This window comes from Rhodospirillum rubrum ATCC 11170 (assembly GCF_000013085.1).
GTDB lineage: Bacteria > Pseudomonadota > Alphaproteobacteria > Rhodospirillales > Rhodospirillaceae > Rhodospirillum > Rhodospirillum rubrum.
This window is the reverse complement of record NC_007643.1, coordinates 3,248,679-3,304,543: the sequence shown is the minus strand read 5'-3', so window position 1 is coordinate 3,304,543 and position 55,865 is coordinate 3,248,679. Positions and strand designations below refer to the sequence as shown.

Annotated in this window: 52 protein-coding genes (2 of these 52 cut by a window edge); 31 read left to right on the top strand and 21 right to left on the bottom strand. The window is 65.7% G+C overall.

Annotated elements, in window-relative coordinates:
- Window positions 1–1,604, bottom strand: the 5' portion of a protein-coding gene (locus RRU_RS14795; RefSeq protein ID WP_011390495.1) for a diguanylate cyclase domain-containing protein. The gene continues 64 nt to the left of window position 1, outside the view; 1,604 of the gene's 1,668 nt are visible here — the first part of the coding sequence; its start codon is at window positions 1,602–1,604; its stop codon lies beyond the left edge, outside the window.
- A gap of 119 nt (window positions 1,605–1,723) precedes the next feature.
- Entirely contained in the window at window positions 1,724–2,686 is a 963-nt protein-coding gene (locus RRU_RS14790; protein ID WP_011390494.1) for an ornithine cyclodeaminase family protein, read from the bottom strand.
- Window positions 2,687–3,215: 529 nt separating this feature from the next.
- On the opposite strand from RRU_RS14790, the gene RRU_RS14785 reads away from it, so the two are divergent.
- Window positions 3,216–4,109, top strand: coding sequence for a 50S ribosomal protein L11 methyltransferase (locus RRU_RS14785; protein ID WP_011390493.1), 894 nt, complete (start codon window positions 3,216–3,218; stop codon window positions 4,107–4,109).
- 102 nt (window positions 4,110–4,211) lie between these two features.
- The gene (locus RRU_RS14780) at window positions 4,212–6,245 is read left to right on the top strand and encodes an aminopeptidase P family protein (protein ID WP_011390492.1); all 2,034 of its coding nucleotides are present in this window, start codon (window positions 4,212–4,214) and stop codon (window positions 6,243–6,245) included.
- Window positions 6,246–6,299: 54 nt separating this feature from the next.
- Here RRU_RS14780 and RRU_RS14775 read toward each other — a convergent pair whose 3' ends face one another.
- Window positions 6,300–7,112 (bottom strand): EF-hand domain-containing protein, encoded by an 813-nt coding sequence (locus RRU_RS14775; RefSeq protein WP_011390491.1) that lies wholly within the window; start codon window positions 7,110–7,112, stop codon window positions 6,300–6,302.
- A 166-nt stretch (window positions 7,113–7,278) separates the two neighbouring features.
- Here RRU_RS14775 and RRU_RS14770 point away from each other — a divergent pair, with 166 nt between their 5' ends.
- A complete protein-coding gene (locus tag RRU_RS14770; protein WP_011390490.1) occupies window positions 7,279–7,929 on the top strand; it encodes a TetR/AcrR family transcriptional regulator in 651 nt (216 codons plus the stop codon).
- A gap of 102 nt (window positions 7,930–8,031) precedes the next feature.
- Here RRU_RS14770 and RRU_RS14765 read toward each other — a convergent pair whose 3' ends face one another.
- Genes RRU_RS14765 through RRU_RS14750 form a run of 4 tightly spaced genes read right to left on the bottom strand, consistent with a single transcriptional unit; the run spans window position 8,032 to window position 12,453 of the window.
- Entirely contained in the window at window positions 8,032–8,847 is an 816-nt protein-coding gene (locus tag RRU_RS14765; protein WP_011390489.1) for an alpha/beta fold hydrolase, read from the bottom strand.
- Window positions 8,844–9,377 (bottom strand): hypothetical protein, encoded by a 534-nt coding sequence (locus tag RRU_RS14760; protein ID WP_193384992.1) that lies wholly within the window; start codon window positions 9,375–9,377, stop codon window positions 8,844–8,846. The genes RRU_RS14765 and RRU_RS14760 overlap by 4 nt, the downstream gene beginning before the upstream one ends.
- A gap of 41 nt (window positions 9,378–9,418) precedes the next feature.
- On the bottom strand, window positions 9,419–10,117 hold the full coding sequence (locus RRU_RS14755) for a hypothetical protein (RefSeq protein WP_014626464.1): 699 nt from the start codon (window positions 10,115–10,117) through the stop codon (window positions 9,419–9,421).
- Window positions 10,099–12,453, bottom strand: a complete 2,355-nt coding sequence (locus RRU_RS14750; RefSeq protein ID WP_011390486.1) for a tetratricopeptide repeat protein — start codon at window positions 12,451–12,453, stop codon at window positions 10,099–10,101. The genes RRU_RS14755 and RRU_RS14750 overlap by 19 nt, the downstream gene beginning before the upstream one ends.
- 286 nt (window positions 12,454–12,739) lie before the next feature.
- Here RRU_RS14750 and RRU_RS14745 point away from each other — a divergent pair, with 286 nt between their 5' ends.
- The 5 genes from RRU_RS14745 (at window position 12,740) to RRU_RS14725 (ending at window position 19,257) form a co-directional block, all read left to right on the top strand.
- On the top strand, window positions 12,740–13,609 hold the full coding sequence (locus RRU_RS14745) for a flagellin (RefSeq protein ID WP_011390485.1): 870 nt from the start codon (window positions 12,740–12,742) through the stop codon (window positions 13,607–13,609).
- Window positions 13,610–13,858: 249 nt separating this feature from the next.
- On the top strand, window positions 13,859–14,305 hold the full coding sequence (locus RRU_RS14740; protein WP_011390484.1) for a flagellar biosynthesis repressor FlbT: 447 nt from the start codon (window positions 13,859–13,861) through the stop codon (window positions 14,303–14,305).
- A complete protein-coding gene (flaF, locus tag RRU_RS14735; RefSeq protein WP_014626463.1) occupies window positions 14,244–14,630 on the top strand; it encodes a flagellar biosynthesis regulator FlaF in 387 nt (128 codons plus the stop codon). Before RRU_RS14740 ends, flaF begins: the two co-directional genes overlap by 62 nt.
- A gap of 59 nt (window positions 14,631–14,689) precedes the next feature.
- Window positions 14,690–17,503 carry a tetratricopeptide repeat protein gene (locus RRU_RS14730; protein WP_011390482.1) on the top strand — a complete coding sequence of 938 codons (2,814 nt, stop codon included), beginning with the start codon at window positions 14,690–14,692 and terminating at the stop codon, window positions 17,501–17,503.
- The gene (locus RRU_RS14725; RefSeq protein ID WP_011390481.1) at window positions 17,500–19,257 is read left to right on the top strand and encodes a tetratricopeptide repeat protein; all 1,758 of its coding nucleotides are present in this window, start codon (window positions 17,500–17,502) and stop codon (window positions 19,255–19,257) included. Before RRU_RS14730 ends, RRU_RS14725 begins: the two co-directional genes overlap by 4 nt.
- Window positions 19,258–19,272: 15 nt before the next feature.
- Here the strand turns inward: RRU_RS14725 and RRU_RS14720 are convergent, their stop codons facing one another.
- From RRU_RS14720 to RRU_RS14700, 5 genes are all read right to left on the bottom strand, one after another.
- The gene (locus tag RRU_RS14720) at window positions 19,273–20,820 is read right to left on the bottom strand and encodes a flagellin (RefSeq protein WP_011390480.1); all 1,548 of its coding nucleotides are present in this window, start codon (window positions 20,818–20,820) and stop codon (window positions 19,273–19,275) included.
- A gap of 14 nt (window positions 20,821–20,834) precedes the next feature.
- Complete coding sequence (gene flgK / locus RRU_RS14715) at window positions 20,835–23,018, bottom strand: flagellar hook-associated protein FlgK (protein WP_011390479.1); 2,184 nt, start codon at window positions 23,016–23,018, stop codon at window positions 20,835–20,837.
- A 164-nt stretch (window positions 23,019–23,182) separates the two neighbouring features.
- Window positions 23,183–23,989 (bottom strand): flagellar protein FlgN, encoded by an 807-nt coding sequence (locus RRU_RS14710; protein WP_011390478.1) that lies wholly within the window; start codon window positions 23,987–23,989, stop codon window positions 23,183–23,185.
- Window positions 23,990–23,992: 3 nt separating this feature from the next.
- A complete protein-coding gene (locus tag RRU_RS14705) occupies window positions 23,993–24,322 on the bottom strand; it encodes a rod-binding protein (protein WP_011390477.1) in 330 nt (109 codons plus the stop codon).
- Window positions 24,322–25,473 carry a flagellar basal body P-ring protein FlgI gene (locus RRU_RS14700; RefSeq protein WP_011390476.1) on the bottom strand — a complete coding sequence of 384 codons (1,152 nt, stop codon included), beginning with the start codon at window positions 25,471–25,473 and terminating at the stop codon, window positions 24,322–24,324. The genes RRU_RS14705 and RRU_RS14700 overlap by 1 nt, the downstream gene beginning before the upstream one ends.
- A gap of 330 nt (window positions 25,474–25,803) precedes the next feature.
- On the opposite strand from RRU_RS14700, the gene RRU_RS14695 reads away from it, so the two are divergent.
- Window positions 25,804–26,250, top strand: a complete 447-nt coding sequence (locus RRU_RS14695) for a flagellar assembly protein FliX (protein WP_011390475.1) — start codon at window positions 25,804–25,806, stop codon at window positions 26,248–26,250.
- A 190-nt stretch (window positions 26,251–26,440) separates the two neighbouring features.
- On the top strand, window positions 26,441–26,857 hold the full coding sequence (gene dksA, locus RRU_RS14690; RefSeq protein ID WP_011390474.1) for an RNA polymerase-binding protein DksA: 417 nt from the start codon (window positions 26,441–26,443) through the stop codon (window positions 26,855–26,857).
- Between the two features lie 100 nt (window positions 26,858–26,957).
- Here the strand turns inward: dksA and RRU_RS14685 are convergent, their stop codons facing one another.
- From RRU_RS14685 to flgF, 5 genes are all read right to left on the bottom strand, one after another.
- Window positions 26,958–27,314: a flagellar biosynthesis regulator FlaF gene (locus RRU_RS14685; protein WP_011390473.1), complete on the bottom strand. Its 357-nt coding sequence runs from the start codon at window positions 27,312–27,314 to the stop codon at window positions 26,958–26,960.
- A gap of 154 nt (window positions 27,315–27,468) precedes the next feature.
- Complete coding sequence (gene flgH / locus RRU_RS14680) at window positions 27,469–28,236, bottom strand: flagellar basal body L-ring protein FlgH (protein WP_011390472.1); 768 nt, start codon at window positions 28,234–28,236, stop codon at window positions 27,469–27,471.
- Between the two features lie 132 nt (window positions 28,237–28,368).
- Entirely contained in the window at window positions 28,369–29,451 is a 1,083-nt protein-coding gene (flgA, locus tag RRU_RS14675; RefSeq protein WP_011390471.1) for a flagellar basal body P-ring formation chaperone FlgA, read from the bottom strand.
- Window positions 29,452–29,482: 31 nt separating this feature from the next.
- Window positions 29,483–30,268 carry a flagellar basal-body rod protein FlgG gene (flgG, locus tag RRU_RS14670; RefSeq protein WP_011390470.1) on the bottom strand — a complete coding sequence of 262 codons (786 nt, stop codon included), beginning with the start codon at window positions 30,266–30,268 and terminating at the stop codon, window positions 29,483–29,485.
- 37 nt (window positions 30,269–30,305) lie between these two features.
- The gene (gene flgF, locus RRU_RS14665; RefSeq protein WP_011390469.1) at window positions 30,306–31,043 is read right to left on the bottom strand and encodes a flagellar basal-body rod protein FlgF; all 738 of its coding nucleotides are present in this window, start codon (window positions 31,041–31,043) and stop codon (window positions 30,306–30,308) included.
- Between the two features lie 362 nt (window positions 31,044–31,405).
- Between flgF and RRU_RS14660 the strand changes: the two genes are divergently transcribed.
- From RRU_RS14660 to RRU_RS14610, 11 genes are all read left to right on the top strand, one after another.
- Complete coding sequence (locus RRU_RS14660; protein WP_014626461.1) at window positions 31,406–31,969, top strand: flagellar basal body-associated FliL family protein; 564 nt, start codon at window positions 31,406–31,408, stop codon at window positions 31,967–31,969.
- A 42-nt stretch (window positions 31,970–32,011) separates the two neighbouring features.
- Window positions 32,012–33,166: a flagellar motor switch protein FliM gene (gene fliM / locus RRU_RS14655; protein WP_011390467.1), complete on the top strand. Its 1,155-nt coding sequence runs from the start codon at window positions 32,012–32,014 to the stop codon at window positions 33,164–33,166.
- Window positions 33,163–33,915 carry a DUF6468 domain-containing protein gene (locus RRU_RS14650; protein WP_011390466.1) on the top strand — a complete coding sequence of 251 codons (753 nt, stop codon included), beginning with the start codon at window positions 33,163–33,165 and terminating at the stop codon, window positions 33,913–33,915. The genes fliM and RRU_RS14650 overlap by 4 nt, the downstream gene beginning before the upstream one ends.
- Window positions 33,916–33,933: 18 nt before the next feature.
- Entirely contained in the window at window positions 33,934–34,650 is a 717-nt protein-coding gene (locus RRU_RS14645; RefSeq protein WP_011390465.1) for a MotE family protein, read from the top strand.
- Window positions 34,651–34,817: 167 nt separating this feature from the next.
- Window positions 34,818–35,207, top strand: a complete 390-nt coding sequence (locus RRU_RS14640; protein WP_011390464.1) for a response regulator — start codon at window positions 34,818–34,820, stop codon at window positions 35,205–35,207.
- Window positions 35,208–35,491: 284 nt separating this feature from the next.
- On the top strand, window positions 35,492–36,271 hold the full coding sequence (locus RRU_RS14635; RefSeq protein WP_011390463.1) for a protein phosphatase CheZ: 780 nt from the start codon (window positions 35,492–35,494) through the stop codon (window positions 36,269–36,271).
- A 289-nt stretch (window positions 36,272–36,560) separates the two neighbouring features.
- A complete protein-coding gene (locus RRU_RS14630; protein ID WP_014626460.1) occupies window positions 36,561–36,962 on the top strand; it encodes a hypothetical protein in 402 nt (133 codons plus the stop codon).
- The gene (locus RRU_RS14625) at window positions 36,910–37,230 is read left to right on the top strand and encodes a hypothetical protein (protein ID WP_014626459.1); all 321 of its coding nucleotides are present in this window, start codon (window positions 36,910–36,912) and stop codon (window positions 37,228–37,230) included. The genes RRU_RS14630 and RRU_RS14625 overlap by 53 nt, the downstream gene beginning before the upstream one ends.
- Entirely contained in the window at window positions 37,227–37,880 is a 654-nt protein-coding gene (locus RRU_RS14620) for a flagellar motor protein MotB (RefSeq protein WP_011390460.1), read from the top strand. Before RRU_RS14625 ends, RRU_RS14620 begins: the two co-directional genes overlap by 4 nt.
- Window positions 37,877–41,272: a tetratricopeptide repeat protein gene (locus RRU_RS14615; RefSeq protein ID WP_011390459.1), complete on the top strand. Its 3,396-nt coding sequence runs from the start codon at window positions 37,877–37,879 to the stop codon at window positions 41,270–41,272. The genes RRU_RS14620 and RRU_RS14615 overlap by 4 nt, the downstream gene beginning before the upstream one ends.
- A gap of 213 nt (window positions 41,273–41,485) precedes the next feature.
- On the top strand, window positions 41,486–42,691 hold the full coding sequence (locus RRU_RS14610) for an acyltransferase family protein (protein WP_011390458.1): 1,206 nt from the start codon (window positions 41,486–41,488) through the stop codon (window positions 42,689–42,691).
- Between the two features lie 15 nt (window positions 42,692–42,706).
- Here the strand turns inward: RRU_RS14610 and fliP are convergent, their stop codons facing one another.
- Genes fliP through RRU_RS14590 form a run of 4 tightly spaced genes read right to left on the bottom strand, consistent with a single transcriptional unit; the run spans window position 42,707 to window position 44,837 of the window.
- A complete protein-coding gene (gene fliP, locus RRU_RS14605) occupies window positions 42,707–43,501 on the bottom strand; it encodes a flagellar type III secretion system pore protein FliP (protein WP_011390457.1) in 795 nt (264 codons plus the stop codon).
- The gene (fliO, locus tag RRU_RS14600; RefSeq protein ID WP_011390456.1) at window positions 43,498–43,929 is read right to left on the bottom strand and encodes a flagellar biosynthetic protein FliO; all 432 of its coding nucleotides are present in this window, start codon (window positions 43,927–43,929) and stop codon (window positions 43,498–43,500) included. Before fliO ends, fliP begins: the two co-directional genes overlap by 4 nt.
- Window positions 43,930–43,933: 4 nt before the next feature.
- Entirely contained in the window at window positions 43,934–44,443 is a 510-nt protein-coding gene (locus RRU_RS14595; RefSeq protein WP_011390455.1) for a hypothetical protein, read from the bottom strand.
- Window positions 44,444–44,465: 22 nt separating this feature from the next.
- Window positions 44,466–44,837: an EscU/YscU/HrcU family type III secretion system export apparatus switch protein gene (locus RRU_RS14590; RefSeq protein ID WP_011390454.1), complete on the bottom strand. Its 372-nt coding sequence runs from the start codon at window positions 44,835–44,837 to the stop codon at window positions 44,466–44,468.
- 246 nt (window positions 44,838–45,083) lie between these two features.
- Between RRU_RS14590 and flgB the strand changes: the two genes are divergently transcribed.
- From flgB to RRU_RS14540, 10 genes are all read left to right on the top strand, one after another.
- Window positions 45,084–45,461 carry a flagellar basal body rod protein FlgB gene (gene flgB, locus RRU_RS14585; RefSeq protein WP_237703774.1) on the top strand — a complete coding sequence of 126 codons (378 nt, stop codon included), beginning with the start codon at window positions 45,084–45,086 and terminating at the stop codon, window positions 45,459–45,461.
- A gap of 33 nt (window positions 45,462–45,494) precedes the next feature.
- Complete coding sequence (gene flgC / locus RRU_RS14580) at window positions 45,495–45,908, top strand: flagellar basal body rod protein FlgC (protein WP_011390452.1); 414 nt, start codon at window positions 45,495–45,497, stop codon at window positions 45,906–45,908.
- A 47-nt stretch (window positions 45,909–45,955) separates the two neighbouring features.
- On the top strand, window positions 45,956–46,276 hold the full coding sequence (locus tag RRU_RS14575; protein WP_011390451.1) for a flagellar hook-basal body complex protein FliE: 321 nt from the start codon (window positions 45,956–45,958) through the stop codon (window positions 46,274–46,276).
- Between the two features lie 75 nt (window positions 46,277–46,351).
- Window positions 46,352–46,618, top strand: a complete 267-nt coding sequence (gene fliQ / locus RRU_RS14570) for a flagellar biosynthesis protein FliQ (RefSeq protein ID WP_014626457.1) — start codon at window positions 46,352–46,354, stop codon at window positions 46,616–46,618.
- Window positions 46,619–46,794: 176 nt separating this feature from the next.
- A complete protein-coding gene (gene fliR / locus RRU_RS14565; protein ID WP_011390449.1) occupies window positions 46,795–47,556 on the top strand; it encodes a flagellar biosynthetic protein FliR in 762 nt (253 codons plus the stop codon).
- A gap of 61 nt (window positions 47,557–47,617) precedes the next feature.
- Window positions 47,618–48,688 (top strand): flagellar biosynthesis protein FlhB, encoded by a 1,071-nt coding sequence (gene flhB, locus RRU_RS14560; RefSeq protein ID WP_011390448.1) that lies wholly within the window; start codon window positions 47,618–47,620, stop codon window positions 48,686–48,688.
- A 1-nt stretch (window position 48,689) separates the two neighbouring features.
- Window positions 48,690–51,179 (top strand): hybrid sensor histidine kinase/response regulator, encoded by a 2,490-nt coding sequence (locus RRU_RS14555; protein WP_011390447.1) that lies wholly within the window; start codon window positions 48,690–48,692, stop codon window positions 51,177–51,179.
- Window positions 51,180–51,288: 109 nt separating this feature from the next.
- Window positions 51,289–52,389, top strand: coding sequence for a recombinase RecA (gene recA / locus RRU_RS14550; protein ID WP_011390446.1), 1,101 nt, complete (start codon window positions 51,289–51,291; stop codon window positions 52,387–52,389).
- A 259-nt stretch (window positions 52,390–52,648) separates the two neighbouring features.
- Window positions 52,649–55,300, top strand: coding sequence for an alanine--tRNA ligase (gene alaS, locus RRU_RS14545; protein WP_011390445.1), 2,652 nt, complete (start codon window positions 52,649–52,651; stop codon window positions 55,298–55,300).
- 246 nt (window positions 55,301–55,546) lie between these two features.
- Window positions 55,547–55,865, top strand: the 5' portion of a protein-coding gene (locus tag RRU_RS14540) for a phasin family protein (protein ID WP_011390444.1). 32 nt of this gene lie beyond the right edge of the window; 319 of the gene's 351 nt are visible here — the first part of the coding sequence; its start codon is at window positions 55,547–55,549; its stop codon lies beyond the right edge, outside the window.

Sequence of the window (55,865 nt, the reverse complement as noted above, 5' to 3'; positions counted from 1 at the left end):
CGTTTGGCCTGATACAGGGCGATATCGGCGTGGTGAAGGGCGCCTTCGATGTCGCAATGATCGTCGGGCCAGGCGGCGATGCCGATGCTGCAGCCGATTTTCGCCCGGACGCCGCCGGGCAAGGCGAAGGGACCATCGAGGGCGGTAAGGAGCCTTTCGGCGACCCGGATCGATTCCTGGCGCCAGCTTGAGGCCGAGGTGTTGACGATGACGACGAATTCATCGCCCCCCAGGCGTATCGCCATGTCGCCTTGGCGCAGGCAGTCGAGGATGCGGCCGGCGGCGGCCTTGAGCAGGTCGTCGCCCGCCCCGTGGCCGAGGGTGTCGTTGACCGCCTTGAAGCCGTCGAGATCAAGATACAGGAAGGCGATGGCGGCCTGGGCGTTGCTGAGGGCGGGAACGACGCGGTCGAGATAGGCGCCAAGGGCGGCGCGATTGGGCAGGCCGGTCAACAGGTCGTTATGGGCGAGCTTTTCCATCCGCCCCATGCGGCGGTCGGTGGCGGTCAGGGCATTGATCAGCAGGCGCAGGGATTCGGAAAGCCGTTCGATCTCCTTGCTGCCGGTCAGATGGGGCAGGGCCGCGCCCACCGCGCCGTCGCGCAGGCCGTCGGCGGCCTCGGTGATCCGTTTGAGCGGCCGGGCGATGGCGCCGGCGGTGATCCAGGCGATCGCCCCGAAGATTACCCCGCCCACCACCCCGGCCAGCAGCAGGGTGTGGCGCACCTCGGCCAAGGGAGCGAAAGCGATCTCGACGGGCTGACGGGCGAGGATTCGCCAGCCAAATCCGGCAAAGGCCTTGTAGCCCCTCTGGCGGGCATAGCCGGTCAGATAAACCTTGCCGTCGGGCCACGTCTCGATGGTCCAACCCTTGGGGCGGGTTTGGGAGTGGCGCAGGGCCTCGAGGTCGAGCGTCTTGGGTAGGGCGAGGCCTTCGGGACGCAGCAACACCGTTCCCGCATGATCAACGACCAAGAGCTCCAACCCCTGGCGACTGAGGGCGCTTTCAAGGGCCGCGTGTTCGAGTTCGCGGGCCCAGGCCCAGTCGATATGGGCGCTCAGCATGCCGACCACCGCGCCGGCGAGATCGGTCACGGGAAAGGTGATGTCGAGAAAGCGCATGGGTTCGGCGCCCGACGCCCCCAAAGCCTTGGCGAGCATCGGCGCCTCGTGGAGGTTGCCGGTGAAGGGACCCTGGATGCCTTGCTGAAACACCGCGCGTTGGCTGAAGTCGGCGCCCTCGAGCAGGCCATTGGTGCCGGCCCTGACGGTTCCCGTCGGATCGGTGAAGCCGATCCAGGTGAAATAGGGCACGGCCTCTTGCAAATCGTCGAGGGTATGGCGGATGGCGCGCGGATTCGAGGGATTGCGGAACAAGTCGAGGCTAGAGACGAAAGCGATTTCGGAAATCCGCGACATCATGCCGCGGTCGAACTTATCGGCCATGTTCGACGCAATGGACGATAACTGAACCCCGATGGCCTCTTCGCCCTTGGCTTCAAGGACGGTGTTGGAGGTCCAGACGAGAACGGTGCAGACAAGGGTAACCAACGAGCCGAAAACCAACCCGACCTGGGCGCGTAAGCTCCATGAGCCGAAAGCCATCAGCCGCCTTCCAAGAGTGTTTTTCGGCGGGCGTTGCCCGTGAAACCCATCTCGGAGAAGATAGCTTTAACATATCAGATGGTCTATGCCTATTTAGCGGTACCCCCGACCGCCTCCTCCTAATCCTTATAGAGCGAAAACGCTAGATCGGTGGCGGCCAGATCTTCGATCGCCGCGCCGACTGACTTGAACAAGGTGATCTCGCTTGCCGAGGTGCGGCCGGGATGATCGCCGCGCACAAGGTCGAACAGGTCGCCGCCGATGTCCTGGGTGGTCAGCGCGCCCGACGACATCGCCTGAACGATATCGCCGCCTTCATGGCAGGCCCCGGCCCGGGTATCGACGAAAACCGTGGCCCGGCGCATGGCCTCGTCGTCGCTTTCGCGCATCTCAGGGGTAAAGGCGCCGACCAGATCAAGGTGGCTGCCTTCGGCCAGCCACGCGCCATGGACCAACGGCTCGCGCGACAGCGTGGCGCAGGTGATGATATCGGCGCCGCGCACGGCGGTTTGAAGATCGGGGGCGACCTGGGGGGCGAAAGGCAGACGGTCGGCCAGATCTTCGCACAGATCGGCCGCCTTGGCCGGGTCGCGGGCCCAGATCCGAATCGTCTCGATCGAGGGGCTGGCGCAGAGATGGGCTTCGATCAGATTGGCGATCATCCGGCCGGCGCCGACGGCGACCAGCACGCGGGCGTCGCGTCGCGCCAGGAAGCGGGCGGCCAGGGCGCTGGTCGCCGCCGTCCGCCGCGCCGTCAATTCGCCGCCATCAAGAAGGGCGAGCGGCCGGCCGGTGCCGCCGTCGATGGCCAGCACGCTGGCGGCCACCGCCGGCAGGCCCCGCGCCCCGTTGCCCGGATGGACGGTGGCGACCTTGACCATGATGATGCGGCTTTCGGGCGGACCATCCAAAGCCCAGGCCGGCATCAACAGCAAGGTGGCCTCGGGCTCGCCGGGCAGGGTCATCGGGTGATGGTGGCGCACGGGGGCTTCGCAGCCGGCGGCGAAGCGGGCGCTCAGGGCGTCGATCAGGGCGGGCCAGGGCAGGCAGCGGCGGACGGCGTCGGCGTCGATCATGCGCATGGACAAAGGCACTCCCCGGTGAGGTCAGGTGAGTACCCTACCCCGGGAGGCCCCTAGGGGGAAACCGGCAAGACATCAGGGGGAAAGTCGCCCACCGGTTCCCGGATCCGGGGGAAGGGAGCCATCGCGTGGGGAGGAAGGGAGGCGACGGCTCTCACGGATCCAGGAAACCGTGGGCTAGCGCTCGCAGGGAATAGAGACGGTCCCCGTTCGGGTGGGAAAGGGGGGGCCGATCCGCATGCGAGACGTTTGGGAGTGATGCGAGATCTCTCGCGCTGGCCCCTTGGAAAGATCAGGCCAGGGATCTGCCAATCACGGCCGGACTATAGGTCTGGTCTTTTGGTACGACCCGCGAACCTTTCGCATTGCAGAGCTGCCCGCGCCGCATAGCCGGCGGAGGCGTCGCCCGCGCGCGCCCTCGCCGCCCGTCTGCGGGCTCGACAGAGCGGGGTCGCAAGCCCTAAACCATCCTCCGAAGTCTTCGCGGCTTGTTCCCATCGTCCCTCGCCCTTGTTCAGGAGCCCCCGTCATGCCCAGCACCCCCGGCGCGCCGCCTTCCTTCTGGCAGGTGGAAATCACCGTTCCCGAGGTCGTCGTCGCCCCGCTGGAAGGCGCTCTCGACGAGATCAGCGTCGCCTTGCTGTGTTTCGAGGTCGATGAGGCCCATCACATCTGGAAGATCCAGGCGCTGTGCGAGGATAAGCCCGATCCGGCCTTTCTTGCCGCCACCCTGGCCCTGGTGTCCACCGTCGCCGGGATCGAGGAGCCGTCGTTCGAGGTGATCCGCCTGGAAGGGCGCGACTGGCTGCGCGAGAACCTGATCACCTTCCCGCCGATTTCCGTCGGGCGCTTCTTCGTTCACGGATCCCACCACAAGGCCAAACTGCCCGCCGGCCGCTGGCCGCTGACCGTCGATGCCGCCACCGCCTTCGGGTCGGGCGATCATGACAGCACGCGCGGCTGTCTGACGGCGATCAACCTGCTGGCCAAGCGCCATCGCTACCGCAATATCCTGGATATGGGCTGCGGATCGGGAATTCTGTCGCTGGCGGCGGCGCGGGCCTTCGCCCGCCCGGTGCGCGCCGTCGATATCGATGTCGAAAGCGTCCGCGTCGCCCGCTTCAATGCCCATCTCAATGGTCTCGCGGCTTTTATCCGGGCCGAGCACGGCAATGGCGCGCGCGGTCGCACGGTGATCGAGGGCGGGCCTTACGATCTGATCCTGGCCAATATCCTGGCCCGCCCGCTTTGCGGCCTCGCCCGGCCGCTGGCCGGTCTGCTGGCCCCCAAGGGCAAGGTGGTGCTGGCGGGATTGCTTGACTGGCAGGAGGCCCAGGTGCTGTCGGCCTATCGTAGTCAGGGCTTGCGGCTGGTTCACCGCATCGCCTTCCGGCCGTGGACGACCCTGATCCTCGGCCGCTAACGCCGGGGTCGGCTTGCGGCGGCCGGTCCGTCGCGCCATGTCGAAGGCGGGCTTGCCAAGGACCCGGTGGGATAAGGCCCGGTGGGATAAGGAATAGGCTTGATGAATGACAGTTTCGACGGGCTCGATATCGATTCGATCACCCGCGATCTCGAAGGAATCGGCGGCGCCCTGTCGCCTGGGGATCTCGCCACCCTGGTCGCCGGCGCGGCGGCCGCTCCGGCGGCGGGCGGCGAGGGCTGGCTTGATCTGATCGGCGCCCCGGTCAATGCCCCCTTGCGCGGGGCGCTGGTCGATCTGCGCGCCCGCGCCGCCAAGGCCTTCGCCCATTCGCGCGTTCCGCTGCCCGAGCGCCTTGTCGCCGTGCGTCGGCGCATGGCCGAAGAAAACCTTGACGGGCTGATCGTTCCCCATGCCGACGAATACCAGAACGAGTTCATTCCCCTGCGCGCCGAACGATTGGCGTGGCTGACCGGCTTTTCCGGGTCGGCCGGAACAGCGGTGGTGCTGGCCGAGCGGGCGGCGATCTTCGTTGACGGGCGCTATACCCTGCAGGTGCGCGGCGAGGTCGATGCCGGAGCCTTTTCTTTTCATCACCTGATCGACGAGCCGCCGGCGCGCTGGCTGGAAACGGCGCTGCCGACGGGGGCTCGTCTGGGCTATGACCCCTGGCTGCATTCCCCGGCCGAACGCGACCGGCTGCGCGAGGCCTGCAAGCGGGCCGGCGCCCATCTGGTGGCGCTGGAGACCAACCTGCTCGATGCGGCGTGGAGCGATCAGCCGCCGACTCCGCTGTCGCCGGTGGTTCCCCATCCCGAAGGCTATTCGGGGCGCGGCGGGGCGGAAAAGCGCGAGGACATCGCCGAGGCGCTGACCAAGGACGGGCAAGACGCGGTGGTGCTGTCGGCCCCCGACAGCATCGCCTGGCTTTTCAATATTCGCGGCGGCGATGTGGCCTTCACCCCCTTGCCGCTGTCTTATGCCCTGCTTCACGGCGATGGATCGGCCGAGATTTTCGTCGATCCCCTGAAAGTCAGCGCCGGTCTCGCGGCCCATCTGGGCAATCGCGTGCGGCTTTCGCCGCCCAGCGCCCTGGCCCCGGCCTTGAGCGCGCTCGGCCGGCGCCATGCCAAGGTGCGGGTGGACTGGACGGCCACCCCCTCTTGGATCGTTGATCGTCTGGAGGAGGCCGGCGCGGCCATCGTCCGCGCCGCCGACCCCTGCGTGTTGCCCAAGGCGATCAAGAACGCCGTGGAATTGGAAGGTAGCCGCGCCGCCCATCGCCGCGATGGTCTGGCGATGGTGCGTTTCCTGCACTGGCTGTCCCAGGAAGCGCCCAAGGGGACTTTGAGCGAGCTGGCGGTGGCCGAGAAGCTGGGGCGCTTGCGCGCCGTCGATCCGCTGCTGCGCGGTCTGTCCTTCGGCACGATCTCGGCCGCCGGTCCCAACGCCGCCTTCTGCCACTACCATGCCTCGCCCGAAAGCGACCGGAGGCTGGTTCCCGGCAGCCTTTATCTGGTCGATAGCGGCGGGCAGTATCTTGATGGCACCACCGATATCACCCGCACCGTGGCCATCGGCACCCCCACCCCGGCGATGCGGCGGTGTTTCACCCTGGTGCTCAAGGGGCATCTGGCGCTCGGCCGCGCCCGCTTCCCCCAGGGAACGACCGGCCACCAGCTCGATGCCCTCGCCCGTCAGCCGCTGTGGGCCGAAGGGATGGATTACGACCATGGCACCGGTCACGGAGTGGGCAGTTTCCTCGGGGTTCACGAAGGCCCGGCGCGCATCAGCAAGGCCGCCAATGCCGTGCCGCTGGTTCCGGGGATGATCCTGTCCAACGAGCCCGGCTATTACCGCGAGGGCGAGTTCGGCATCCGCATCGAAACCCTGGTCGCCGTGCGCCCGGTCGATCCCGCGCCCGAGGCCGCCGACCGGGTCTTCCTGGAATTTGAAACCTTGACGGTGGTGCCGCTTGATCGGACGCTGATCGATGCCGCTTTGCTTGATATCTATGAGCGGGCCTGGGTCGACGCCTATCACGCCCGCGTCCGCGAGACCCATGCGCCGCTGCTTGATACCCCAGACGATCGGCCGGTTCTGGACTGGCTGATCGCGGCGACGGCGCCGCTCTAAGCGCTTTGCCAAGGCAGGCGGGCCCCGGGGAGACCGGAGCCCGCCGTCTTTGGATCAGGCGAAGATGCCGGCGCTGCCGGTCACCGCGCCATTCGACGTAGTGTTTCCGTAAGCCGTCAAGGTCCGACGCAATAACTCGGTGATCTTGGTGGCTTTTTCGGTCGCCACCGCGTCATCGGCCGCGCTCTGGGCGGTGGTTGCCGCCTGGGCGGTAGTCGAAGAGGCGTTTTGGTCCGCCGACGCGTTCTCGTCGGAGGCGTTATCGGCGCCTGATCCGGTTTCTACCGGGCGCGGCGGCGGGGCGGCCGCGGCGCGTTCCGAAGCGCTGACGACACCATCTTTGTTGGTGTCGAGACTATCGTAGGTCTCCTCTTCTTCGTCGCTCGACGAGGCGGCGGAAACGCCGCCACCACCACCACCGCCACCACCGCCACCGCCGCCAGCGGCGGACGCCTGGGTGGCCGTCGCCTGGGCCGTGGAGGCCCCGGCCTCGAATTCTTCGAGACTGATCGTGTTGTCGTCATCGCTGTCGAGCGTGTTGAACAGCTCTTTCAGCGTCGCCGGGGTGGTCGCGGTTTCCTCCTGGGCTTGAAGAAGGCTGCCGGAGGTCTGGCTGGCGAGGGAGGCCGAGGCGAAATTTTCCAGCTCTTCGAGCGAGATTTCGCCGCTGCTATCCGTATCAACCTGTTTGAACAGGTCCTCGGTCGACTGGCTATTCTTGCCGGTCGGCAAAGTTTGCCCCTTTGCGGTCAGTTCCTCCAACGAAACGCCACCGCTTGAATCGGTGTCGGTCTTTTGGAAAAGCTGGGCGCGGATCAGGGCGTAATCGGTCATCGACGTGCTGGAATAGCTCGTGTCGATGCTCATGATCCTTCTCCTGTGGGTGCAAGAAAACCGCTCCCGTCGCCGGGAACGGACCCGATGACGGTCATCGGGCACCCCGGACCATGCAAAGCGATACGCGGTCTGATTTTAAACGATCGTTTGAAATGCTAAGGTGATCGCCTGGACCATGGGATAGGAGGCGCCGGGCATGGAGACCAAGGATCGCATTCTCGAGGCGGCGGCCATCGAATTCGCCGAACGCGGCTTTCACGGCGCCACCATCGCCCTGATCATCCACCGCGCCGGGGTCAATCAGGCGGCGGTCAATTATCACTTCGGCGGCAAGGCCAAGCTCTATGCCGCGGTCATTCGCCGGGCGATGGGGCGGCTGCTCGATCTGCGTGGCGATCCCTTGACCAGTTGGCGCCAGACCGCCGATCCCCTTGAAGCGTTGGTCCGCGGTATGCTGTCCGAAAACCTGATCGCCAGCGAGGAACGCGATCGCATCCACCGCTTGTTCGTTTGGGAGGGGCTGCGGGCCAGCGGCGTCGCCGAGGTCGCGCCGGTGGTGATGATGGACCGCCATTTCCGCTCGGTCGCCGCCGTTCTGGCCGGCGAGATCGGCTGTGGCGAAAGCGATGACGAGGCGATGACCGATGCGATCTGGGTCATCGGTCAATGTCACGCCTTCGGCCGCGATCGGGCCTTGCGCTCGCATTTGCCCGCCGTGCCGCCGGAGGCCGAGGCGGCCTATTGCGATGCCCTGGTGTCGCGCCTGCTCCCCCGCATCCGCGCCGGGCTGGCCCTGACCCGCGCCGACCGGGCGGCGGGACGAAAAGTCCCTGGGGCGGCGGCTTAAGGGCGATGCGCGTGAAACAGGGGCTCCGCACATCGCCCTAAGATCGTCATCGTGAAGCAAATCGTCGTCGCGCTCTGGACCAAATCGCTCGGGATTTGCTCTCTAGATCACATCCGGCGTGGCTCCCTCCAGGCTTTCGACGATAAAGCGCCCCGCCGCCTCCACCGTGCGCTCGGGGACCTGCAGGTGGGGCATATGGCCGCAGCCGGGCAGCATCAGGGGCGTGGCCGGGCCGCCGGCCAGGGCGACAATGGTGGCGACCTGACGGGGGCTGCCATAGCTGTCGTCTTCGCCCTGGATGGCCAGCAGCGGGCAGCGGATGGCGGGCAGGCGGGCCGTCATCGACCAGTCGCGGAAGGCCGGCAGACGCCAGGTTTCCGCCCAGCCGCGAAAGGCGCCCTCGGTATTGGCGCCATGGTGGCGCGACAGGCGGTCGCGCAAATCGCCGTGGGTCCAGGCGTGGACGGCGGCGTCGATTCCGGCCAGGGTGATCTCTTCGACGAAAACATGGGCGGCGATGCTGACCACGGCCTTGGCCCGCGTGGGAAAGGCGGCGGCGAAGAGCAGGGCCAGGGTGGCGCCGTCGCTATGGCCGACCAGAACCGGTTGGTCGATCCCTAAGCGATCGAGCACGGCGGGCAGTACCCGCGTGGCTTCGTGATCGAGGTAAGCCAGGGGGCGCGGGCCGGGAACGATCGGGTCGGAGCCGCCAAATCCCTGGCGCTCGTAAAGAAAGCCGGGCAAGCCGGTGGCGGCGCAGAGCGCTTGGGGAAACGCCTTCCACTGGCCGATCGAGCCTAGCCCCTCGTGGAGGAAGACCAGCCGGGGTCCGGGACGATCGGGACCAAGATGGCGGGTGCGCAAGCGCACCCCCTCGAGGGTGATATCGCCATCGCGGATCGCCAAAAGCCCGGTCATGGGAGGGCGGTCCCTTGGTCCTTGCGGGCCTCGAGCAGGATCCGGGTTTGGACGATGACGTTGTTATGGCGCTTCTCGGCCTCGATCAACGCCTCGTGGGAAATCGCGCCGCTGCGGGCTTGGGACAGCCAGGGCTCCTCCAGGAAATGCTCGGTCTCGAGCACCGCGAAATCGATGCCGAGGATCAAGGCCAGCGGAGTGTTGCTGACCCCCGAGGCCTGCCAGTCGCGGTTCCTTTGGCGATCAAACAGCAACAATCCCTCGGGCGTGATCGGCCGGATATGGGTTGGATCATTGAGGAAGGAGCTGTGACGGGGATGGGGGACGAAAATGGTGATCTGCGCCCCTGGGCGGCAGATCCGCCAAAGCTCGCTCATGATGGCGAGGAAATTCGCCGGCGTCGGCCCCAGGTGTTCCAGCACATGGGAGAGCAAGATCTCCTCGGCGCTGTCATCGGCCCAGGGCCAGGGCACGGCTTCCAGATCGACCACCTGATCGGGGGCCAGCGTGGCTGCGCGGTCGACGTTCACCCAGCCGTCCATTCTGTGCGACCCGCACCCAAGGTTGAGTTTCATCGCGTCTCCTCCCGGGCCGAAACGGTTTCAAAATCGGCGGTCATCTCGGCGAGGCGCTCGGCGAAATCGCCCCGGCGGGTGTAATGGCGGATCACCGGATCAGTGACCTCGCAGAGCCCGGGCACGCTGTTCCATTCCCAGCCAAGCCAGCCGATATGGTCCATCACCGCCGGATCGGGCTGGTTGATGGCCGCGGAGTCGAGCAGGCGATGGTAGCCCATGAGTTCGATCACTGCGGCGTTTTCCCACCAGGGATGGGTCAGCCAGCGTTCGGCCTCCCACACCCGCTCCAGGAAATCGAGCGTCCAGGCCGAGCGTCGCAGCACCATGACCCCCGTATTGGGGATATCGAAGCGCACGGCCATGCCGGGCATCGGCTCGACCCATTGGTGATGGCAAGCGAGCAGCAGGTCCTTGTCGGCGGCGGTGGCGACGGCGCGAATATCGCTGTCGAGGCGGAGGATCAGGGCGTCGGCATCGACCCACAGCACCGTCTCGTAGGTTTGGCTGAGCAGGGCGCGGATCACCGCGATCTTGTTCCAGGCCGGCGGGCGGCCCGACGATAATTTGCGTTCGACATGGCAGGCGAAGCCATACTGGGCGGCATAGGCGCGCAGGCGTTCGGCCGCGCGATCTCCCATCGCGGCGAAGCCGTCATCATAGGCGGTCACGACGATCAGCGAGCGGTCGGCCATGGGGCATCCTTGGCAAGGGGGGAAGACGACGACGCCCGGTCGATGGCGTCGCAGAGGACATCGGACAGGGCGGCGCCCGGCCGGCGATCGGTGAACAGGGCGTTTTTGGCGGCGGTCGCCCGCTTGACCAAGCCGACCCGCCAAGCGGGATCGCGGATCAGGCGCTCGGCCAGATCAACATAGTCTTCGCGGTCGCGGGCGATGGTCTCGTCAATGCCAAGGGCCGTCAGGATCGCCGCCGAATGGCGCGCCCACAGCGTGGTGCCGGGCAGGGTGAGGATGGGCAGGCCGCAATGGATGGCCTCGAAGGTGGTGTTGCCCCCCGACCACGCCGGGGTGTCAAGGAACAGATCTCCGGCCAGATTGAGCCGCCGATAGGCTTCAAGCGGCATCGGCGGGCGCATCAGGATACGCCCCTCGGGATCGACCCCCTGGGCGCGGAAGGCATCGTCCAGGCGCTGGCGCAGGATGGTTCCGGGGATGGGGAAGCGCGAATCGATCAGGGCGAAGCGGGCCTCGGGCAGGCGGGCGGCGATGGCGGCGAGCAAGGCGTCGTCGGCCGGGGCGTATTTGGGGTGGGTCTGCAAGCTGAGCAACAGCGGGGTGGCCTCGTCGAGCCCCAGGGCGGCGCGGGTTTCGCGGCGCGCCTGCTCGCGGTCGTCCACCGAAAAGGCCGGGCTGTAGCGGATCGACAGCCCGGGCAGGCGGACGAGGCGTTCGCTGTAGGCCGCTTCGCCGCCCTCGGGTTCCATCAGATCGCTTGAAAGAAACAGATCGAGGGTCGGCAAGCCGCTGCTGGCGGGATGCCCCCAGGCCACCGCCTGCACCGGGGCCAGCCGCAGGGCGGCCAGCCGCAGGGTATCGTTGTTCATGCCCAGTTCGGGATAGACGATGGCGTGGGGGGCGAGATCGCCCAGCACGGCGCGCGCCGCCATGCCGCCGCGCGGCAGGTGGTGGAAGCGGTCGGCCAGGGCGGCGATCGCCGCCGTCTCCTCGTCGGCCCGCTCGTCGAGATGAAGGACGCTGACGTGGAAGCGGTCGCGGTCGAGGTCTTCGATCCAGGCCTTGAACAGCTTGCAAACCGTATGGGCGCGAAAGAAGGCGCTGACGAAAGCCACCCGCTTGCGGTCATCGCCGCGCGGGCCGCTGTGGGCAGGCGAAGAGGCCGCCACAGGATGGCGGGCGGCCCAATCGGCCTGGGCCGCGCATAAGGTGGCGCCGATCCGCCGCTGGGCGTCGAGATCAAGCGGCCCGTGATAGGGGGCGTAGAAGGGATAGCCGATCAGCAGCGGATCGACGCTCGACAGGCGCTCGGGGGGCAGGCGCGCCAGATCACGGGCGGCGCGCCGGTGCTCGGCCAGGGCTTCGGCGCGGGCGGCCTCGGTCGCATAAACCGGCTGCAGCGGATAGAGCATGCTTTGCCAGAGGGCGGTGGGATGGCTGGGGTCGAGGACCAGGGCCCGCCGCAGCGGCACCAGGGCGCCGGGGAAATCGCCGCTCCACCACAAAGCCGTGGCCAGGGCCGACAGCGCGTCGGGATGGTCGGGCAGGCGGGCACAGACCCGCCGCGAGTCTTCGACCCAGACGCCGTGGCGGCCAAGAACGCGCAGGCAGCGTCCGACGCGCTCCAAGGCATCGAGCAAGGCCTCGGGCGTGGCGGCGGCGGGGGGGGCAAGCAAACGGTCGAGAAGGGCGCGGGCGGGGGCGAGCGCCTCCCCCGGGCGGCCGAGGGTGAGCAAGGCGTCGGCGAGAACGGCCTGGGCGGTGGCGTCGTCGGGATGGCGGGCCAGAACCTGGCCGGCCACCTCGGCGGCGTCGCGCGGGCGCCGCGCCCGTTCCAGGACCCGGGCCTTCTGGGTAAGCAAGGCGCAGTCCCCGGGGGAGTGTTCCAGGGCCCGCTCAAGGGTGGCGAGCGCTTCGTCAAAGCGGCCGAGTTGGCGCAGGGCGAGCGCCCGGTCATGGGCAAGACCGGCGAGCGGCGCCTGGGCGCGCTCGGTCGCCCGATCGAGGGCGAGCAAGGCGTCGGCGGGCTCGCCAAGGGCCAGATGAACGCGGCCCAGGCCATGCCACCCCCGGGCATCGGCCGGGGTCGTCGCCGCGAGGTGGTCGAAGGCGGCGCGGGCCTGGGAAGCGTCGTTCTCCGCCAGGGCAATGGCGCCTTGGGCCGCCAGCAGGTCGGGGTGGTCGGGGGCGAGGGCGAGGGCGTTTCGACAGGCTTCGAGGGCGCCCGGACGATCGCCCCCCTCGTCGAGGCGCAGGCACCATAAAAAGGCCGCCCGCGCAGCGACGGGAAGGGGAGGGGAGACGGGAAGAGGGGGGGGCGCGTTCTGCGACATGGGGGCGATCCGTTCAAGATCGGAAGGGGCGACACCGCGACCGGGCCCGAAGGGATCGGCGCGATGGGGAGGAAAGCCAAAGGCGAAGGACCTATAGACTTCTGGCCTATGGACCAGCGATTGACAAGGGGAAGGGTGACGCGTAGCTTTACATCAGCTGGTCACGCAGGGATGCAAACGGCAGGAATGCCCGCTTGTCCCGCAAGCCGTGGGACCCGTCGCAAGGCGGGCCAGTCGCCGATGACAAGAACGTCACCCGCAGCGATCCTAGAAAGGGATTGATACTATGGCCGACAACATTACGCTTTCTTCCTCCACGCGTTCGAACCTGCTGGCGCTGACCCGGACCACCGATTTGATCGGTAGGACCCAGGATCGTCTGTCCACCGGCAAGGCCGTGAACAGCGCCATCGACGACGCGCTGTCGTTCTTCAAAGCCCGTAACCTCAATAGCCGCGCCACCGATCTTGCCACCATCAAGAACGGCATCAGCGAAGGCATCCAGGTTCTGAAGACGGCGACCGACGCCCTTGAGAATGTCGAAGACGTCCTGAAGCAGATGAAGGCCATCGCCGCCTCGGCGAAAGCTACGGCCAGTGCCGACTCGACCACCCGCGCCAAGCTGTCGAGCCAGTTCAACGAACTGCGCAGCCAGATCGACCATCTGACCAATGACGCTAACTACGGCGGCGTGAACCTGATCAAGTCGGGCGCCGATACCCTGACCGTCAAGTTCTCGGAATCGCCCTCGGCCTCCGACCGCAAGCTGGTCATCAAGGGCATCGCCTCGAACGTGGACGGCACCTCGGGCATCAGCGTCTCTTCGGCGCAGAATGCCGCGGCGGGTTGGGCCGATACCACCGTTTCGGTCTATGGCGGCGTCATCGACAACGCGATCAACCAAATCGACTCGGCCCTGACCACGGTTCGTGACTCGGCTCAGACCTTTGGTACCAACGCGTCGATGCTTCAGATCCGCGAGGATTTCACCTCCACTCTGATCAACACTCTGGAAGGTGGCGCCGCGGACCTGGTCAACGCCGATCTGAACAAGGAATCGGCCAACATGCTGTCGTTGAAGACCCGCCAGCAGCTCGGCACGATCTCTCTCTCGATCGCTCAGCAGTCCGAACAGGCCGTTCTGCGTCTGTTCTAAGGTCTCCGCCGACGACGAAGACGAACGGGAACGGCGGTCGGGTGTCCGACCGCCGTTTTCCTTCAAAGGGATCAAGCATACCACGGACCATTCCGGGCGGAGCGGCGCGCATACGCCTTTCGTCTTTGCGAAGGCGGGGGTTTCGTCGATAATCCCCTTAACCGGCTGCGGCCGGATAGTCCCGGGCGTAACCGCTGAGTGGTTCGCCCTTCAAGGGCTACGGTTTCCCTTCGTCATGGTCAATGGTTCATGCCCCTTAAGGTCACGCTCAAGCCCAACGAGAAGATCCTGGTCGGAACGGCGGTCATCGCCAACGGACCCAATAAAGCCGAACTGGTGATTCTCAATCGCGTACCGGTTTTGCGGCAGAAGGATATCGTTACCGAGGACCAAGCGGATACGGTTGCCAAGAAGCTGTATTTCGCCATCCTCAACATGTATGTCGCCCCAGAAAAGGAGCGAGATTTCCATAACCTTTACTTTCTTCTGCTAAGACAGCTTATCTTGCTGCCTCTGGAACCTCGGGCGATCGATCTTATGCATGAGGTTTCGGAATGCATCATCAGTGGCGATCACTATCGGGCGCTTAAGGTCTGCCGAAAACTCATCGATTACGAAGCGGAGGTTTTGAGACATGGTGAAGGATCCGATCCGGGCCTATCAGCAAAGCCAGAAGTCGACTCTCACACCCCGTGAGGTCGAGGCGATGGCCTTTACTAAGGCGGCAGTGATGCTGGAGGAGGCCCGGACCAAGCCCAACGATAAGACCGCGTTCTCCCAGGCCCTGCGCTTCAATCACCTGTTGTGGACGATCATTCAGGCCGACATCACCGAGCCGGCCAATACCCTGCCGCCCGAGTTGAAAGCCAATATCATGAGTCTGTCGTTGTTCGTCGACCGCCAGACCACGGCTTCGCTGCGTTCGGGTGAGGTGGGCGAGTTGGAAATCCTGATCAGCATCAATCGCAATCTTGCCGCGGGTCTGCGCGCGGCCCCCGAACAGCAATCGACGGCGGGCTGAACGGAGCGGCCGATAGCCGCCCGCCCCCATCCGCGCTTTTCTGGTCAGGATCCTCCGCCATGGACACCAGCCGCCTGCGGCCGACCTCTCCGCTGGTTCGCCAAGCGGCGGCTTGCCTGGATGCCGGAGAGGCCGATCATGCCGATGTTCTTCTTGATCTTCACCTGTCGCGCCATCCCGAGGACTCCGCCGGGCTGATCCTGTTCGGTTTGACCCGGGTCGCCCTTGGGCGCCCCCTGGAAGCCGAGCAGCCGCTGCGCCGGGCCCTCGCCCTTGATCCCATCGATGATCCCTTTCATGCCCGCGCCGTCTGTGCGCTGGTCGATGTTCTCAAGGCCCAGGGGCGGATGGCCGAGGTCTCCGAGGTTTTGGAGCGGGCGGGGGATGTCGCCCCGATGAACGCGGTGTTTCCCCGCATGCTCGGCGCCCATTACCGGGCCCTGGGGCAGGTGGGGGCGGCGATCACGGCGGCGCGCCGCGCCGTGGCCGTGGAGTCCGCTGATGGCGAGAATTGGCGGGGGTTGGCCGCCACCTTGCTGGGCGGCGCTCCAGGCGAGGCGCTTGAGGCCCTGGAGCGGGCGAAGACCTGCGGCGACGACGGCGCCGACTGGTGGAATATCCGCGGCGTCGCCCTGGCGGCCTTGGGCGAGGGCGAGGCGGCGCGGGAGGCCTTCAAAAACGCCATCCTGCGCGATGGCGCCGCGCCGATGGCCTGGACCAATCTCGGCAATCTCGAAATCCGCGCCGCGCGCTCGGCCGACGCCCTGGAGCGCGCCGTCGAGGCCTATGGTCAGGCCATCCGTCGCGCCCCCGATAGCTTCGAGGCCCACAACAATCTGGCCCAGGCCCTGCGCGATCTGGGCCGGCGCGACGAGGCCCTGGTCCATGCCGAGCGGGCGGCGTCGTTGCGTCCGCACGATGTGACCGTGCTCAACACCCAGGCCAATATCCTGCGCGGCCTGAGGCGGGTTGACGAGGCCGTGGCGATTCTGGAACGCGCCCTGGCGTGTGATGGCCGTTCGGCGGAAACCCACAGCAATCTGGGGCTGGCCCTGCTCGCCGCCCAGGATCGCCAGAGGGCGGAGGAGCATTTCCGCAAGGCGGCGGCTCTGGCGCCCGATTGCGTGGATATCATCGTCAACCTCGCCTGCTTTCTCATTCACATCAATGCCGGCAAGGAGGTTCTTGGCGTTCTGGAACCGGCGCTCGCGCGGTTTCCCGGCGATGTGGGGCTTCTTGCCACCCTGGGGCTCCATTACTTCCAGGAAAACGCCTATGAGGACTGCGCGACGGTTTTCGAGACCGTTCTCGCCAAAAAACCCGACCATGTTGAAGCGCGCGCCTCGCTGGGGGTGGTGCGCTGGTCGCAAGGCCGGCTGGTCGAGTCGCTGGCCCTCGCCCAGTCCATCCGCGAGGATTTTCCCGAGGATATACGCACCTTGTTCCTGCTTGGCTGCGTCCATAGCGACCTGATGGAAAACGCCTCCGCCCTGGAGGTTTTCGATCTCGCCGTGGAAAAAGGCGGCGAGCGGGTGCCGCCTTTCCATTACAGCAATTGCTGCTTCAGCTTTCATTACGTCGAAGCCATGGAGAAGGACGATCTTTTCGCCCGCCACCGGCGCTGGGACGCCCTGTATGGCGCCGGGGCGACCGAGCTCTCCGATGTCACCCATCACAACACCCGTGATCCCGAGCGGCGTTTGAGAATCGGCTATGTCTCGCCCGACTTCCGTCGTCACTCGGTCGCCTATTTTTTCCTGCCGCTGGTTGGCGCCCATGATCGGGCCGCGGTCGAGGTCACCTGCTATTCCCTGTCGACCTTGACCGATCAGATGACCGATCTGATCCGCGAGGGCTGCGACCGCTGGCGCGATATCACCACCCTGCCGGCGGAAAAGGCGGCCGAGAGGGTGCGCGAGGACGAAATCGATATCCTGGTCGATCTCTCGGGCCATACCGCCAACAACGGCCTGTCGATCTTCGCTCTCAAGCCCGCACCCGTCCAGGTCACCTATCTGGGCTATCCCAATACCACCGGGCTTTCGGCGATCGATTACCGGCTGACCGATGGCTTCGCCGACCCCTTGGGGGTGGACGAGGATCCGGCTTCGGAAACCCTGTGGCGGTTGCCACGCAGTTTTTTGCTGTTTGACGAGGTACCCGGACTGCCCGATCCGGCGCCGCCGCCGGTTCTGAGCCGGGGCACCATCACCTTCGGCTCGTTCAATAATATGGCCAAGGTCAATCGCGGCTGTGTCGCGGTCTGGAAGCGCATCCTCGATGCGGTGCCGGGAAGCCGGCTGTTGCTCAAGGCCAAGGGGTTCCGCGATCCCGCCACCGCCAAGGTCTTGATCGAGCGTCTGATCGACTGGGGGGTGGACCCCGAGCAGGTGAGCTATGCCCCTTACGCCAAGAACCTGATGGAGCATGTGGCGGTTTATGCCGAGGTCGATATCGCGCTGGACACCTTCCCCTATAACGGCACCACCACCACCTTCGAAGCCCTGCACATGGGCGTACCGGTGATCGGCCTGCGCGGCCATCGCCATTCGGGGCGGGTGGGGGCGAGCATCCTTGGCAATCTTGGTCTCGCCGATCGTCTGCTTGGCGAGGACGTCGACGATATGGTGGCCAAGGCGGTTGCCTTGGCCGGCGATCTGGAGGGATTGATGCGGATGCGCGCGGGCTTGCGCGAGCGTCTGCGCGCCTCGCCCTTGCAAGACGGACCCGGCTTCGTGGCCGACCTTGAAGGAGCCTATCGCGCCATGTGGCGGCGCTGGTGCGCCGGGCCGCCGACCTTCCACCGCCAACCAAAGAATGGCATGTGGGCGGTCGAGGAAATGGAAGACGCCATCGAACCCGTGCTGGGATGAATCCCCGTCTCGCCCTTGCCTTGAAGCTCCTTGAGGCCGGTCTGGTCGAAAGCGCGGCGATTCCCGTCGCCCAGGCCCTGGAGCGCGATCCCGACGATCCCCGCGCCCACCATCTGGCCGGGCTGATCGCCCGCCGCGGCGGCGATGGGGCCCTGGCCCTAGCGGCCTTTACCCGGGGGCTGGCCGTGGCGGCTGACGATGCGCCGCTGCGGATCGAGCGCGCCGGCCTGCTGCTTGATCTTGGCCGGGCCGAGGAGGCCCTGGCCGATCTGGCGGTGGCCCTGGCCCTGGCCCCCGATCACCAAGCGGTTCTCTCGACCCAGGGGCGGGCCCTGATCGACCTTGGTCGGCCGGGCGAAGCCCTTGCCCCCCTGCGCCGGGCCCGCGCCCTTGCCCCCGACGACGTGGCCCCCGCCCATAACCTGGGGCGGGCCCTGCTGGCCCTGGATCGTCCCGACGAGGCGCTGCCGCTTCTGGAAGCCGCCGTCGCCCGGGCGCCGGGGGCGATCGACCCGCGCGCCGATCTGGCCGAGGCCTTGCGCCGTCTTGATCGGCCGGGCGATGCCGCCCAGCTGTTGCGCGCCGTCCTGGCCGACGCCCCCGGGCGCGCCGATTTGGCCGATGCCCTGGCCGGAGCCCTGTTGGCCGCCGGGGCGGTCGACGAGAGCGTGGCGGTGCTGCGCGCCAGCCTGGACAAGGCGCCGACCCATGGCGCGGGATGGGTCAATCTGGCCGCCGCCCTGATCGAGACCGGCGCCCTGGACGAGGCGACGGCGGCCGCCGACCGGGCCCTGGCCCTTGATCCCGACGATGCCGATGCGAAGGTCAACCGCGCCTTCGCCCGCTGTCTTGCCGATGATTATGAACAGGGGTTCGCCGATTATGCCCATCGCTGGCGCACGGCGGCCTTTCAGCGGCCCTATCCGCCGGTCACGGCGCCGCCATGGGCGGGCGAGCCCTTGGGCGAGGGGACGCTGCTGGTGCGTGGCGAGCAGGGGTTGGGCGATCAGATCATGGCGGCGCGCTTCCTGCCCTGGCTGAGCAAGCGCCCCGATCGTCCGCGGCGGATCGTCTTTGAATGCCACCCCTGCCTGCATCGCTTGCTGGCGGAGGGCCTGGAGGCCGGGATCGACCTTCTGGCCATGGGCCGCCCGCCGCCGCCCGTGGCCGCCTGGATCGGCGCCCTTGATCTTGCCCGCATGGCCGGGGTCACGGCCGGCGTCATGCCCGTGGATGTGCCGTATCTGAAGGCTCGGCCGCCGGTGCCGCCCTTGGCGCCCCCGCTGCCGCCGGGGGGGCGGGGTCGGCTGGGGCTGGTCTGGGCCGGCAAGACCCGGCCGCGCGACCGTTCCTGTCCGCTCGAGCCTTTAGCCGGCCTGTGTGTCGATCAGGGATGGACGGTCCATGCCCTGCAGTTGGGACCGCGCCGCGCCGATCTGGCCGGTTTGCCCGCCGGCCTGGGAGTGATCGACGAGGGGGACCGGCTGGGCGACATGGCGGCGACGGCGTCGGTGATGGCCGGGCTTGATCTGGTGGTGGCCGTCGATACGGCGGTGGCCCATCTGGCCGGAGCGCTTGGCCTGCCTTGCGCCCTGCTGCTGCTTGCCACCCCCGACTGGCGGTGGGGGCAAAAGGCGTCGCGCACGGTGTGGTACCCCTCGCTCCGCCTGTTCCGCCAGCCCCATCCCGGCGATTGGGATGGGGCCTTTGATGCGGTGCGGCGAGCCTTCGCCCAAGGCTGGCCGCTTTCATAGAGTGATGCGGATACTCTACAGGTAGCTGACCAGCGACAGCGAGGTGATGCGCGAGAAGGCGGCGAAAGACGCCTGCAGGGCCTGGGCATCGTCGGACAGGCGAACCAGGGCCTCGGTCTTGTCGACGGTTTCGATATCGCCCGAGCGGTTTTGCAAGAAGGTCAGATAGGACTGCTGCTCGGTGCTGGTGCGCTTGACGGTGGCCTGATTGAGACCGATCACCTGGGCGACATCGGTCAGATCGCCGCTGAGTTCGCTGGTGTTCTGCGGCGAATGGTCGACCGAGTCGCCCAGCAAATTCAAGGCTTGCTGAACCCGCCCCGGATTGCTCTGCAAATCCCCCTGGGCGATGATCGCCATCGCCCGTAGGGCTTTTTCAAAAGCCGGGTTCTTGGCGTTGATCCCCGTGGTGATCGACCGGTCGTCGTCGATGCGCTGCTGGGTGCTCAACTCGTCGCCCTGGTAATAGACATGGGGGGCGACGGTGACGGCGGTGGTCGTGGTGGCGCCGGGCGGCGGCGTGATGTAAAGCGTCGTGCCATCGGCGGAAATATCGCTGACCGTATAAGTTTGATCATTGGCGCCGGCGCCCGAGACCGAGACCTGGCCGGGCATGACCTTGGGCACGCTGATCGTCCAGGCCCCGGCGACGGCTTCGTTGGTCACCGGCGGGCTGGATTCGAGCGTAAGGGTTCCGGTGGTGGCATCAACCGCCTTGACCGTATAGAAGCGCTCGTTGCCCCCGTAATTGCCCGTTGCGTCGACGGGCAGCGGGCCGGTCGCCCCCATGTCAACGCGGATGACATCACCGGCGGCGATGGTGGTGCCAACGAACTGCGGGCTGGCGACGGTGTTGTTGGCCGCCGTGAAGGTCAGATCGCCGCCGACCCCGGTTTCGGTCTTGGTGGCGTCGATGAAGCTGCCGGCGGCGGCGGTGATCGTGCCGGGATCGGTGGCCAGGGCCCCCGGCGCCACGGTCATCGTGCCCGCCACCTTGGCGTCGGCCAGATTGGCGGCGCGCGACTGCGGATAGGTCACCGTCTTGCCGTTAAAGACGTTCTGGAATTCCTCAAGGGTATTATAGGGGATGTCGACGGGCGGCGTGTCGGTGCGGCCGCCGGCGAACAGATAGCTGCCATCGTGCTGGTTGTTGAGGTAATACTCCGTGCTTTTGAGAGCCTCAAAGGCACGGTTTTGTAAGTCCTTGAGCTTGGTGGTTTCCTCGTCGGTCAAGGGCTTGGTGAGATCGACCTGGGAGAACAGGGACAATTGGCTGCGGAAATCCCGCACCGTCTTGTCGACCGCCTCCACCGAGGTGCTCGCCACTTTCAGTCGCGACGAGACGACGGTGTTGGTCTTCATGAACTGGCTGACCCGCGAGGATTCATTTTCCATGCTAACCAGCCGGAAGGCGTCGGCCGACAGCCCGGTGTAATCCTGGGATTTTTGTTCGGTATTGACCTGGGTCTGGGTGTCCGTCAGCCGCTTCTGGATGGCCAGCATCTGGCCGACCAGGGAGCTGCGCTGGGAATAGGTGCCGACCCGTTCGATTGTCGATGCCATGATCTGGTCCTCGCTTAACGGATGATGCTGTTGAGCACGTCGAGCATGTCGGCGGCGGCCGAGATGACTTTGGCCGAAGCCCGGTACATCTGTTCCCAGACCAGGAGTTGAGAGAGTTCCTCGTCCATATTGACGGCGCTGATTTCGGCCGACTTCAGTTGCAAGGTATCGGCGAGTTGGCTTTGGTAGCTGACAGTGGTGGCCACCGCACTGGCTTCGCTGGCGTTCTGGCTGAGCGTCAGGGCCGCATAGTCCGAGAAACTGCGCGCCCCCGTCGTCACCCCGCCGGCGGCGTCGAAAGAGACCGCCGTTTGGAAGGATTTGGCCAATTGGTTGGCCGTCGTGTTGTCGCCCGCACTGATATAGTACTGGCCGGTGTCGGAATTGAAGAGCACGGCGCCGCGCGAGATGCGCGACGAATCATCTAGCAGGCTTTGGTTGACGCGCAACTGGCCCGACAGCCCGGCCTTCGAATCCTTCAGGCCCAATTGTTCGATCAGCCCGGTGCCGACGCCGGCGGTCTGGGTGATGACCATATCCTTGCCGGCGCGATCCTTGATGCGCAGGCGATAGCCGTCGCCATCTTGCACGACCTCGGCTTCGAGCTTGGCCGAAAGCGCCGTATCGGAATTGATCTTGAGGGCGATGTCTTTGAGGGTTTCGTTCGGGGCGATGGTCAGCGTGCCGATGGCGGTTCCGCCGGGGGGATTGTTGCTATCATAGAAGGTCAGGGCGCCGCCGACATTGGGCGTCCAGTTCTGGGCCTTGACGTCGCTGTCGGCCATCCACTGCCCGCGATTGGCGACGAACATGTCGTTGAGGCCAAGGAAATTGGCGAATCCCGAAACGGTCTGATCGGTCGTGCCATTGCCGTCGGCGTCATAGGCGATGGTCACATCGCCCGCCGTCGATCCGGCGGTGGTCGAGGCCTGATCGCGGAAGGCCAGCGAGGCGGTGTTGGTGCCGAGTTTGATCTGGACCTTGCCATTGGCGTCGACCGTGGCCGTGGCCCCGGTCAAGCCGCCGCCGGTCCCCGAGTTGAGCCAGGTCTGGATCGCCGTGGTCACGGTCGAGATATCCTCTCCGGTGGCCACCGCCGGCACGATCGTTTTCAGCGTCGTCGTCGCCTTCTGGGTGCCATCGGCGTTAAACAGCGTAATCGCCACGTCGCCGGTGGTCAGGGCCATGGTTTGCGTGGCCGGCGCGATGAAGGTGGTGGTGCCGGAATAGGAATTGGCGATGGTCGGCTGGCTGGTGCCGCGGTTGTGGATCTGGTTGATCGAGTCGCTGAACTTGCCGGCCAGTTCGTCCATCTGCGATTGATAGGCGGGGACGGTCTTGTCGCGCATGTCGATCAGGGCGGCCAGCTTGCCGGCGCCGATTTCGCCGGTGATATCGCTGCCGCCGACCGAGATCGCCGAAAAATCGCCGCCGCCCTTGCTGTCCCAGGCGGTGACCGAACTGGACGCGGTGAAACTGACGGGGATCGGATCGGCGTCGAGCAGGGTTGATCCGCCCTTGGTATAAACCACCAGGGCGCCGCCCGGGCGCTCAAACGTCGTGACATCGACCAGTTCGGTCAGTTGCTGAACCTCAAGGTCGCGCTTGTCCTGAAGATCGGTCACGTCGCGACCGGTGGCCACCCCCAGGGTGATCTCGTCGTTCAGGGTGTCGATGTTCTTGAGGTGGCCGTTAACCTCGGCCACCGCGCCGGCGATATCCTGATCGGCGGTCAGGCGCATCTGCTGCAAACGGGTGGAGATGGTGTTGAACTGGCTGGTCAGTTCCTGGGCCGAGCGCACCGTGGCCATCTGCTGGGTCGATTTGTCGGTCTCGAGCGCCAGGGTATCGAACTGCTGACCGAAGGCCGTCAGGTTATGGCTGATCGAGTTGTTCGAGGCCGGCTTGCCAAACAGGTCCTGCATGCGCTGGTAGTAGGACGCCTTGGTTTTGTATTCGGTGTATTTGGCCAGCTCTTCGCGCAGGTCCCGGTTGAGACCCTCGTCGACGCGCCGGGCGATCGTGCCGGTCTGCACACCGACGCCGCTGCCGTTGAGGACGACGCTTTCCGGGTTGAAGATCTTCCGGGTATAGCCCGGCGTGTTGATGTTCGCCAGATTGTGGGAAACCAGATCGAGCCCTTTCTGGGCTGTCTGAAGTCCACTGATTCCGGCGGACAGGGCGAGATTCAGGCTCATCGTCCGGGTTCCTCCCGAGCGCGGCGCCGGTCAGGTCCGGTCGCGGCTAGTCCGTCGTCGTTTAGAGCGGTGTGCGGGAAACCTTGTCCCCGCACACCGCTCCGAAAGTCTGATAAGCAAGCAAATCATCGTCGCGCTCGCCAACGGCGTGCGCGGGATTTGCTCTAAAGCGTTTCATTAAAGGTTACGGCCTTGCGGTAGGCCTGGGTCGGATCGCCTTCAACGGCGCCTTCGGGGGTGTAGCAGGTGGCGCGTTCCTTTTCACGTTCGTGCACGGCGGTGACCACCGCCTTCAGAAAGCGGTTGGTGGCTTCGATATTGGCCTGAAGGCGCTGGCCGTTTTCACGGGCCAGGGTATCAAGCGTCTTGCCGGCGATGCGCATTACGTCGCGCTGCTCTTCGGTCAGGTCGAGCAGTAGGCGCGGATTGGCGTGAATGCCCAGCATCTGTTCCTGGTAATAGCGGGTCTTGGCCGTTTTGGCGCCCATCAGGGCGCGAACGGCGGCGCCGTCATGGCGATCGAGGGCGTCGTTTTCCTCGTTCAGAACCGCGACCAACTGGCCGATGGCGCCAAGCAGGGCGGCGACCTTGGGCTCCACCGGGCCGGGCAACGAGGTCGGAACGATGGCATGGGGACTCGGCTGGGCCCGGCGGTGGGCCAGGGTGACCTTCTCGGACGACCGGGCGGCGGGCTTTTCGCCACGGACCGGCCGACCGGCGGCGCGCAGGGGCACCGCGGCCTGGGCGAGCGGGGCGGCGGTCATCGCCGCCGGGGTGGCGGCCGACTGGGGAGGGGTTGGCTGGGCGGCGCCCCGTGTCGAAAAGGGTGAACTACGGCCCGAAGCCGGCGCGGGCGCCGGGGCGGGGGACACGGGCGTGGCGGCCTGCACCGGGGCGGCGACGGTCGGCGCAGCGGCGGGACCACGGGCGAAAGGCGACGCCCTGCGGGACGTGGTGTCGGATACGCTCATGGTTCAAGCCTCCTGATTGGCAAGCATGACCCGCATCACGGCATCGGCGATGCCGACTCCGCCATTGCGGGCGATCATTTTTCCGTATTCGTCAACCATCATCGACCGCCACATCTCCTCGGCATGGCCGCCGCCGAAGGGCGCCGCGGTCTCGATCGACGAGAACATCGGTTGAAGCATCTGACCCAGGAAAAAGGACTCGAACTCCTGGGCGCTCTCCTTGGCCTCGGCCGGGGTCTTAGCGCGCAGCATCGCCAGATTCCGGGTGCGCGCCGCGCTGGCCTGGGTCAGGGCATCGGTGCCGCTGGACGAAAGCGAAGACGTGTCAGCCATCACATCACCTGAATTTCGGCTTGCATGGCGCCGGCCGATTTGATGGCCTGCAGGATCGAGATCATGTCGCGCGGACCGACGCCCAGGGCGTTCAGGCTGTTGACGAGGTCTTGCAGATTAACTCCGCCGTTGACAACGGTCAGCTTGTTGTCCTTGCCTTCGTCGACCTGGATATTGGTGCGCGGCACCACCGCGGTCTGGCCGCCCTGACTGAAGGGGGCGGGCTGGGACACCTGCGGGGTCTCGGTGACGCGGATGGTCAGATTGCCCTGGGCGATGGCCACGGTGTTGATGCGGACCTTTTCGCCGATGACGATGGTGCCAGTTGCCTCGTCGATGACGACGCGGGCCACGGTGTCGGGCTCGACCAGCAACTGCTCGATATCGGTCAACAGGGCCACCGCATTGCCTTCGTAGCCGGCGGTCACCGCGACCAAAACCGTGCCCGGATCAAGCGGCCGGGCCAATTCGGTGCCGAGAAAGGCGTTGATCGCCTGGGCGATGCGCCGCGCTGTGGTGAAATCGGGGTTGCGCAAGCTGATCTTGACGCTTTCCATGGCGCTGAGATTAAAAGGCACCTCGGCTTCGACCAGCGCCCCATTGGGAATGCGGCCGCTGGTCGGCACGCCCTTTTGCACCGAGGCCGACTGCCCCTGGACCGCATAGCCGCCGATCTGGGCCTGACCCTGGGCGACGGCATAGACCTCGCCATCGGCGCCGATCAGCGGCGTCACCATCAAGGTGCCGCCGGCCAGGCTTTTCGCGGTGCCCAAGGCGCTGATCGTCACGTCGATGCGCGAGCCCTGGCGGGCGAAGGGCGGCAGGGTGCCTGTCACCATCACCGCGGCCACGTTGTCGGGGTCGAGTTTGCCTTCGCGGGTGTTCACCCCCAGGCGTTCGAGCATGCCGATCAGCGATTCCTTGGTGAAGGTCACGTCATCAAGCTTGTCGCCGGTGCCTTTGAGGCCGACCACCAGCCCGTATCCGACCAAAATATTATCCCGAACCCCTTCGAAATCGGCGAGATCCTTGATCCGCGAGGCAGCTTCGGCTCCGGTTGGCGCGAGCAAAAAAACCGCGGTCAGCGCGACCGCGATCAAGCGGCCGACGCGCGGGAGGAAACCGGCAGGAGCTGTCATCGTGGACGTCATGGCGCTGTTCCGTTCGGTCCGGCGGTGGTTCAAAAAAGACTAAAATTCGCCGCGTCGGGCCGCGCTGGGCGGACGGACGCGACGATCACCATGCTAATGTCGTGCCAGCCCCGGCTCTGCGCCAGGGGGCGCTATTCCGGGGGCTTGGTCGTTCCCCGGATCGGCAAGGGGGCGGCGATCGGCAAAAACTGCCCGGTGGGGGGCGGCTTTTTCCCCTTTCGGGAAGCAAGGGCGCCTTCTACATTAAGGGCCTGGGAGCGCGGCGACAGGTCGCTCCCGCTCCCCCTGGCCGGCCCCCTAGCCCTCCTTTCGACAAGGACGTGAAGCCCCATGAAGATCGGCGGAATTCGACCCGGCGAAAGCGCTCCGACCCGCAAGTCCGAGAAATCGGGCAAGGCCGAGAAGGGCGTCTTCGGCAATCATTTGCGGCGCGCCCTTGACGACGAGGATGACGGCGAGGGCGGCGCCCTTGAAGCGGCCTCGGCGATCGCCGGCGTCGGCGGGCTGCTCGCCCTTCAGGAGGCCGACAGCGTCGATGCGAGCGACCCGGGCGAGCGCCGCCGCCGGCAGGCCCGGCCCGGAGTGACGATGCTTGACGAGCTTGATCGGCTGCGGATCGCCGTGATCGATGGCGTGGTTTCCAAAGATGACCTGATCGCCCTGGCGCGATCGACGCGCAGCCGGCGCGACGCCAATCTTGATCCCCAATTGGGCGCCCTGCTCGACGAAATCGAACTTCGTGTCGAAGTCGAACTCGCCAAGTTAACCAGTCGTTAAGCGCCCGGTTTTTGTCGACGGAGTCGCGCCGCTTTTCCTAACGGCTTGGAAAGCTTGGCGGCGACGGGGCCGTTAAGAACCTTGCGGCTGACCCGGCTTCCTCTTATATTCCGCCCGCGCCCGCCAGACGGTTGCCAAACCCGAGCGGATGCATCGCTTTTTTGTCCTTTCCTTGGGTGGGATATCTGGGATGGCCGTGACATTTCCGCCGGACTATCGACCGTCCGACGACGAGCCGTTCATGAACGAGAGGCATCGCGAGTATTTTCGTCAGAAGCTGATTCAGTGGAAGATCGAGTTGCTGCGGGAAGCCGAGGAAACCCTGGAGAGTCTCCAGGAAGGCGGCATGCAGGAAGCCGATCTCGCCGACCGGGCTTCTGCCGAAATGGACCGGGCCCTTGAACTGCGAACCCGCGACCGCGCCCGCAAACTGATCGCCAAGATCGATGCGGCCCTGATGCGGATCGAAGACGGCAGCTATGGCTTTTGCGAAGAAACCGGCGAGCCCATCGGCTTGCGTCGTCTGGAAGCGCGGCCCATCGCCACGCTGAGCCTGGAAGCCCAGGAGCGCCACGAGCGCATGGAACGAACACATCGCCAAGACTAAAGCAAATCCCCTAGCGATCCGGACCGGAGCGCGACGACGATTTGTTTCCCTATCAGACTTTGAGAGCGGTGTGCGCGGACCGGATTTCGCGCCCGCCGCTCTAAGTGAGCTTGGCTTGGCCTTCCAGCAGACCTTCGGCGATCTGAAGGTTGGTGTTGATCAACGATTCCACCGTATCCTCGTCCACGCCGTCGTGCAGCTCGAAGGTTTTTTGGGCGGTGTACTGGCTGAGGCGGATCAGGTTGTCTTTGACATCCTGGGGCAGCGGATTATCGCTGCGCGATACCAGGGTGCGGATCCCTACCCACAACTGAAAATTCCCCTCGAGAGCGGCGGCCAACGCCGGCTTGTCGGCGGTCGCCAGGGCCCGCGACAGGGCGACGGCGGCCTCGGTCAAGGCGAAGGCGTCGTCTCCGGCACTGCTCGCGATAACGCTGATCGGGTCTTTCTGGGCCATCGGATCGTCCTCCCATAGTCTCGGTCTGCCGTCCATTCCGTGATGGACAGCCGGGAGGATACCATAGAAAGGCTGTATGGCGAGCGCCAATTTCACGCTTAGAGCCAAGCCGTCCGCCCGCCCCTTCCCAAAGGAGACGGTGATACCCCGCCGATTAGAAGGGGAAGAGGATGTCGTAAACCTGCTGGCCATAGCGCGGTTCGACCATATCGGTAACCGTTCCCCGGCCGCCGTAGGAGATGCGCGCCTCGGCGATCTGATGCCAGAAGATGGTGTTGTCCGAACGGATATCCTCGGGTCGGATGACGCCGGTGACGGTCAGTTCGCGCAATTCGCCGTTGACCCGGACCTCCTGCTTGCCGGCGATGACGAAATTGCCATTGGGCAGGATCTGCAAAACAACGGCGGCCAGCCGCATGCTGACGGTTTCCGAGCGCGCCATGGAACCGTTCCCGGTATGTTTGCTGTCCGAGCCGAAGGAGGTCAGGCTGGCGGGGTCGACGCCATCGGGCAGAACATCGGCCAGTGTTCCTTCAAAGCCCAGGAAACTGGTGAGATTGGCCCCCTCCTTATTCCCCCTGGTGCGCGACAGGTTATTGGCGAAGGTGGCTTTTTCATTGCTGATGTCGACGATGACGGTCAGCAGGTCGCCGACCTCGCCGGCTCGCTGATCCTTGAAGAAGGAGCGGGCACCGGGAACCCACAGGCTGCTGGGATTGGGCTCGGCGACCATCGGCGCGGGCATCGGCATGCTGACGGGCCGGTAATCGGGGCGCAGCGTGGGATTGTCCACACCGCTCATCGCTGGCCCGTCGCCGATTTCCGACAGGCGCTTGAAGGTGTTGCATCCGGCCAGGACACCCACGGCCAAGGCCACCACGGCAACCCTGGCGACGGTCTTTCGAGTGGAATGGCGGCGCATCGGTCTTCTCCTGTGCGGCGCGGCGCTCCGGCCTTGCGGGGCGCCAGCCTGGTATCGTCGTCCCGGCCAGCTTAGGGCGTCAGACTTAAGATTTCGTCGCCCCTTAGGGCGGTGGGCTCTCCAGGCGGAAGGCTAGCGGCTGGCGGTCTGGCGGGGCAGGCCGCCCGGGGCCTGGACGATCACCCGGTTGCCGCCGCTGACGGTGGCCAGAATGGTCTGATTGGAGGCGGTGTTGATCACCCGCACCGTATCGCCTTCGGCACCGCTATCCAAGGCCCGGCCCTGGGCGCTGACGGCGATGCCGGGCATGCGCAGTTCCATGGTGACCAGGGCGCCCTTCTTCAGAAGGGTCGGCCGCACCACATCGGCCCGGCGCAGCGGCTGACCGTCGCGCACGGCGACGCGGGGGGCCATGCCGACCAGATCGGCGGCATCGGTGATGGCGTCGGGGGGCAGGCGATCGAGTCGCTCGCGCAGGAAGCTGACATCGCGCGGACCGATAATCTCGTCGCGGCCAACTCGGCGCGACAGCACCGGAATCTCGCGGGTCTCGTACAGCCGCCCGGAGATGCGAACGCGCTCGGCATCGGCTTCGCCGGCCGGGGCCTCCAGCACCGCCGAGAAGCGGCCGCTGCTCGGATCGAACTGTTCTTCCAGGGTGCGGATGGAGGGCGAGGCCCCCAGCGGCACGGTCAGCGGCGTTTGGGTGCTGGTGACCTGGATCTCGGTGTCGGGCGAGGCGCCCAAGCCGTTGAGCATGACGCGCAGCGCTTCCTGGATGCGCTCGGCGGGCACCGTCGAGCCCGGACGGGTGACCACCGCCTGTTCCAGGCCGCTATGGGGACGCCAGGGGATTTCATAGGCCCGCGCCGTGCGATCAAGCCAGTCGGCGTCCAGGATGGCCGAGCGCCCGGGGCGCGGCGCCCGGGCGACGGGCACCGAGGCCTTGTCGGCAACCCCGGTGAACAAATCGCCCAGCGTCAAATAGGGACCGTCAAGGTCGATGGCGCGGTTGAGGCTGACCGGCGCATCGATGGTCAGCGGGGCGTAGACCGCGCCGTTGCCTTCCGACACTTCGGCCGCCCGCGCCGTTTCCCAGGGACCGGCGCCCAGACCCAGCGCCGAGCCAAGCAACAGGGCGGCCAGAGGCAAGGCCACGGACGGCTTGGCCAAGGACGGCTTGCAGGCGGGGCGGAACGGGGTGATCTGGGACATCGGGAAACTCCTCGCGTGGGGTGGCCGGGGCCTACTTCATCCGCGATATGGTGGAGAGCATTTCGTCAGAGGTGGTGATGACTTTGGAATTCATCTCATAGGCGCGCTGGGCGCTGATCAGCTCGGTGATCTCGGAGACCACATTGACGTTGGACGATTCCAGGTAGCCCTGCAAAATGGTGCCGAAGCCGACGCTGCCGGGGACGCCAACCGTCGGCGCGCCCGAGCCGGCGGTCTCGGTCAGGTAGTTGTCGCCGATGGCGTTCAGGCCGGCGTCATTGGGGAAGATCGCCGTCTGGATCTGCCCGGCGTTGACCAGGGCGGTCTGGCCGTCGATCTTGTAAAGAACTTCGCCGGTCGGATTGATGGTGATCGACTCGGCGTTGGTCGGGATGGCGCCCAGGCCGGTGACGCGGTAGCCGTCATGGGTGACGATTTCGCCGTTGGGCGAGAGCTGGAAGGCGCCATCGCGGGTATAGGCGGTTTCGCCCGAGGGCAGGTCGATCTGGAAATAGCCCTTGCCCTGGATCGCCAGATCAAGGGCGTTATTAGTGCTGGTCACGCTGCCCTGTTCGGTGATGCGATAGACGGCGGCGGTCTTGACGCCCAGGCCAAGCTGCACACCGGTCGGCACGATGGTGCCGGTATCGGAGGAGTTGGAGCCGGCCCGACGCAGGTTTTGATAGAGCAAGTCGTGGAATTCCGCCCGCCGCCGCGTATAGGCGGTGGTGTTCATATTGGCGATGTTGTTGGAAATGACCTCGACGTTGGTCTGTTGGGCCAACATGCCGGTCGCGCCGATATTGAGTGCTCTCATCGTCCCTGGTCCTTATATCGCGTCGCCGATCCGGCCTTTATTTGGTTCCCGAAAGCACGGCATAGGCATTCAATTGCCGATCATTCTCGGATTCTATCAATTTGTTCGCCGCCTCATACGAGCGCTGCACCTGAATCATCCGGGTCATTTCGACCACCGGATTGACGTTCGATTTCTCGATCATCCCCTGCTCGATGCGCGGCTCGGTGATCGGATTGGCCTGCTGGTCGCCGCTGTCGAACAATCCGCCGCCGATGCGGCGCAGTTTCTGCTCGTCTTCGAAGCTGACCAGGCGAAGTTTGCCTACCGGGCCGTTCTCGGTCGACACCGTGCCGGTCGCCGAGATCGTCACCTCGCCCTCGTTAGGGGCGATGACCAGCGGCGTTCCGGCATCGGTCATCAGCGGCCGGCCATCGGCGGTCACTACCTTGCCCTCGGCGTCCAGGGTGAAGCGCCCCCCCCGGGTGTAAGCCGGGCCGGCGCCGTCCTCGACCTCGAAATAGCCCTCGCCGTTGATCGCCAGATCCAAGGGATTGCCCGTGTGTTCCAGCGGCCCGGCGGTCAGGTCGCGGTAGGTTCCGGCGTCCTGGGTATAGGCCAGCTTCTCGGGCAGGCGGAAATGGCTGTCCCGGGTGTTCATCAGATATTCCGAGAACAGCGTCTGCTCGGCCTGATAGCCGTTGGTGTTCATATTGGCGAGGTTGTTGGAAACGACGTCCAATTGCCGCCAAAGGGCGGTTTGCCGCGACAGGGCTATGTAGGACGTGTTTTCCATCGGCGCTCATCCGGTCCGGGCCAGCTTCGGGCGTGGCAGAGAAACTCGGGGAAAGTGATGCATGACCCGTGCCAAGGGCGGAAATCCGCGGTCTAGCGCCCGTCGCCGGGGTGGGGACGGGCGGAAACGGGGCTTTGGGGGACGCTTCATGCCCGGTGGCCGGGGAAGGGGCGGCAAAAATGTCCCGGTCGGCGGTCGCGCCCCGACCCGCTGGCGACAAGGAGACATCGACTTCTTGGGAGATGCTCAACGACTTCTTAAGGAAGCCTTCATAAGGTGTTCAGCATGACGAGGGTGGAGAGTTTGGCTGGCCTTGGCCGGAGACGCGCTCCTCCATGGGCTTTCAAGGACCGGGCGGGGCAATGGCCGAAGACGATCTGGAAGAGGACTACACGGAAGCGGTGGCCGGCGGCGGCAAGGCCGGCGGCGGCGGCGGCAAGAAAAAGCTGATCTTGCTGATCGTGTTGCCCCTGCTGCTGATTATCGGCGGTGTCGCCGGGGCCTATTTCGCCGGGCTGTTCGACTCCTCGACCCCGCCGACGGCCGAGGAGGGCGCGGCCCCTCCGGCGGGAACGCCGGCGGCGGGCGAAGGCGAAAAAGGCGCCCCTCCGGTGGCCGCCGGGCCGGTGTTCTACGACCTTGATCAGGTTGTCGTCGATTTGAATTCCAGTGGCCGGCGGCGGTCCTATCTGCAGCTCCGGCTGAGTTTGCAACTGGCGAGTTCGCTGGATATCCCGCGCGTCGAAGAAGCCATGCCGCGCATCATGGATACCTTTATCGCCTTCTTGCGTGAATTGCGGTTGGAAGACCTTCAGGGAACGGCGGGCATGTACCGCATCCAGGAAGAACTGCTGATCCGCGTCAACGCCGCCGCCGCTCCGGCCCGCGTCGAGGACGTTCTCTTCAAAGAAATGCTGATCCAGTAGCGGTCTGTCCGCCGGTTCGCGGATGTTAAGGAAATAACGCCCATGGTGCCCGCCGACGACGATCCTAAAAAGGAAGTCTCGCCCGACGACGAGAAGGCCATGATGGCCGAATGGGAATCCATGGTCGGTGGCGAAGACGAGCCGGCCGCGGACGGCGATGAGGCCGGCGGCGCGGCCGAATGGGAAACCATGCTGGCCGATGAGGGCGGCGAGGGCGAAGGCGGCATGACCGGCTCGGCCCGCGTTCTCAATCAGGACGAGATCGATAGCCTGCTCGGCTTCAGCGAGGCCGAGGATTCCGGCACCGACAAATCGGGCATCCAGGCGATCATCTCCACCGCCCTGGTGTCTTATGAACGCCTGCCGATGCTCGAAGTGGTCTTCGACCGGCTGGTGCGCATGATGTCGACGTCGCTGCGCAATTTCACCAGCGACAACGTCGAGGTCTCGCTCGACAACATCCAATCCTATCGCTTCGGCGACTACCTGAATTCGATCCCGCTGCCGGCCATGCTTTCGGTGTTCAAGGCCGAGGAATGGGACAATTACGGGTTGCTGACCATCGATTCGTCGATGATCTATTCCATCGTCGACGTGCTTTTGGGCGGACGTCGCGGCACGGCGGCGATGCGCATCGAGGGGCGGCCCTATACCACCATCGAACGCAATCTGGTCGAGCGTCTGGTCCATGTGGTGCTGGCCGATCTGTCGGCCGCCTTCGATCCGCTGTCGCCGGTCACCTTCCGCTTCGACCGGCTGGAGACCAATCCGCGCTTCGCCACCATCTCGCGGCCGTCGAACGCCGCCATCGTCGCCAAGCTGCGAATCGATATGGAGGATCGCGGCGGTCGCCTTGACATGCTGATCCCCTATGCGACCCTGGAGCCGGTCCGCGAACTGCTGCTTCAGATGTTCATGGGCGAGAAGTTCGGTCGCGACAGCATTTGGGAAACCCATCTGGCCGAGGAAATGTGGTCGACCGAGGTGCAGATGGACGCCATCCTTGACGAGGTTTACATGCCATTGAACAAGATCTTGTCGATGGAGGTCGGCTCGCAGATCCTGTTCAACGCGACTCCGGATTCCACCGTGCAACTTCGCTGCGGCGATGTTCCCATGTTCGATGGCAAAATGGGACGCAAGGGGCAAAACATCGCCATTCGTGTCGACAGCAAGCATAATCGAGCAAAATCGTGACTATCCCCTGGCAAGTTCTCCTCGACGGAACCATCGCGCTTCTGCTTTCGGTCTTCATCGGCTATGCGATCTTGTTGTCGCGTCAGCTGCGGGAGTTGCGCCGTAATCGCGAAGACATGGCGCGGATCATCGCCACCTTCAACGAGGCGACGGCCCGGGCCGAGGCGGGCATTCCCCGCCTGCGCAAGACCGCCGAGGATGCGGGGCGGGCCCTTGACGACCATGTGGCCAAGGCCCAGACCTTGCGCGACGATCTGGCCTATATGGTCGAGCGCGCCGATGGCATGGCCGGCCGGTTGGAAAGCGTCGTGCGCGCCGCGCGCGGCGAGGCCCGCGCCGCCGAAGCGCCCGCAGGCAATCCCCGCGCCGCCGAAGGCCGGGGTGGGCAGGACTCCCGGGCCCAGGAGGCCCGGATCGGCGAAAATCGTCCCGGCGAGGTTCGGGGCGTGGAGGTACGGGGAGTCGAAGTTCGCGGGGTCGAACCCCGGGGGCTGGATCCCCGAGGGATCGAGACCAGGGGTGGTGAAGCGCCGCGTGAGAGCGTGCCGCCCGAACAGGACGCGCGACTGGCCGCCGTTCGCCAACGTCTGCGGGTTCGCCCGGAGGGGGGCCGCGGACAGGGGCCGCTGATCGGAACCCAACCTTTGGGCGGGCTTGGATCGGCGCGCGATGAGGGGGAGGTGCCCTTTGACGATGAACGATCAGAGGCGGAACGGGAATTGCTGCGCGCACTCCAGGCCGTTCGCTGATCGGGAAAGGGACCTGTTATGACCATGTCGCGGATCCGGTTGCTGCCGGTGATGATTTTCGTTGGGGTGCTGGTGTTGACGGTGCGGGTTGGCGCCGTCTGGCAGGGCGTCGAGAAGATGGGCGGCCTGCGGGTCGGCCATAGCGAGGCGATGGCCCAGGCGACACCCGCTCCGACCGCCACGCCGCCGGCCGCCCCGGCGCCCACCGCCGCCCCGGCGCCGACAGCCGCCCCCGCTCCCGCCGCCCCGACTCCCTCGGCCCCCGACTCCCAAGGGGCGGGTGGCGGGCGCGAGAATCCGGCTGCTTTCACCCAATCGGAAATCGACCTGCTGCAACGGCTGTCGGAACGGCGCGAGCAGCTTGAAAATCGCGGTCGCGAGCTTGATCAGCGCGAAGCCATGCTGCGCGCCGCCGAAGGGCGGATCGACCGCAAGATCGCCGATATGAAGGGGCTTGAGACGTCGATCCAGGGGATGCTCAAGCAGCATACCGCCGAGGAGCAGACCCGTCTGGAGCGGCTGGTCAATATTTATAAGGTCATGAAGCCGAAAGATGCCGCCCGTATCTTTAATGATATGGACATGCCGCTAATCGTCGATATCTTCATGCTGATGACCGAACGGAACTCCGCACCGATCCTGGCCGAGATGGATGCCCTTAAGGCACGATCCGTCACCCAGGAGCTTGCCCACAAGCAGGTTCTGCCCGAGCCAGGAACCCGTCCAGGCGGTTGAGAAAACCGCTCGGACACGACTGAGAGCCCTTTGCCATATACGATCTTTTGGGCTATTTAAGGAACTGCGTCGACCCCGGTGTCCCCTTGCGGGACCGAGGAATACTTTAAGGCAACAGACCGTTCCGCAACGCGACGACGCGGCGGAAGCGAAACGAGGGGTGACCCATGGCCGTAGACCTGAATATGAAGATCCTGATCGTCGATGACTATAAGACGATGCTGCGTATTATTCGAAATCTCCTACGCCAGCTCGGTTTCAATAATATCGACGAGGCCATGGATGGCAGCGCTGCTTTGCAAATGCTGCGGACCAACGGCGGATATGGTTTGGTGATTTCCGACTGGAACATGGAACCCATGACCGGTCTCCAGCTCCTGCGCGAAGTCCGGGCTGACGGCAAGTTGAAAAGCCTGCCATTCATTATGGTTACCGCCGAGTCCAAGTCGGAGAACGTCATCGCCGCCAAGGAAGCCGGCGTTTCCAACTATATCGTGAAGCCCTTCAACGCGGAAACGCTGAAGGCCAAGATGCAGAGCGTGATCGGCGAATTCTAGGGCCTGAACGGCAAAGAAAAGACCGGGTTCCAGCGTTTTTGTTCTAACGCGGTGGTCTTTAATCCTGATTAATCGCAAAAAATGGCTTCCATTTAATGCGGATTGGTCCGGGCGTGGCACCTTTCCGGCGAAGCCGGGTGTCGCCATGACCACCCCGGTGTCTGCCCGACCCCGGACTCGCTGGGGATGCCCCCTTCTTCCCTGCCGTGGGGAGGCTGCTTCCGGGCAGGCCGCCAGCGCCGGCGGCCCCGGATTTTGTCGGACCTGAGCAAGGGACTTCGATCATGCCCATCGACACCACCTTACGCGGCGCCCTGGACAGGGCGCTCGCGCATTTGCGCAGCCAGGATGGCGCCGACGATCTGGCGGCGCTGTTGGAATCGTTGCGCGACGGCCTGTCGGCGGAAGGGATGGCTCCGGCTGGCGCTCCCCCCTTATCCCCGGTTCCGGTGATGGCTCCGGCGGGCGTCGGTCCGGCGGTGGATGGCCCGGTTCCCCGACCTGGGGCCCATCCCGACGATCGCGTCGCTCTGATCGAAGAGATCCGGGCCCTGTCGACCTTCATCGAGACCGCCCGCAACGATCTGGCGGTGCTGCGCCCGCGCGATATCCAGGAGCGCTTCATTCCGACGGCCTCCGATGAGCTTGACGCCATCGTGCAGTCGACGGAAACCGCGACCCAGGACATCATGGATGCGGTGGAGGGCCTGGAAGCCCTTGAAGGACGGCTGGAGGGCGAGGATGCCCGGGCTTTGGCCCTGGCGACCACACGCATCTATGAGGCCTGCACCTTCCAAGACATCACCGGCCAGCGCATCACCAAGGTGGTCCGCACCCTGAAAAGCATCGAAGAACGGGTCGACGCCCTGCTTTCGACCTTCGCCCCCGATGGACTTCTGGGGGACGGCGCGCCGGGAAGCGCCGATGATCCGGCGCGCTTTCGCCAAACCGCCGCTGCCGTGGGCGACCGGCCCGAAGATATGGCCTTGCTCAATGGTCCGGGAAGCCCCGGGGCGGTGATGAACCAGGACGATATCGACGCCCTGCTCAAGGATTTCGATTAGCCGCCAGCGTAAGATTTGGCTAAGGCGCGAGAGCGGTCTCTTACGCCATCGCCACCCCGGTGGGCGACTCGCCCGGTCAGGCGGAGGGCCCGCGGGGACGGCGTGATTTCGGGATTTTCCGATAAGGTCTTCCCCCCGTTTGCCGTTTCGCGTAATCGGTCGGGCGACGGAGAGAAATACCCTTTTGGCCATTGGGTTAATCTTCCGTTCAATCCCCCTCGCTATGCTCCGATGTCACGGGTCTTCCCGGGAAGGGGGCGCCCGTGTCCAACAAGGCGAACGGATAATCATGGACAGCTTGGAGCAGGACCACGACGGGAACGCGGGGCTTGGAGGCGGGCATTCGCTGTTCCTATCGCTCTATCTTCTGCTGCTGGCTTTTTTCATCGCCCTTGTCAGCGTCTCGATCCCCGAACAACCCCGCGCCCAGGCCGTCGTCGACAGCCTGACCAAAACCTTTTCCCGATTCGCCCTCGCCCGAACCGACGGCATGATCAGCGAGCGCGATGCGCAAGCCGCCGCGGCGGGCCGGTTCGTCGCCGAGGCCGGAGCCTTGTTCCAGGCCGATCTGCCCGGGGCCCAGGCCAGCCGGCTGGCCGGCGGCGAGGTGCTGGACGTGATCTTGCGCGCCGATCTTTTTGTTCAAGCCGAACGAGGCCGCCCTGATCGCGGGGCGCTCGGCGTTTCTTGACCGCCTGGGCGCCACCTTGCTGTCGGCGCCGGCGGGAACCTATCGTCATCTTGAAATCGCGCTCAGCACCGGCGGGGCGAGCGATGCGCCATTGCCCGGGGCCGAAAGCCTGGAACAGCGGCGGGCGGCCACGCTTGCCGGCGCCCTGCGCGCCCGGGGGGTCCGGCCCACCGGCCTTGCCGTCGGGCTGGTGCCCGGACCGCTCGGCCTGGTGACCCTGACCTTCCGCCTGCTGCCGATGCCGGGCGAGGGGGAGGCCGGGCGATGAACGGACCTGATTATCGCGCCGTCGATCTGATGGCGGTCTCGGCGGGCAGTTCCCAGGGCAGCAATGCCGCCGCCAATTTGTGGTTGGTGACCTTTTCCGATCTGGTGCTGCTGTTGCTGGCCTTTTTCGTGATGCTGTTCGCCATGTCGCCGATGGGTGGCCAGGAGCGTGGCGGCGCCGTTCCGCTGCGGGCCGAGGCGCCGCTGGCGACGGAAAGCAAACCGCCCGAGGAAAGCCGTCCGGCGACCGTGCCGCCGCGCGGCGCGGCCACCGAATATCTGGCCGTGGTGTTGCGCGACGGCCTCGACCGGGTTCGCGCCTTGCGCGATACCAAGGTGGTGCTGTCGGGTGATCAGGTTCTGCTGCGGCCGCCGGTCGCGCTGTTTGGCGAAGGCGGCGACGCAAGCGCCCTGTCGGAACTGGCCGGATTTCTCGACCGTCTGGACAACCGGGTGATTCTGGTGGTCTTCCGTAAGGAACAATCCGGGGGCGATCCATGGCGTGGTGCCCTGGCCGAGGCGGTCGATGCCGCCAATCGTTTGCGCGAGGCCGGCTTCGGCCGTCAGTTGACCGCCCAGGCGCGGTTGGTGTCTTCCGCCGCCTCCGAAGGGCCGGCGCTGCTGGTATTGGGGGAGGGCGTCCGCCCATGACCAAGCGCCTATCGTTTTTCGCGTCGTTCGGCCTTGCGCTTTTCGCCCTGGCCCTTTTGGTCGCCCCGTCGCCGGCCCGCGCCGATGGCGTGCGGGCGGCGACCCACGACGATTATGGACGGATCGTTTTCGACTGGGACGTTCCGGTGGTCTATACCGCCGATATCCTGGGCGGCGCCCTGGTTGTGCAATTCGACCGTCCGGCGCCAAACGGCCTGGACAAGGTCACCCGCAGCCTTGCCGGCTATGTGTCCGAAGCCCGGGTCAGCGCCGATCGGCGGACGGTCTCGTTTCCGCTGCGCGGCGATTTCAAGCTGCGCAGGTCGAACGTCGGCGGCAATGGCGTGGTTCTCGATCTAGTGGGGCCGCCGGCCGGCAAAAGCGCGGCGGTCGCCGAAAAGCCCGCCGAGCCGGCCAAGGCGCCCTCGGCCGCCCCCGATCTGACGCCGACCATTCCGGTGCGCACGGGCATCCACGACACCTTCCACCGCGTCGTCTTCGACTGGAAGCGCGATGTCGGCTACACCGTGGACAATCAGGACGGCAAGGCGGTTATTCGCTTCGCCCGGCCCGGCCGCATCGATTTGCCCCGGCTGAACGCCGCCCTTCCCGAGGGGCTGAAGGGGGCCGTCACGGCGTCGGAGACGACCGGCCTCACCGTCACCCTGCCTTTGCCGCCCGGCGGCTCCATTCGTCATTTCCGCAGCGGCGGCAGTGTCGCCTTCGATCTGGTCAAGGCGACGCCCGGCGCCGCGACGGTCGCGGCCAAGCCCGAGGCGACCCCGGCGACTCGGCCGCCGGCGGTCCAGCCCTCGGCCCCGGCCGAAGCCAAGCCGGCGGCCAAGCCCGATCCCAACGCCCCCGTCGCCCTGCCACCGATGCCCCCGGCCAATCCGCCGGCCGCCGCCGTTCCCAGCCGCCCGGCGCCGCCGTCCTCCCTGGCGCCCTCGGCCGGCGGGATCGCCGCCGTGCCGCCGGTCGCCGGAGCGTCCAACCAGGGTCTAGCCCCCGATGAGGCGGCCCTGCCGGCCGTCGGCGGGGCGCAGGAGCTTTATACCCTGTCGTTTTCCTGGGACCGGCCGACCGCCGCCGCCGCCTTCCGTCGCGCCGGATTCCTTTGGGTGGTTTTCGATCGCCATCAGCAGGCCGATATCCGCGCCCTTCAGGTGACCGGCGGCAAGGCGGTGAGCTTCGCCGAGCAGGTCGAGGTCGGGCCGACGGCCACGGCGGTTCGCTTCGTCGTCGATCCCGCCTTCAATCCCAGTTTCCGCCGCGAAGGGCTGTTGTGGATCATGGATCTGCAGCGCCAGCCCCTGCGCCCGCGCACGCCGATCGAGGTCTCGCCCCAGCCGCGCTCGCCGGTCGGGCCGCGCCTTTATCTGCCCGTCAGCGATGGCGGTAGCGTGGTGACGGTGCAAGATCCCGAGGTCGGCGATAGCATCATCGTCGTGCCGGTTCTGCCGCTGGGCGCCGGTATCTATCCGGCCCGCGCCTATCCCGACGCGACCTTGCCGGTCACCGCCCAGGGCGTGGTGGTCGAGCCGGTCAGCCAGGGGGTGAGTGTGCGCTCCAGCCGTCAGGGCGTGGAGATCACCGCCGCCGGCGGCTTGCGGCTGTCCTCGGACGGCGAGCGCGTGGCCGCCGCCGCCCGGCTTGGCGCCAGCGGCGGCGAGGTCTCGGCGATCTTCGATATCCCGCGCTGGCGCGGCAATCAGGAAGCCCCGGTTTTCGAACGGCGCAACCAGATGCTCGAGGCGGTCGGCATGGCTCCGGCCAGTCGGCGCAACGACGCCCGCATGGAAATGGCCCGCTTCTATTTCGCCAATGGCTATGGCGCCGAGGCGCTTGGCGTGCTGCGAACCATCCTGGCCGCCGATCCCGAGTTCGAGAACCGGGCGAGTTTCCGGGCGATTCGCGGCGGCGCCGAATTTCTGATGGGCCGCTATGGCGACGCGGTGAACGATCTTGCCCATCCGAGTTTGGCCGGGGTTGACGAGGCCGCCTTCTGGCGCGCCGCCGCCCAGGCCAGCCTGGGCAATCCGGCCGCCCAAGCCGGCATCCTCGAGGCGACGAGCGGCGTGCTTGCCGATTATCCCGATGACCTGCGCGTGCCTTTGGCCCTGGTCGCCGCCGAAGCCGCCATCGCCGCGGCCAATGACCTCGCCGCCCGCACCTTCCTGGAAGCGGCCAATGTTCCCGATGTCACCCGCCATCAGAAGGCCGAACGCCTGTACTTCGAAGGCCTGATGAAGGAAACCTCGGGCGATTTCGACGGGGCGCTCCAGGCTTATCAACAAGCCGAGGATGAGGGGTCGATGAAATGGACCCCCCATGCCCGGCGCAAGCGCCTGGAGCTTGAACACCAGCTTGGCCGTTTGCCGGTGGACGATCTGATCCAGGGGCTTCAGCGCCTGCGCTACGCTTGGCGGGGCGATGATTTCGAATTCACCCTGCTGCGCCGTCTGGCCGATCTGAACCTGGAAAAGGGCGATTACGGCGAGGCGCTGCGCGGCATGAAGCTGGTCGCCACCTATTTTGACCAGCGCCCGGAGGTGGCCGAGATCACCGATCAGATGCTGCGCGTCTTCGAGGATCTTTATCTGCGCGGCGGCGCCGATGCCCTGTCGCCGATCACCGCCATCGCCCTTTACGACGAGTTCCGCGAGTTGACCCCCGCCGGCCAGAAGGGCGACGAGATGATCCGCAAGCTGGCCGATCGGCTGGTCAAGGTCGATCTGCTGGAACAGGCCGCCGGGCTGCTGGATCGCCAGATCCAGACCCGGTTGAAGACCCCGGGCGAGGAGCGGGCGCGCATCGGGGCGCGGCTTGGTCTGGTGCGGCTGCTCAACGGCCAGCCCGAAGCCGCCCTGAACGCCTTGCTCGCCACCGGCGCCGACGGGCTGTCGCCCGATCTGGCCGCCCACCGCAGCCACCTTGCCGCCCGCGCCCTGGCCGATATGGGCCGGGCCAACGAGGCGATCGCCCGGCTCGACGGCGATACCACCAAGGACGCCCGCATCCTGCGCTCGGAGATCTTCTGGAAGGCCCAGAACTGGCCCGAGGCGGCGCGGACGATCAGCGAACTGGTGCCGCCGCCCGAACGCGGCAAGACCATGGCGGCCGAAGATGCCCGCCGCGTGCTCGACTGGGCCACCGCCCTGACCCTGGCCGGCGACGACCCCCAGGCCGCCTTGCTGCGCCGGCGTTATCTGGATGCGATGAAAGACACCGACGTGTTCGAGGCTTTTGATCTGATCACCAGCCCCGGCGACCGCGGCCTGCCCGATTACCGCACGATCAACGAAAAGGTCGCCCAGGCCGATAGTTTCCGCTCGTTCCTGTCGAGCTACCGCGACCGCATGAAGACCGAGGGCCTAAGCGGGCTGAATTAAAGCCAATCGCCGGCCCTGCGGATCCCCAAAGGTATGACGACGCTTCGCCGGCCTGTCGGGATTATGGAGCGCCGCCCCGAGCGACTCGCTGGGGGCGGCCCAGGTCGGTATCGGCGATCGGAGATGGATCGTTTCCCCTAAAGCCTGTATTTGACAGCGCCGCCTGCCGCTTCCAAGATCGGACCATCCGGGTCTTGTTTTGGGAGCGAAACGATGCTGATCAGTGACAGCCGGAATGCCGGGGGGCGGCGGGGTGGCTCCGACGGTCCGGTAAAAGTCGATTATATCGACGCCGTGCGCGGATGGGCCATCCTGCTGGTCATAACCTGCCATGTGGGCGGCGCTTTTCCCGAGCTGCCAACGCCGGTCAAGCACATCACCAATTTTGGCTGGCATGGGGTTCAGATGTTCTTTCTGGCCAGCGCCGTCACCTTGATGATGTCCTGGCAAGGGCGGCACGAACGCTATGGAACGGCGTGCAAGAACTTCATGATTCGACGATTCTTAAGAATCGCTCCCATGTATTATACGGGGGCGCTTCTTTATTTTGTTTTTGATCCGCCGGCCAGCGGCTTTGATTTTTCTCAGCTTTTGATCGCCCTGTCTTTTATCAACTCCTGGCACCCAGTGTGGACGCCGACGGTGGACGATGCCTGGATGGTCGTTCCCGGGGGATGGAGCATCGGAGTCGAATTCACCTTCTATATGCTGTTTCCCCTTGTCGTCCTGGTCATCACCTCGGCGCGGCGCGCGCTGGGGGCGCTGGTGGTTCTTATCGTTTTGGCGATCCTCGCCAATGTCTATGGAAAGATCGCTTTCGCCGATTATCCGCCGCGCGCCGTCAGCAATTTCCTCTATTTCTGGTTTCCCAATCAGGCGCCGATTTTCTGCTGCGGGATCTTGTTGTTTTTTCTGATCAAGCGGGGGAGCGGCCAAGCCCCCCTGTCACCGGCGCTGACCTATGGCCTGATCGCCCTGAGCGGGCTTATCTATGTCGTCGTCGCCGAAGTCGTCCGGGGAACGCATTATTTCAACCCCTTTGGCGTTCCGCCGCTGGCCCTGGCGACGCTGGCCTTCATGATCTTCATCCTGGCCCTGGCCAAGGGATCGCCGACGCTGTTCTCCCACGGCGCGCTGCGCCAGCTCGGCACGCTCAGCTTCAGCTGCTATGTGCTGCATTTTCTTGTTCTGGAGACACTTCCCGGCCTCACCGCCGGGCTGATCGATACCCAGGCGACGGGCTTCGCCGCCATCGGCATGTTCGCGCTGCTGTGGGCGGCGACCCTTGGCGCCACGGTCGGCGCGGCCTTTCTCGCCCATCGCCTGATCGAACAACCGGGCATCGCCCTGGCCCGCCGCCTGACGGCGCGAGGGCGGCGGGCAAAGCCGGTCAAGGCCCTTCCCGAAGGCGTGGTTTAGCGGGCTGCGGGGGGCTCAGCTTGTGCCGTAGCTTGAGAGCAAGGAGCCGATCACCAGATACCAGCCATCGACCAGCACGAAGAAGATCAGCTTGAAGGGCATGGCCAGCATCATCGGCGGCAGCATCATCATGCCCATCGACATCAGGACCGAGGCGATCACCATGTCGATCACCACGAAGGGCAGGAAGATCAGGAAGCCGATTTCGAAGGCGCGGCGCAGTTCGCTGATCATGAAGGCCGGGATCAGGGCCTGGGTCGAGACATCGGAGGGCTGCGCGGCGGTTTCCTTGTTGAAGGACATGAACAGCTCCAGGTCCTTGTCGCGGACATGGGCGAGCATGAAGGTGCGGAAGGGGGCGACCGTGCGGGTGAAGGCCTCTTCTTCGCTGATCTGTTCCTGGATCAACGGCGACAGCCCCTGATCCCAGGCCTGTTGGAAGGTCGGGGCCATGATGAAGAAGGTCATGAACAGGGCGAGGCTGACCATCACCATGTTGGGCGGCGTCGATTGGGTGGCCAGGGCCTGACGCAGGATCGACAGCACGACGACGATCCGGGTGAAGCTTGTGACCATGATCAGCAGCCCGGGGGCGACGCTGAGCACGGTGAGCAGGCCGACCAACTGGATGATCCGCGCCGTGGTCGAGCCGCCGCCCGTGCCGAGATCGACATTGACCGATTGGGCCATCGCCTCGCCGGCCAAACTCGACAGCAGGCAAAGACCAAGGCCAAGGCCAAGCGCGAGCGCGCCCCGGCGCATCCACGCCCATCGGTTCGGCGGCGTGCCCGGCTGGGAAAGGGCGGTCATGACGGGCTCCGCCCCGGGGGAAGATCGGGGGTGTCGGCGGCGCCGCGCTCGCCAAGCAGGCGGGCGAAGGCCGAAGGGCCCGATGGCGCCGGGGCCTTGGTCAGGCCCGATCCGACGGCATCGCCGGGGCCGGCGTCACTCTCAAACGATGATCCGGGAAACGATGATCCGGCGGTGATGGTTTCAATGACCACGTCGGTGGCCCCTCCAACAAGCAACAGGTGTTCCACGCCGTCGCGGCGCACGAGAACAAGCCGGCGTTTGGGATCAAGCGCCGTGGCTTCGACCACGCTGAGCCGGCGACCGCCGCGACGGCTGCGCCCCATCATCCCGCCACCGGCGCGGCGCAGCAGATAGGCGAGGGCGAAGATCAGGCCAAGGACGAAAACCAGGGCCAGGACGAAGCGAAGGTAACTGTCCATATCCATGGGGTCAGCGATCCTCGGCCGTCGTCGGGTCCGCGGCGGGTGGATCTTCGGACGACTCCTCCGCCGGTTCCTCGAACGGGGCCGGTTCCGCCGTCATCGGTGGCAGGGAAGGAATGCGGTCATAGGCGCGCACGGCCTTGCGCGGCACCGCCTGATGGGGGTCGACCAGAACCGGCGCGGCGCCGCCGGGCGGGGGGGCGATGGGGGCGAGGACGGTCGCCCTGTCGGGTGCGCCTTCGCCCATGGCGTCGAGCAGGCGGTCAAAGCGCAGGCGCAGGGCCTCTTCAAGCAGATCGAGGCCGCGGATCAGCGAGTCCAGAGGATCGAGAAACCGCCGTCCCTGATCGCGGGGCAGGGCGGCGATCGCCTTGCACAGCACGGCGACCTTGCCTTCCAGCGCCGCCAGATCGACGGCACGGCCATCGTTCACAAGGCGCAGCGCCGTCGCCACGACCGAAGCGGTCTTTTCCAGGTCGCTGGCGAGATCGTCCGGACCCCGGAGGTCGGTGGTCATCAAGGCTGCTCCGCTGCGGTTATCAAGGCTGCTCCGCCGCCAGGGGCGCCTCGGGCTGGCTTTCGGCGGCCTGTCGGTTGGCGCGATAGACATAGGCGAGGATTTCGGCGACGGCGACGAAGGCCTCGACGGGAATTTCCGAGTCCAGATCGACGGCGGACAGAACACGGGCGAGATCGGCGTCCTGGCGGACCTTGACCCCATGGGCGAAGGCCAGGGCGATGATCTGGTCGGCCACCGCTCCCCGTCCCGTCGCGATCACCCGGGGGGGAGGCGCGCCATCAACGGGCTCATAGGCCAGGGCGATGGCCAGCGATTCGTCGGGTTTGCCCCTCTCGCGGTCGCTTCCGCCCGCGGGCCGGCCGCCCCCTTTTGTCTGATCGCTGGTCGCCAACGGACTCTCCCGCCGTCCGGTGCCTTCGCCTCTACTATGATCTCCGGCCATTAACAAGGCATTAAGAGGGGCCGCGGGAGAGGCGTCCTGCCGGAGGTCGCGGGGCGGACTTTACGCTTTGTTAAGTGCATATGGCAGATAGTCTTGGTCACTTGGCTGGGCTTGATGGCAAGGCTTGGCCCGGGTGGATGGAACCCGCGGAGCGGACGGATCGCAATGGACATCAGCAAGCTCGCGATATTCAAGATGGCGAAGATGCGCCTGGACTGGTCCGCCCAGCGCCAGAAGGTGCTGTCGGAGAATATCGCCAATGCCGACACGCCTAATTACCGCTCCCATGACCTCAAAAGCCTGAACTTCAAGAATCTGGCGATGAGCGAGGCGTCGAAGGTGGCGATGGTGCGCACCGACGCCGGTCACCTAGCCCCCGGCATTCCCGAACCCGGCCCCTACCGCGAGGTCACCGAGCGCTTCCCCTATGAAAGCGCCGCCGATGGCAACGAGGTGGTGCTGGAGGAGCAGATGAGCGCGCTCAGCGACACCAAGAACCAGTACAACCTGTCGATCGAGCTGGTTAAAAAGCACCTCAACATGATCAAGATCGCCACCCGCGCCGGCCGTTAAGCCCGAGAGCGAGGCGCCTGAGGAGGCATGTCCATGGACGAGTTGAAACAAACAGCCGCGATCGCCACCTCGGGTCTCAAGGCCCAGACCGAACGCTTGCGCACCATTGCCCAGAACATGGCCAACGCCGATTCCATGGCCGAACGCCAGGGCGAGGATCCCTATCGTCGCCGCGTCGTCACCTTCAAATCGGTGATGGACCGCGAAGTCGGGGCCGAAATGGTCCGCACCGGCCGGGTCCGCGAAGATATGAGCGCCTTCACGCGCAAATACGATCCAAGCCATCCCGGCGCCGACGCCGAGGGCTATGTGCTGGCCCCCAACGTCAACCCGATGGTCGAGATGATGGATATGCGCGAGGCCCAGCGGTCTTACGAAGCCAATCTCAACGTCATTACCGCCACCCGCGAGATGACCCGCAACACCCTTGAATTGCTGCGCTCGTAATTAGGGGCGGTTTCGTCCGTCCTCCCCCGTACCCCTCGGAGAGTCCCATGGCCGTCGATTTCGCCAGTGCCGTTTCCGCCTATAAGTCCGCGTCGCGCATCGGCGGCGCGGAGATGACCGGGGGGCTTCTTCCGTCCGGCCAGCCCGAGGGCCCGAGCTTCGCCAGCATGGTCAAGGGCGCGATCGATGACACCATCACCGCCGGCCGCCAGGGCGAGGCGCAAAGCCGCTTGGCCATCGAGGGCAAGGCCGATCTGCGCGATGTGGTGATGGCGGTCAATAACGCCGAAAGCACCTTGCAGACCGTGGTCGCCGTGCGCGACAAAGTGGTCAACGCCTATGAGACCATTCTGCGCATGCCGATCTGAGGCGCGGCGGCCGGGGCTTTTCCCGGGCGGGTCCGGGCCGGGGAAGGCGGGCATGGCAAAGCGGGGAGACGGCCGGTGAACGAAGGCATGATCATGGATGTGGCGCGCGACGCCATCTTGACCATGCTCATCATCTCGGCGCCGCCCTTGCTTGCCGGGATGGTCATCGGCCTGATCATCGCGCTGTTTCAGACGCTGACGCAGATCCAGGAAATGACCCTGGTCTTCGTTCCCAAGATCGTCGTCGTCTTCGCCTCGTTGCTGCTGACCCTGCCATGGATGGTGCGTCAGGCCTCGGAGTTCATGGAGCGGCTGATGGATATCGTCACCACCCTTGATTAGGGGGCGGGGCGCGGCCGGGGCCGACCACAGAGCGGCAATCATGCGGAAAAAGAATGGGAATTTTCCGCATGATTGCCGCTCTAATCTATTGAATCTAGATCAAAGAGTCTGGGTTAAACGATTCCCCCTTTAAGAGGATCTCGGTTAACGCAGTGTGATCTAGTCGCGGGGACGCCGTGCTCGACGCTTTTTTAAACCAGAACCTTTTTCATTTTCTGCTGGTCTTCGTGCGGCTGGGCACGGCCATGCTGGTTCTGCCCGGGCTGTCGTCCACCTATGTTTCGGTCAATATCCGCATCCTGCTGGCCGTGACCATTACCCTGGTCGCCCTGCCAACGGTGGGAGCGGCCCTGCCGCCCGCTCCCGATAACACGGCTTTCCTGGTGCTGCTGATCGCCGTCGAGGCGACGATCGGGGTGTTTTTGGGCATGATGGCGCAGTTCCTGCTGGTGCCGGTCAGTTTCGCCGGCAATATCATGGGCTTTTCCACCGGCCTGATGATGGCCCAGGCCTTCGATCCGACCACCGCCCAGCAAAGCGCCCTGATCGCCGGCTTTCTGGGCGAGGTGGCGATGGTGATGGTCTTCGTCACCGGCATGCACCATTTGATGATCGAGGCGGTGGTCAACAGCTACGACGCCTTTCCCCCGGGCCAGATGCCCGATACTGGGGATATGGTGCAGCTGCTGGTCACCATCTTGTCCTCGGGCTTTCGCCTGGGGCTGCAGCTGGCCGCCCCCTTCATCATCTATGCCATCATCTTCAATGCCACGCTGGGGGTGATCGCCCGGCTGATGCCCCAGCTCAATGTGCTGTTCGTGGCCATGCCCGCCCAGATCCTGTTCGGTTTGGCCCTGTTGATGACCACCGTGCCCTTCCTGATCTATTCTTTCCTGGGGCATTTCGAGCGCGGGCTGATCAATCTGGCGATGCCTTGAGACGCCTTAAGGCGTCTTGAAGGGGAGCCGCGTTTCCTGAGACCAGCCACGAAAGGGCGTCATGGCCGACGACGACAAGGACTCCAAGACCGAGGACCCCAGTTCGCGCAAGCTTGGCAAAGCTCGCGAAGACGGTCAGGTCGCGCAGTCCCAGGAGGTCAAAAGCTTTCTGATGCTGGGCGGCGCCTTGTTCATGGTCGCCGTGATGGGCGGCTGGATCGCCGACAAGGTGGCGCTGCGGGTCCGCGTTTTTCTTGAGCAACCCGACACCTTCCATCTGGATGCCGTGGGCCTGCGCGATCTGCTGGCCCGGCTGCTGCTTGATATCGGGCTGGTGCTGGCGATGCCGATCGCCATGTTCATCGTGCTGGCGATTTTGGGGGGCGTTGGGCAGTTCGGCCTGATCTTTTCGGCCAAGAAGATAACCCCGGAATTGCAGAAGATCAGCCCGCTCGCCGGCTTCAAGCGGCTGTTTTCGGTGCGCGCCCTGGTCGAAGGCGTCAAGGGCATCGTCAAGGTGGTGGTGGTCAGCGCCATCGTCGCCGCCTTGATGCTGCCCCGGCTGCGCACGCCCGAGCTGTTCATGGACCAGGATATCCTGGTCACCCTGGGGCAAATCCACCGGCTTCTGGTGGTTTTGCTGATCTCGGTGGTCACCATCGTCGGCGCCATCGCCGCCGCCGATTTCGCCTTTCAGAAGTACAAGCACATCGAAGAACTGAAGATGACCAAGCAGGAGGTCAAGGACGAGCATAAGAACGCCGAAGGCGATCCGCAGATCAAAAGCAAGATCCGCCAGCTGCGCATGCGCCGCGCCCGCGAAAGGATGATGGCCCGCGTGCCCGAGGCCAGCGTTGTCATCACCAACCCGACCCACTTCGCCGTGGCCTTGAAATACGATATGGACATGATGTCGGCGCCGGTGCTGGTCGCCAAAGGCCAGGACTTCATCGCGCTCAAGATCCGCGAAGTCGCCGAGGAGAACGAGGTGCCCATCGTTGAAAACCCGCCGCTTGCCCGGGCCTTGTTCGCCGCCGTCGAGATCGATCATGAAATTCCCCCCGACCACTACAAGGCGGTGGCCGAGGTGATCGGCTATGTCATGCGCCTGAAGAAGGCGACGAAGAGATAGCATGAGTGACGCGGTGCTGATTCGCGAGCCGGCCCTGTGGGGGCTGGGGGCGGGCCTGGGCGGGGCGCTGGCGGGCGGCTTGTGGTCGGCCCTGGGCGAATTGCCGGTGGCCGGCTGGGTGGCGGCGATCGGTGCCACCATCGCCCTGGGATCGCTGGCCGCCCTGCTGCGCCGCTTCGCCCAATGGGGCGAGGCCGCCGCCCGCGGCGGGGCCGCCGCCGCCTTGCTTGATATCGAAGACGGCCCGCGCCTGCTGATCGGCGCCGATGGCGGGGCGCGCTACGCCAATTCCCAGGCCAGAACCCTGTGGGGCGGCCACCCGCCGCTGGCCCATCTGCGCCAGCGTCTGCATGGCGACATGATGGCCGCCGATGCCCTGGGGCGCTTGGAGGAGGCGGCGCGCATCGGTCTGCGCGAGGAGGTCGACCTGCCGTTGCGCGATCCCGAAGGCTATAGCGGCGAGCCCGAATGGGTGCGGGTGATGGTGGCGCCCGGCCGCGAACCGGGCAGTCGCTTGTGGTCGTGCCGCGATGTCACGGCGCGCCGCGCCATCGACGAGGTTTTGCTGCGTGAGCGCGAGGAACTGGCCGATTTCCTTTATTTCCTGCCCGTTGGCCTTTATTCGGCCGATACGGATGGCCGGTTGCGCTACGCCAATCAGGTTTTCGCCCAATGGCTGGGCCGCGATACCGACGCCATGGTCGGCCTGGATATCGACGCGGTGATGGAAGGCCCGGCCCCCGAACCCGATGGGGCCTGGGAGGGCCGCCTGCGCTTTCTTCCCGTCGACGAGCCGGCTTTTGACGCCGAGGTGCGCCAATCGACCTTTGATGACGCCGGCCAGCTACGCACCCGATCGGTGGTGGTGCGTCTGCCCGCCGGCGAGGCCGCGCCGACGGCGGGCGAGGGCGGCTGGCTGCGTCGGCGGCCCTGGCTGTTCGACGGCGCCCCGGTGGGGATCGTGCTGACCGACCCGGAAGGGGCGATCACCGATTGCAACGCCTCGTTCCTGGCGATGGTCGGGCTGGAGGCGGCCGATGTCTTTGACCGGCCGCTGGCCGATCTGGCGGCGCGCAACGACCGCGAGGACCTGCGGGCGCTGGTCGACAAGGTGGTGGGCGGCGGCACCGCCCAGGCCGATATCCGCCTGGTGCGCGGCGAACGCGAGGTGGCCGTCGGCGTGTTCTTGTCGCCGATGACCAGCCTGAGCGGCCGCCCCGGCGATCCGCCCGATGGCGCGGTCGCCCATCTGATCGACACCACCGAGCAAAAGAACCTGGAGCAGCAGTTCGCCCAGGCCCAGAAGATGCAGGCGATGGGCCAGCTCGCCGGGGGCGTCGCCCATGATTTCAACAATCTGCTGACGGCGATGATCGGCTTTTCCGATTTGCTGTTGCAACGCCACGGCATCGGCGATCCCAGTTTCGCCGATATCATGCAGATCAAGCAAAACGCCAATCGCGCCGCCAATCTGGTGCGCCAGCTTCTCGCCTTCTCGCGCCGCCAGCCCTTGCGGCCGCGCTTGCTCAATGTGACCGACGCGCTGTCGGAGCTGTCGCATCTGCTGCGCCGCCTGCTTGGCGAGAGGGTGGTCCTGAAGCTCGCCCACGGCCGCGAACCCGTCCATATCCGCGTCGATCCCGGCCAGTTCGATCAGGTCATCATCAATCTGGCGGTCAATGCCCGCGACGCCATGCCCGGCGGCGGGCAACTGACCATCTCGACCCGGCGCGAGGCGGTCGAGACCGAGATGAACCAGGGGACCGAGGCGGTGCCGCCCGGGGATTACGTGGTCATTGATGTCGTCGATACCGGCACCGGCATCACCCGCGAGAACCTTGGTCGGCTGTTCGAGCCGTTCTTCACCACCAAATCGGAAGGAACGGCGGGAGCGGGGACCGGGCTTGGGCTGTCAACCGTTTACGGCATCGTCCGCCAGACCGAGGGCTTCATCTTCGTCGAATCGACCCTGGGCGAGGGGGCGACCTTCACCATCTATCTGCCGCGCCACGAGCCGCCCGTCGAGGTCGCCGGAGCGGGCGCCGGCGGGGCCGAGGGCGGAGTGGGGCCGGGCGACGGCGCGCCGGGCGGGGGCGGCGAGGAAGGGGGCGAGGCCCGCGACCTGACGGGCAAGGAGACCATCTTGCTGGTCGAGGACGAGGACGCCGTGCGGGTGTTCGGATCGCGGGCCCTGCGCAACAAGGGCTATACGGTGCTCGAAGCCCGCTCGGGCGAAGGCGCGCTGGATGTGCTCGAGGACGGTGCCGAGATCGACCTGCTGATCACCGATATGGTGATGCCGGGCATGGATGGGGCCACCCTGGCCGGCCGGGTGCGCGAGGCGCGGCCCGATCTGAAGATCATCCTGATTTCGGGCTATTCCGAGGATGTCATTCGCGGCGATATCGTCAACCAGCCCGATACCCACTTCCTGCCCAAGCCGTTCAGCCTGAAAGCCCTGGCCGAAAAGGTCCGCGAGGTTCTGGCGTGAACGGTGATCTTGTTCTGTTCTATTTTGCCCCTTGAATGCGAGAACAAAAAGAGTACGTTTGAGCATGGTTGCGCGTGCGGGCGCGGCCATGGGATAACGGAGGCCCGAAATGTCGCAGAGCGTCTTGCGTCTGGTGGATAAGGATACGATGGACAAGCAAAAGGCTTTGGAAGCGGCTGTGGGCCAGATCGAGCGCGCCTTTGGCAAGGGCTCGATCATGAAACTCGGCCAGCGCGGCAGTGTCGTCGACATCGAGTCGATCAGCACCGGATCCCTGGGCCTGGATATCGCCCTGGGCATCGGCGGTCTGCCGCGCGGGCGCATCGTCGAGATCTACGGGCCCGAAAGCTCGGGCAAGACCACGCTCGCCCTGCATGTGGTGGCCGAGGCGCAGAAGAAGGGCGGTCAATGCGCCTTCGTCGACGCCGAGCACGCCTTCGATCCGCTCTATGCCCGCAAGCTTGGCGTCAGCCTTGATGACCTGCTGGTGTCCCAGCCCGACACCGGCGAACAGGCCCTGGAAATCGCCGATACCCTGGTGCGGTCGGGCGCCATCGATGTGCTGGTGATTGACTCGGTGGCGGCGCTGGTGCCCAAGGCCGAACTGGAAGGCGATATGGGCGATTCCCATGTCGGCCTGCAGGCGCGGTTGATGAGCCAAGCCCTGCGCAAGCTGACCGGCACGGTCTCGCGCTCCAACACCTTGATTATCTTCATCAACCAGATCCGCATGAAGATCGGCGTGATGTTCGGCAACCCCGAAACCACCACCGGCGGCAATGCGCTGAAGTTCTACGCCTCGGTCCGTCTCGACATCCGCCGCATCGGCGCGGTGAAGGACAAGGAGGAGGTCGTCGGCAACCAGACGCGGGTCAAGGTGGTCAAGAACAAGGTCGCCCCGCCGTTCAAGGTGGTCGAATTCGACATCATGTATGGCGAGGGCATCTCCAAGCTAGGCGAGATGCTCGACCTGGGGGTGAAGGCCAATATCATCGAGAAGTCGGGGGCGTGGTTCTCGTATAATTCCACCCGCATCGGCCAGGGCCGCGAGAACGCCAAGCAGTTCCTGCGCGACAATCCGGCGATGGCCGAGGAAATCGAAAACGCCGTGCGCGCCAATGCCGGGCTGATCGCCGAGGAGATGATCGGCGGTCCGGGCGGCGAGGATGACGACGCCGGTGGCGCCGCCGGAGTCGGCGACGAAGCCTGACGCCCGCTTTTCGTGTTCTTCCCCCCGGTGGTGAACCGGGGGGAGGCGAAACGTCCCCCATCCAGGCCTTTCTTTCGCCTTTTCCCCTTGTCGGAGGGGGCTTTGCGCCGTTACATCATCGCCCTGGAGGGGGCGGTGCGCCCGGCGCGGTTGGCGCGGTCAACGGCCTTCCCCCGATTCGGGCCCTGATTTCGGCCCCGATTTTGACCCGGTCCACGATGGGACCCGGGACTTAAACTTTGGCTTGGATGGATCGCCCATGAGCACCACGTCGGAAATCCGCAGGACGTTCCTCGATTTCTTCGTCAAGAACGGACATCAAGAGGTGGCCTCAAGCCCGCTGGTGCCGCTCAACGACCCGACATTGATGTTCACCAACGCCGGCATGGTCCAGTTCAAGAACGTCTTCACCGGCGCCGAAACCCGGCCCTATCACCGGGCGACGACCTCGCAGAAATGCGTGCGCGCCGGCGGCAAGCACAATGACCTCGATAACGTCGGCTATACGGCGCGCCACCATACCTTCTTTGAAATGCTGGGCAATTTCTCGTTCGGCGATTATTTCAAGGAACAGGCGATCGATTTCGCTTGGCGGCTGATCACCGAGGAATACGCCCTGCCCAAGGACCGCTTGCTGGTCACCGTCCATACCTCCGACGAGGACGCCGCCGGGCTGTGGCGCAAGGTCGCCGGTCTGCCCGACGAGCGCATCATCCGCATTCCGACCAATGATAACTTCTGGGCGATGGGCGATACCGGCCCCTGCGGCCCCTGTTCGGAGATCTTCTTCGACCATGGCCCCAAGGTCGCCGGCGGCCCGCCGGGCAGCGCCGATGAGAACGGCGACCGCTTCATCGAGATCTGGAATCTGGTGTTCATGCAGTTCGAGCAGCTGACGGTGGATCAGCGGGTCGCGCTGCCCCGGCCGTCGATCGATACGGGCATGGGGTTGGAACGGGTGGCCGCCGTTCTGCAAGGCAAGCACGACAACTACGACATCGACCTGATGCGCGCCCTGATCGAGGCGATCGCCAGCGCGGCGGGCACCGATCCCGATGGTCCGCACAAGGTTTCCCACCGGGTGATCGCCGATCACCTGCGCTCGGCTTGCTTCCTGATCGCCGATGGCGTGCTGCCCAGCAACGAGGGTCGCGGCTATGTGCTGCGCCGGATCATGCGCCGGGCGATGCGTCACGCCCATATGATGGGCTGCGTCGATCCGTTGATGTTCAAGCTGGTGCCGGCGCTCAACCGCGAGATGGCCGACCAGTTCCCCGAGCTCAATCGGGCCAACGCCCTGATCACCGAAACCCTGAAGCTCGAGGAAACCCGCTTCAAGCAGATGCTCGATCGCGGGCTGAAGCTGCTGGCCGAGGAAACCGGCGATCTGGCGAGCGGCGACAGCCTGCCCGGCCCGGTCGCCTTCAAGTTGTATGACACCTATGGCTTCCCGCTCGATCTGACCCAGGACGCCCTGCGGCCGCGCGGCATCGGCGTTGATACCGCCGGCTTCGACGCGGCGATGGCCCGCCAGCGCGAGGATGCGCGCAAAAGCTGGACCGGCTCGGGCGACCATGCGACCGAGGCGGTGTGGTTCGATATCCGCGACCGGGTCGGCGCCAGCGAATTCCTCGGCTATACCAGCACCGACGCCGAAGGCGCGATCGTCGCCCTGGTCGTTGACGGCAAGGTGGTGGAAAGCGCGCCCGCCGATACCGAGGTGGCGGTGATCGCCAATCAGACGCCGTTCTATGGCGAATCCGGCGGCCAGATGGGCGATGCCGGCGAGATCCGTCTGGCCGAGGGCGGCAAGGTCGTTGTCCGCGACACCGCTAAGAAGCTGGGCGCGCTGCATGTCCATATCGGCCGCGTCGAGGGGGCGACGATCCGCGTCGGTCAGGCCGCCCGCTTCGTTGTCGATACCGAGCGCCGCGACGCCCTGCGCAGCCACCATTCGGCCACCCATCTGCTGCACGAGGCCCTGCGCCGGCGTTTGGGCGAGCATGTGACCCAGAAGGGCTCGCTGGTCGCCCCCGATCGCCTGCGCTTTGATATCAGCCATCCCAAGCCGCTGTCGGCGGCCGAGATCCGCGTGGTCGAGGACGACGTCAACCGCGAGATCCGCGCCAACGCCGAAATCACCACCCAGATCATGGACCCCGATTCGGCGATCGAAGCCGGGGCGATGGCGCTGTTTGGCGAGAAATACGGCGAGGAGGTGCGCGTGGTGTCGATGGGCCGGCGCGAGCCCGGCGCCAACCGGCCGTTCTCGGTCGAGCTGTGCGGCGGCACCCATGCCCGGCGCACCGGCGACATCGGCTTTTTCAAGATCATCGGCGAGGGCGCCGTGGCTTCGGGCGTGCGCCGGATCGAGGCGGTCACCGGTCAGGCGGCTTTCGAGCATATCGAGGCCCAGGATGATCTGGTCAGTGGCGCGGCGCAGCTTTTGAAGGTGACTCCCGCCGATCTGCCGGGCCGCATCCAGGCCCTGCTCGATGACCGGCGCAGGCTGGAGCGCGACTTGGCCGACGCCCGGCGCAAGCTGGCCACCGGCGGCGGTGGCGCCGCCGCCCCGGCCGTGGTCGAGATCAACGGCGTCAAATGGGTCGGCCGCCTGCTGGAAGACGTTCCGGCCAAGGACCTGAAGGGCATGGTCGACGAGGTGAAGAAGCAACTTGGCTCGGGCGTCGTCGCCCTGATCGCCGTGGCCGACGGCAAGGCCTCGCTGGTGGTCGGCGTCACCGAGGATCTGGTCGGGCGCTTCGATGCCGTCGCCCTGGTGCGCGCCGGGGCCGGGGCGATCGGCGGCAAGGGCGGCGGCGGCCGCCCCGACATGGCCCAGGCCGGGGGCCCCGATGGCGCCCAGGCCGGCGCGGCCCTGGCGGCGATCGAGGCGGCTTTGGCCGGCTGATCGCGCCGCCTTAGCGGTCGAAAAGAAAGCTTGAAAACGGGCGGGGAGGGTCGCGGGACCTTCCCCGCCCGGACTTTTTGCGCCCCCCTTTGGACTTTTTGTGCACTGCACAAAAGTGGCTTGACAGGGCGCTGGGACGCGCTACATTAGTCTCATGTTGCGGCGCACAATAAACCGAGACGCGCCGCTCTGGAAGCCCCGGCTTCGCCGGGATAAGGCGCGTTCCAAGAAACGGAGGATCCTGTGATGGTCAATGGCTACGAAGACATCGTGAAGTTCAATAAGGATAATCTTGACGCCGCGGTCACCGCCGGCTCCACCTTCGCCAAGGGTGTGGAAGAACTGTCCCGTGAGTATTTCGGCTTCGCCGCCAAGTCGTTCGACAGCGTGCTGGAAGCCGGCAAGGCCCTGGCCAGCGTCAAGTCGCCGGCCGAAGCCGCCGCTTTGCAGACCAAGCTGATCCGCGACAACTGGGAAGCCGCCTTGGTCCAGTCGCGCAAGGTTTCCGAGATGTCGACCGTGCTGCTCAAGGGCGCCTTCGAGCCCGTCACCACCCGGGCCAAGG

What these genes read in the sequence shown, in the direction of transcription:
- RRU_RS14790 (WP_011390494.1), bottom strand. Translation starts at nt 2,686, where the DNA reads ATGCGCATGATCGACGCCGACGCCGTCCGCCGCTGCCTGCCCTGGCCC.
- RRU_RS14785 (WP_011390493.1), top strand. Translation starts at nt 3,216, where the DNA reads ATGCCCAGCACCCCCGGCGCGCCGCCTTCCTTCTGGCAGGTGGAAATC.
- RRU_RS14780 (WP_011390492.1), top strand. Translation starts at nt 4,212, where the DNA reads ATGAATGACAGTTTCGACGGGCTCGATATCGATTCGATCACCCGCGAT.
- RRU_RS14775 (WP_011390491.1), bottom strand. Translation starts at nt 7,112, where the DNA reads ATGAGCATCGACACGAGCTATTCCAGCACGTCGATGACCGATTACGCC.
- RRU_RS14770 (WP_011390490.1), top strand. Translation starts at nt 7,279, where the DNA reads ATGGAGACCAAGGATCGCATTCTCGAGGCGGCGGCCATCGAATTCGCC.
- RRU_RS14765 (WP_011390489.1), bottom strand. Translation starts at nt 8,847, where the DNA reads ATGACCGGGCTTTTGGCGATCCGCGATGGCGATATCACCCTCGAGGGG.
- RRU_RS14755 (WP_014626464.1), bottom strand. Translation starts at nt 10,117, where the DNA reads ATGGCCGACCGCTCGCTGATCGTCGTGACCGCCTATGATGACGGCTTC.
- RRU_RS14750 (WP_011390486.1), bottom strand. Translation starts at nt 12,453, where the DNA reads ATGTCGCAGAACGCGCCCCCCCCTCTTCCCGTCTCCCCTCCCCTTCCC.
- RRU_RS14745 (WP_011390485.1), top strand. Translation starts at nt 12,740, where the DNA reads ATGGCCGACAACATTACGCTTTCTTCCTCCACGCGTTCGAACCTGCTG.
- RRU_RS14740 (WP_011390484.1), top strand. Translation starts at nt 13,859, where the DNA reads ATGCCCCTTAAGGTCACGCTCAAGCCCAACGAGAAGATCCTGGTCGGA.
- flaF (WP_014626463.1), top strand. Translation starts at nt 14,244, where the DNA reads ATGGTGAAGGATCCGATCCGGGCCTATCAGCAAAGCCAGAAGTCGACT.
- RRU_RS14730 (WP_011390482.1), top strand. Translation starts at nt 14,690, where the DNA reads ATGGACACCAGCCGCCTGCGGCCGACCTCTCCGCTGGTTCGCCAAGCG.
- RRU_RS14725 (WP_011390481.1), top strand. Translation starts at nt 17,500, where the DNA reads ATGAATCCCCGTCTCGCCCTTGCCTTGAAGCTCCTTGAGGCCGGTCTG.
- RRU_RS14720 (WP_011390480.1), bottom strand. Translation starts at nt 20,820, where the DNA reads ATGGCATCGACAATCGAACGGGTCGGCACCTATTCCCAGCGCAGCTCC.
- flgK (WP_011390479.1), bottom strand. Translation starts at nt 23,018, where the DNA reads ATGAGCCTGAATCTCGCCCTGTCCGCCGGAATCAGTGGACTTCAGACA.
- RRU_RS14710 (WP_011390478.1), bottom strand. Translation starts at nt 23,989, where the DNA reads ATGAGCGTATCCGACACCACGTCCCGCAGGGCGTCGCCTTTCGCCCGT.
- RRU_RS14705 (WP_011390477.1), bottom strand. Translation starts at nt 24,322, where the DNA reads ATGGCTGACACGTCTTCGCTTTCGTCCAGCGGCACCGATGCCCTGACC.
- RRU_RS14700 (WP_011390476.1), bottom strand. Translation starts at nt 25,473, where the DNA reads ATGACGTCCACGATGACAGCTCCTGCCGGTTTCCTCCCGCGCGTCGGC.
- RRU_RS14695 (WP_011390475.1), top strand. Translation starts at nt 25,804, where the DNA reads ATGAAGATCGGCGGAATTCGACCCGGCGAAAGCGCTCCGACCCGCAAG.
- dksA (WP_011390474.1), top strand. Translation starts at nt 26,441, where the DNA reads ATGGCCGTGACATTTCCGCCGGACTATCGACCGTCCGACGACGAGCCG.
- RRU_RS14685 (WP_011390473.1), bottom strand. Translation starts at nt 27,314, where the DNA reads ATGGCCCAGAAAGACCCGATCAGCGTTATCGCGAGCAGTGCCGGAGAC.
- flgH (WP_011390472.1), bottom strand. Translation starts at nt 28,236, where the DNA reads ATGCGCCGCCATTCCACTCGAAAGACCGTCGCCAGGGTTGCCGTGGTG.
- flgA (WP_011390471.1), bottom strand. Translation starts at nt 29,451, where the DNA reads ATGTCCCAGATCACCCCGTTCCGCCCCGCCTGCAAGCCGTCCTTGGCC.
- flgG (WP_011390470.1), bottom strand. Translation starts at nt 30,268, where the DNA reads ATGAGAGCACTCAATATCGGCGCGACCGGCATGTTGGCCCAACAGACC.
- flgF (WP_011390469.1), bottom strand. Translation starts at nt 31,043, where the DNA reads ATGGAAAACACGTCCTACATAGCCCTGTCGCGGCAAACCGCCCTTTGG.
- RRU_RS14660 (WP_014626461.1), top strand. Translation starts at nt 31,406, where the DNA reads ATGGCCGAAGACGATCTGGAAGAGGACTACACGGAAGCGGTGGCCGGC.
- fliM (WP_011390467.1), top strand. Translation starts at nt 32,012, where the DNA reads ATGGTGCCCGCCGACGACGATCCTAAAAAGGAAGTCTCGCCCGACGAC.
- RRU_RS14645 (WP_011390465.1), top strand. Translation starts at nt 33,934, where the DNA reads ATGACCATGTCGCGGATCCGGTTGCTGCCGGTGATGATTTTCGTTGGG.
- RRU_RS14640 (WP_011390464.1), top strand. Translation starts at nt 34,818, where the DNA reads ATGGCCGTAGACCTGAATATGAAGATCCTGATCGTCGATGACTATAAG.
- RRU_RS14635 (WP_011390463.1), top strand. Translation starts at nt 35,492, where the DNA reads ATGCCCATCGACACCACCTTACGCGGCGCCCTGGACAGGGCGCTCGCG.
- RRU_RS14630 (WP_014626460.1), top strand. Translation starts at nt 36,561, where the DNA reads ATGGACAGCTTGGAGCAGGACCACGACGGGAACGCGGGGCTTGGAGGC.
- RRU_RS14620 (WP_011390460.1), top strand. Translation starts at nt 37,227, where the DNA reads ATGAACGGACCTGATTATCGCGCCGTCGATCTGATGGCGGTCTCGGCG.
- RRU_RS14615 (WP_011390459.1), top strand. Translation starts at nt 37,877, where the DNA reads ATGACCAAGCGCCTATCGTTTTTCGCGTCGTTCGGCCTTGCGCTTTTC.
- RRU_RS14610 (WP_011390458.1), top strand. Translation starts at nt 41,486, where the DNA reads ATGCTGATCAGTGACAGCCGGAATGCCGGGGGGCGGCGGGGTGGCTCC.
- fliP (WP_011390457.1), bottom strand. Translation starts at nt 43,501, where the DNA reads ATGACCGCCCTTTCCCAGCCGGGCACGCCGCCGAACCGATGGGCGTGG.
- fliO (WP_011390456.1), bottom strand. Translation starts at nt 43,929, where the DNA reads ATGGATATGGACAGTTACCTTCGCTTCGTCCTGGCCCTGGTTTTCGTC.
- RRU_RS14595 (WP_011390455.1), bottom strand. Translation starts at nt 44,443, where the DNA reads ATGACCACCGACCTCCGGGGTCCGGACGATCTCGCCAGCGACCTGGAA.
- flgB (WP_237703774.1), top strand. Translation starts at nt 45,084, where the DNA reads ATGGCGAAGATGCGCCTGGACTGGTCCGCCCAGCGCCAGAAGGTGCTG.
- flgC (WP_011390452.1), top strand. Translation starts at nt 45,495, where the DNA reads ATGGACGAGTTGAAACAAACAGCCGCGATCGCCACCTCGGGTCTCAAG.
- RRU_RS14575 (WP_011390451.1), top strand. Translation starts at nt 45,956, where the DNA reads ATGGCCGTCGATTTCGCCAGTGCCGTTTCCGCCTATAAGTCCGCGTCG.
- flhB (WP_011390448.1), top strand. Translation starts at nt 47,618, where the DNA reads ATGGCCGACGACGACAAGGACTCCAAGACCGAGGACCCCAGTTCGCGC.
- RRU_RS14555 (WP_011390447.1), top strand. Translation starts at nt 48,690, where the DNA reads ATGAGTGACGCGGTGCTGATTCGCGAGCCGGCCCTGTGGGGGCTGGGG.
- recA (WP_011390446.1), top strand. Translation starts at nt 51,289, where the DNA reads ATGTCGCAGAGCGTCTTGCGTCTGGTGGATAAGGATACGATGGACAAG.
- alaS (WP_011390445.1), top strand. Translation starts at nt 52,649, where the DNA reads ATGAGCACCACGTCGGAAATCCGCAGGACGTTCCTCGATTTCTTCGTC.